The organism is Rothia sp. HMSC065C12 (genome assembly GCF_001812085.1).
GTDB classification, from domain to species: domain Bacteria; phylum Actinomycetota; class Actinomycetes; order Actinomycetales; family Micrococcaceae; genus Rothia; species Rothia mucilaginosa.
The window spans coordinates 115344-173014 of record NZ_KV807671.1 but is presented as its reverse complement, the minus strand read 5'-3'; the positions used below and the strand labels follow the sequence as shown (position 1 = coordinate 173014).

Annotated in this window: 47 protein-coding genes and 2 riboswitches (2 of these 49 cut by a window edge); of the genes, 26 read left to right on the top strand and 21 right to left on the bottom strand. The window is 59.8% G+C overall.

The annotated features are described in order from the left end of the window. Positions 1-443 carry the end of an MATE family efflux transporter gene (locus HMPREF2836_RS02060; RefSeq protein WP_070616300.1) on the top strand. It extends 1084 nt beyond the left edge of the window, so 443 of the gene's 1527 nt are visible here — the last part of the coding sequence; its start codon lies beyond the left edge, outside the window; it ends in the stop codon at positions 441-443. Between the two features lie 89 nt (positions 444-532). Here the strand turns inward: HMPREF2836_RS02060 and nadE are convergent, their stop codons facing one another. Continuing rightward, the gene (nadE, locus tag HMPREF2836_RS02055; RefSeq protein ID WP_070629280.1) at positions 533-1366 is read right to left on the bottom strand and encodes an ammonia-dependent NAD(+) synthetase; all 834 of its coding nucleotides are present in this window, start codon (positions 1364-1366) and stop codon (positions 533-535) included. Positions 1367-1665: 299 nt separating this feature from the next. On the opposite strand from nadE, the gene HMPREF2836_RS02050 reads away from it, so the two are divergent. Next, positions 1666-1968 (top strand): recombinase, encoded by a 303-nt coding sequence (locus tag HMPREF2836_RS02050; RefSeq protein WP_070629316.1) that lies wholly within the window; start codon positions 1666-1668, stop codon positions 1966-1968. A 119-nt stretch (positions 1969-2087) separates the two neighbouring features. Here the strand turns inward: HMPREF2836_RS02050 and HMPREF2836_RS09065 are convergent, their stop codons facing one another. The 5 genes from HMPREF2836_RS09065 to HMPREF2836_RS02030 all read right to left on the bottom strand — a co-directional run bounded on the left by HMPREF2836_RS09065 (position 2088) and on the right by HMPREF2836_RS02030 (position 15470). After that, complete coding sequence (locus HMPREF2836_RS09065) at positions 2088-2483, bottom strand: type II toxin-antitoxin system death-on-curing family toxin (RefSeq protein WP_080974499.1); 396 nt, start codon at positions 2481-2483, stop codon at positions 2088-2090. Beyond that, positions 2483-2746 carry a type II toxin-antitoxin system Phd/YefM family antitoxin gene (locus HMPREF2836_RS02045; RefSeq protein ID WP_049340141.1) on the bottom strand — a complete coding sequence of 88 codons (264 nt, stop codon included), beginning with the start codon at positions 2744-2746 and terminating at the stop codon, positions 2483-2485. The genes HMPREF2836_RS09065 and HMPREF2836_RS02045 overlap by 1 nt, the downstream gene beginning before the upstream one ends. Positions 2747-2875: 129 nt before the next feature. Next, a complete protein-coding gene (locus HMPREF2836_RS02040; protein ID WP_070629278.1) occupies positions 2876-6916 on the bottom strand; it encodes a S8 family serine peptidase in 4041 nt (1346 codons plus the stop codon). Between the two features lie 374 nt (positions 6917-7290). Further along, positions 7291-11277, bottom strand: coding sequence for a S8 family serine peptidase (locus HMPREF2836_RS02035; protein WP_070629276.1), 3987 nt, complete (start codon positions 11275-11277; stop codon positions 7291-7293). Positions 11278-11522: 245 nt separating this feature from the next. Further along, on the bottom strand, positions 11523-15470 hold the full coding sequence (locus tag HMPREF2836_RS02030; protein ID WP_141752091.1) for a S8 family serine peptidase: 3948 nt from the start codon (positions 15468-15470) through the stop codon (positions 11523-11525). Positions 15471-15869: 399 nt separating this feature from the next. Between HMPREF2836_RS02030 and HMPREF2836_RS02025 the strand changes: the two genes are divergently transcribed. The 8 genes from HMPREF2836_RS02025 (at position 15870) to HMPREF2836_RS01990 (ending at position 23967) form a co-directional block, all read left to right on the top strand. Continuing rightward, positions 15870-16541, top strand: a complete 672-nt coding sequence (locus HMPREF2836_RS02025; RefSeq protein WP_049340154.1) for a hypothetical protein — start codon at positions 15870-15872, stop codon at positions 16539-16541. Continuing rightward, positions 16538-17188 carry a hypothetical protein gene (locus tag HMPREF2836_RS02020; protein ID WP_070629274.1) on the top strand — a complete coding sequence of 217 codons (651 nt, stop codon included), beginning with the start codon at positions 16538-16540 and terminating at the stop codon, positions 17186-17188. Before HMPREF2836_RS02025 ends, HMPREF2836_RS02020 begins: the two co-directional genes overlap by 4 nt. Further along, on the top strand, positions 17185-18000 hold the full coding sequence (locus HMPREF2836_RS02015; RefSeq protein ID WP_070629273.1) for a type VI secretion protein: 816 nt from the start codon (positions 17185-17187) through the stop codon (positions 17998-18000). The genes HMPREF2836_RS02020 and HMPREF2836_RS02015 overlap by 4 nt, the downstream gene beginning before the upstream one ends. 116 nt (positions 18001-18116) lie before the next feature. Then, complete coding sequence (locus HMPREF2836_RS02010; RefSeq protein WP_070629271.1) at positions 18117-19097, top strand: hypothetical protein; 981 nt, start codon at positions 18117-18119, stop codon at positions 19095-19097. 183 nt (positions 19098-19280) lie between these two features. After that, on the top strand, positions 19281-20498 hold the full coding sequence (locus HMPREF2836_RS02005; RefSeq protein ID WP_070629269.1) for a pyruvate ferredoxin oxidoreductase: 1218 nt from the start codon (positions 19281-19283) through the stop codon (positions 20496-20498). 278 nt (positions 20499-20776) lie between these two features. Continuing rightward, entirely contained in the window at positions 20777-21241 is a 465-nt protein-coding gene (locus HMPREF2836_RS02000; RefSeq protein ID WP_070615428.1) for a DUF4870 domain-containing protein, read from the top strand. A gap of 236 nt (positions 21242-21477) precedes the next feature. Then, positions 21478-22770: an adenylosuccinate synthase gene (locus HMPREF2836_RS01995; protein ID WP_070629267.1), complete on the top strand. Its 1293-nt coding sequence runs from the start codon at positions 21478-21480 to the stop codon at positions 22768-22770. A gap of 171 nt (positions 22771-22941) precedes the next feature. Further along, positions 22942-23967, top strand: a complete 1026-nt coding sequence (locus HMPREF2836_RS01990; protein ID WP_070629265.1) for a magnesium and cobalt transport protein CorA — start codon at positions 22942-22944, stop codon at positions 23965-23967. A 37-nt stretch (positions 23968-24004) separates the two neighbouring features. On the opposite strand, the gene HMPREF2836_RS01985 is transcribed toward HMPREF2836_RS01990, so the two are convergent. The 3 genes from HMPREF2836_RS01985 to HMPREF2836_RS01975 form a co-directional block, all read right to left on the bottom strand. Beyond that, positions 24005-24688 (bottom strand): integrase, encoded by a 684-nt coding sequence (locus HMPREF2836_RS01985; RefSeq protein ID WP_070615434.1) that lies wholly within the window; start codon positions 24686-24688, stop codon positions 24005-24007. 263 nt (positions 24689-24951) lie between these two features. Then, positions 24952-25989, bottom strand: coding sequence for a FecCD family ABC transporter permease (locus tag HMPREF2836_RS01980; RefSeq protein ID WP_083309143.1), 1038 nt, complete (start codon positions 25987-25989; stop codon positions 24952-24954). Between the two features lie 25 nt (positions 25990-26014). Then, positions 26015-27286, bottom strand: a complete 1272-nt coding sequence (locus HMPREF2836_RS01975) for a FecCD family ABC transporter permease (protein ID WP_070593092.1) — start codon at positions 27284-27286, stop codon at positions 26015-26017. Between the two features lie 123 nt (positions 27287-27409). On the opposite strand from HMPREF2836_RS01975, the gene HMPREF2836_RS01970 reads away from it, so the two are divergent. The 8 genes from HMPREF2836_RS01970 to HMPREF2836_RS01935 all read left to right on the top strand — a co-directional run bounded on the left by HMPREF2836_RS01970 (position 27410) and on the right by HMPREF2836_RS01935 (position 36349). Beyond that, positions 27410-28432, top strand: a complete 1023-nt coding sequence (locus HMPREF2836_RS01970; RefSeq protein WP_065423905.1) for an ABC transporter substrate-binding protein — start codon at positions 27410-27412, stop codon at positions 28430-28432. Between the two features lie 279 nt (positions 28433-28711). Beyond that, positions 28712-29623: a YwqG family protein gene (locus tag HMPREF2836_RS01965; RefSeq protein ID WP_070629263.1), complete on the top strand. Its 912-nt coding sequence runs from the start codon at positions 28712-28714 to the stop codon at positions 29621-29623. 349 nt (positions 29624-29972) lie between these two features. Then, on the top strand, positions 29973-31439 hold the full coding sequence (locus HMPREF2836_RS01960; protein WP_141752090.1) for an ApeA N-terminal domain 1-containing protein: 1467 nt from the start codon (positions 29973-29975) through the stop codon (positions 31437-31439). A gap of 178 nt (positions 31440-31617) precedes the next feature. Next, entirely contained in the window at positions 31618-33078 is a 1461-nt protein-coding gene (locus HMPREF2836_RS01955; RefSeq protein WP_070629259.1) for an O-acetylhomoserine aminocarboxypropyltransferase/cysteine synthase family protein, read from the top strand. After that, positions 33078-33584, top strand: coding sequence for a CoA-binding protein (locus HMPREF2836_RS01950; protein WP_012904274.1), 507 nt, complete (start codon positions 33078-33080; stop codon positions 33582-33584). Before HMPREF2836_RS01955 ends, HMPREF2836_RS01950 begins: the two co-directional genes overlap by 1 nt. A gap of 507 nt (positions 33585-34091) precedes the next feature. Further along, on the top strand, positions 34092-34910 hold the full coding sequence (locus tag HMPREF2836_RS01945) for a transporter substrate-binding domain-containing protein (RefSeq protein ID WP_070615451.1): 819 nt from the start codon (positions 34092-34094) through the stop codon (positions 34908-34910). A gap of 22 nt (positions 34911-34932) precedes the next feature. After that, entirely contained in the window at positions 34933-35607 is a 675-nt protein-coding gene (locus tag HMPREF2836_RS01940) for an amino acid ABC transporter permease (protein ID WP_049338279.1), read from the top strand. Further along, positions 35600-36349: an amino acid ABC transporter ATP-binding protein gene (locus HMPREF2836_RS01935; protein ID WP_060824009.1), complete on the top strand. Its 750-nt coding sequence runs from the start codon at positions 35600-35602 to the stop codon at positions 36347-36349. Before HMPREF2836_RS01940 ends, HMPREF2836_RS01935 begins: the two co-directional genes overlap by 8 nt. A 99-nt stretch (positions 36350-36448) precedes the next feature. Here the strand turns inward: HMPREF2836_RS01935 and HMPREF2836_RS01930 are convergent, their stop codons facing one another. Next, a complete protein-coding gene (locus HMPREF2836_RS01930; RefSeq protein WP_060824008.1) occupies positions 36449-37240 on the bottom strand; it encodes a trimeric intracellular cation channel family protein in 792 nt (263 codons plus the stop codon). 273 nt (positions 37241-37513) lie between these two features. Between HMPREF2836_RS01930 and HMPREF2836_RS09280 the strand changes: the two genes are divergently transcribed. Beyond that, positions 37514-37687, top strand: coding sequence for a hypothetical protein (locus HMPREF2836_RS09280; protein ID WP_005509188.1), 174 nt, complete (start codon positions 37514-37516; stop codon positions 37685-37687). Positions 37688-37784: 97 nt separating this feature from the next. Beyond that, positions 37785-38435 (top strand): L-alanine-DL-glutamate epimerase, encoded by a 651-nt coding sequence (locus tag HMPREF2836_RS01925; RefSeq protein WP_070629257.1) that lies wholly within the window; start codon positions 37785-37787, stop codon positions 38433-38435. 130 nt (positions 38436-38565) lie between these two features. On the opposite strand, the gene HMPREF2836_RS01920 is transcribed toward HMPREF2836_RS01925, so the two are convergent. From HMPREF2836_RS01920 to HMPREF2836_RS01910, 3 genes are all read right to left on the bottom strand, one after another. After that, positions 38566-38889: a GNAT family N-acetyltransferase gene (locus HMPREF2836_RS01920; protein ID WP_246822800.1), complete on the bottom strand. Its 324-nt coding sequence runs from the start codon at positions 38887-38889 to the stop codon at positions 38566-38568. Positions 38890-39152: 263 nt separating this feature from the next. Beyond that, on the bottom strand, positions 39153-39683 hold the full coding sequence (locus HMPREF2836_RS01915; protein ID WP_012904260.1) for an alkylhydroperoxidase, AhpD family: 531 nt from the start codon (positions 39681-39683) through the stop codon (positions 39153-39155). Between the two features lie 3 nt (positions 39684-39686). Beyond that, positions 39687-40268, bottom strand: coding sequence for a peroxiredoxin (locus HMPREF2836_RS01910; RefSeq protein WP_049346562.1), 582 nt, complete (start codon positions 40266-40268; stop codon positions 39687-39689). A gap of 267 nt (positions 40269-40535) precedes the next feature. Between HMPREF2836_RS01910 and HMPREF2836_RS01905 the strand changes: the two genes are divergently transcribed. Beyond that, positions 40536-41183, top strand: coding sequence for a GNAT family N-acetyltransferase (locus HMPREF2836_RS01905; RefSeq protein WP_070629253.1), 648 nt, complete (start codon positions 40536-40538; stop codon positions 41181-41183). 79 nt (positions 41184-41262) lie between these two features. On the opposite strand, the gene HMPREF2836_RS01900 is transcribed toward HMPREF2836_RS01905, so the two are convergent. Then, positions 41263-41580 (bottom strand): acylphosphatase, encoded by a 318-nt coding sequence (locus HMPREF2836_RS01900; protein ID WP_005509193.1) that lies wholly within the window; start codon positions 41578-41580, stop codon positions 41263-41265. Positions 41581-41844: 264 nt separating this feature from the next. On the opposite strand from HMPREF2836_RS01900, the gene HMPREF2836_RS01895 reads away from it, so the two are divergent. Together HMPREF2836_RS01895 and HMPREF2836_RS01890 are read left to right on the top strand one after the other, a co-directional pair. After that, positions 41845-43416: a DHA2 family efflux MFS transporter permease subunit gene (locus tag HMPREF2836_RS01895; RefSeq protein ID WP_070629251.1), complete on the top strand. Its 1572-nt coding sequence runs from the start codon at positions 41845-41847 to the stop codon at positions 43414-43416. Positions 43417-43767: 351 nt separating this feature from the next. Further along, positions 43768-44907, top strand: coding sequence for a zinc-dependent metalloprotease family protein (locus tag HMPREF2836_RS01890; RefSeq protein ID WP_070629250.1), 1140 nt, complete (start codon positions 43768-43770; stop codon positions 44905-44907). Between the two features lie 158 nt (positions 44908-45065). Here HMPREF2836_RS01890 and HMPREF2836_RS01885 read toward each other — a convergent pair whose 3' ends face one another. Beyond that, complete coding sequence (locus tag HMPREF2836_RS01885) at positions 45066-45920, bottom strand: transcriptional initiation protein Tat (RefSeq protein ID WP_070629248.1); 855 nt, start codon at positions 45918-45920, stop codon at positions 45066-45068. Between the two features lie 233 nt (positions 45921-46153). On the opposite strand from HMPREF2836_RS01885, the gene HMPREF2836_RS01880 reads away from it, so the two are divergent. Further along, positions 46154-47242 carry a C4-dicarboxylate ABC transporter substrate-binding protein gene (locus tag HMPREF2836_RS01880; RefSeq protein WP_070629246.1) on the top strand — a complete coding sequence of 363 codons (1089 nt, stop codon included), beginning with the start codon at positions 46154-46156 and terminating at the stop codon, positions 47240-47242. A gap of 168 nt (positions 47243-47410) precedes the next feature. Here the strand turns inward: HMPREF2836_RS01880 and HMPREF2836_RS01875 are convergent, their stop codons facing one another. From HMPREF2836_RS01875 to HMPREF2836_RS01860, 4 genes are all read right to left on the bottom strand, one after another. After that, a complete protein-coding gene (locus HMPREF2836_RS01875) occupies positions 47411-49534 on the bottom strand; it encodes an AMP-binding protein (protein WP_070629244.1) in 2124 nt (707 codons plus the stop codon). 427 nt (positions 49535-49961) lie between these two features. Next, positions 49962-50804, bottom strand: coding sequence for an ABC transporter permease (locus HMPREF2836_RS01870; protein ID WP_070615486.1), 843 nt, complete (start codon positions 50802-50804; stop codon positions 49962-49964). Next, positions 50804-51868, bottom strand: a complete 1065-nt coding sequence (locus HMPREF2836_RS01865) for an aliphatic sulfonate ABC transporter substrate-binding protein (RefSeq protein WP_070629243.1) — start codon at positions 51866-51868, stop codon at positions 50804-50806. Before HMPREF2836_RS01865 ends, HMPREF2836_RS01870 begins: the two co-directional genes overlap by 1 nt. Before the next feature lie 64 nt (positions 51869-51932). Then, positions 51933-52769 (bottom strand): ABC transporter ATP-binding protein, encoded by an 837-nt coding sequence (locus HMPREF2836_RS01860; RefSeq protein WP_012904246.1) that lies wholly within the window; start codon positions 52767-52769, stop codon positions 51933-51935. 4 nt (positions 52770-52773) lie between these two features. Next, positions 52774-52870, bottom strand: a riboswitch (SAM riboswitch). Between the two features lie 175 nt (positions 52871-53045). Beyond that, positions 53046-53154, top strand: a riboswitch (SAM riboswitch). 114 nt (positions 53155-53268) lie between these two features. Here HMPREF2836_RS01860 and HMPREF2836_RS01855 point away from each other — a divergent pair. Together HMPREF2836_RS01855 and HMPREF2836_RS01850 are read left to right on the top strand one after the other, a co-directional pair. Beyond that, on the top strand, positions 53269-54696 hold the full coding sequence (locus HMPREF2836_RS01855) for an LLM class flavin-dependent oxidoreductase (protein WP_070629241.1): 1428 nt from the start codon (positions 53269-53271) through the stop codon (positions 54694-54696). A 137-nt stretch (positions 54697-54833) separates the two neighbouring features. Next, a complete protein-coding gene (locus HMPREF2836_RS01850) occupies positions 54834-55262 on the top strand; it encodes a YchJ family protein (protein WP_049340222.1) in 429 nt (142 codons plus the stop codon). A 216-nt stretch (positions 55263-55478) separates the two neighbouring features. Here the strand turns inward: HMPREF2836_RS01850 and HMPREF2836_RS01845 are convergent, their stop codons facing one another. Next, entirely contained in the window at positions 55479-56162 is a 684-nt protein-coding gene (locus HMPREF2836_RS01845) for a hypothetical protein (protein WP_070629314.1), read from the bottom strand. A gap of 140 nt (positions 56163-56302) precedes the next feature. Continuing rightward, positions 56303-57671: the 3' portion of an NCS2 family permease gene (locus tag HMPREF2836_RS01840; protein WP_005507245.1), read on the bottom strand. 80 nt of this gene lie beyond the right edge of the window; 1369 of the gene's 1449 nt are visible here — the last part of the coding sequence; its start codon lies off the right edge, out of view — the gene reads right to left on this strand; it ends in the stop codon at positions 56303-56305.

Below are 57671 nucleotides of genomic sequence, written 5' to 3'. Positions count from 1 at the left end.
CCTCCGCGATCATCACCATTCCGGTGCTGATTTTCCGCCGTGAACTGCTCGCCGTGGTTGGCGATGCAAGCCTCATCGACACCGGCGAGGAGATTATGGTTGCGCTGATGCTCGCCGCCGTGTTCAACGCGGTCAGCATCGTGTTTGTGTCTTGGTTCCAGGCGGCCGGTAAGGGCGGCCCGGCAATGCTGATGACCCTCGGTATTGCTCTGCTGTTCTTCCCCGCCGTGTACTTCGGCAACATGTGGTTCGGCTTTAAGGGTCTGACCTGGGCGTTCCCCTTCACCCAGGTGCTCGCCTGCGCGTTGGGCCTGGTGCTGTTCCTCGCCACGGGTGGCGCGAAGGTACCGCCCGCTGAAGCTGAGGTTGAGGCTGAAGGTTCTGAGGATTCGGACGTTCAGGCTGCCCAGGTTTCTGGCGCACAGCCCGAACAGAAGGCATAGTCCTCGGTCTGCAAAAGCATAGTAAAAGCCCCGAACTCCCACCAAGGGAGTTTGGGGCTTTTACGTTAGGTCATTTGCCGGTTGAGGCGCTAGTTCTTCCACCAGGAATCAAAAATCGTCACCGGAGTAGTGCGCTTATGGCGGCTACGCAGGTAAATCTGCTCCAGCTTCGCAGCTGCCGCCTCATCGATTTCCTTACCCTCCAGGTAGTCATCAATCTGCGGGTAGGTCAGACCCAGCTCATCCTCATCGGTACGGCCGGGCACGCCGTCCAGCAGGTCAGCCGTCGGCGGCTTAGCCCACAGACGCTCAGACGCACCCAGCACCCGCAGCAGCAGCTGGTTCTGGCGCTTGTTCAGGCCGTACAGCGGTAGCAGGTCCGCGCCGCCGTCACCGAACTTCGTGAAGAAACCCGTAATGGACTCCGCCGCATGGTCGGTACCCACCACCAGGTAGCCGGGGCCGCCAGCCACCGCGTACTGGGCAATCATGCGGGCGCGCGCCTTCACATTACCCTTGTTGAAGTCGCTGATCTGCTCGCCGGTCGCGGCAGTGTAGGCGGTGTCGAAGCCGTCGACAGCCTCCGCAATGTTGAAGGTCAGGGAGCGGGTGGGCTGGATGAAACGCAGCGCCTCCTGCGCGTCCTCTTCGTCGTGTTGCACACGGTAGGGCAGGCGCACCGCCACGAACTCGGCGGTGCGGCCGCGCTCGTTGAGGCGGTCCACCGCCAGCTGGCAGAGGCGACCCGCCAGAGTGGAGTCGATACCGCCGCTGATGCCCAGTACCAGGCCGCGGCTTCCGGTGGCTTCCAGGTAGTCGCAGATGAACTGGATGCGGCGCTCCACTTCTTCGCGTGCCTGCTCTTCGGTCATGTTGGGCTTGACGCCCATTTCACGGATGATCTGTGCCTGTAATTCACGCATGACTTAAGTGTACGCTCCACCTTATAGCCCGTGCGGTGAACCACCGAGGGAGGCGAGGTAGTGTTCCACACGGTGCGTTCAGCGCGGCGCACGCGGCGGGTTCAGTATCGTTTCAGCCTCCCGCCAGTTCCGCAAATACACAGCATACTCACCGGTAAAAACCCTGTGCGACAACCCGTGCGGCTGTTAGCATGAACATACGGTTCAAATACCGTTCAAAACAGCCGGTGATGAGGGAAAACGCCCCCACACCCGCTACGCTACAGAACACGTCAACCAAGGACGGTGAAGACAGCACCATGGCAAAAACAAAAACTGAACTCTACGACGAGCTCGTAGACATCGAAACCAGCCTCGAAAACCACCCGCTCACCTCCGGGAAAATAGCGGAGGCGAACATCATCATCGAGCAGATGAAGGAGCAGGGCGCCACCCCGGAAGAAATCAATGAGGCACTCATCCAGCAGGGGCTGCCCTCCCTTGTGGAGATTGGTAAGAGTACCTTGCTGCAGTCTTTTAGCCTCTGGAAGCTCAATCACCGCAAGTTAAAGGTGGAAGCCGCCATTGAGAAGCTCAACCGTAAAGAAGCCCGCCGCCACTAACTAGCCCGCCTCGGGCAGGGCGAGGCAAGCAAATACCCCCGGCAGATGCGTACAGCATCCACCGGGGGTATTTCTTTTAAAAAGGTAGTTTTTTCATGCTCCTGGAAGCGGCAATGCGCTCACTCGAGACTGGAAGTGAGATGCGAATGAACGTATTGAGTAAACTCTTCAATACTGCAGACATGAGTGACTAATCCGATGACTTTGTTATAGAGATGAGTAGAGTCATCTACTAAATAGAGACCGTGACACTCTAGAAGGCCACCAAGGAGCGCAACCGCTACACGCTTATTGCCATCAACAAAAGGATGTTGACGAATAACCTCTACACAGAGATGAACAGCCTTATCTACAATGTGCGGATATAGCTCTTCTCCACCAAAAGTTTGGTAAGGGCTCTGAAGAATTCCTTCGAGAATATCAAGGTCTCGAACGCCTGCAGACCCTCCAAAGCGGTTGATAAGCAACTGGTGGATAGCTAAAGCAGTATCAACGGAGATATGTGCAGAGGACATCACTGGCTCAGACGTTCAAAGACGCTTTCGTAACGGTCAATGAAGCTAGTCGCTGCCCCTAAAATCTTCTCCTGATCGATAGTTTCAGAAGAAGTCTTCGCTACGGCTTCTTTGTTATCAGAAGTGGAATCTACTCCCAGAGGAACAATCTTGAAAGCAGGCTGATTGCGCTTAAATACAGTGATTTCTTCACCTTCCTGAATGACCTGATTAGTCACGGAAGTGAGGTTGGCACGTAGTTCAGAAAATCCAACGGTGAGCATAGTATCTTTCCTTTGTACTATTTCTTGTACAAATTTTAGCACTATATCTACTGATGAAGTCAGCCCACAGAAAAGGCCGTGCCGGGGCAGAAAACTCCACCCCGACACGGCCCTCACATCCGCATCCGATTAGCGGTTATTCAGCACGCGCACGTTATAGCGGTGCAAGAACGCCGCCATCGCGCCACGCTCAATCGGCTGAACCGGACGGAACGAACCATCCGGCCAACCCGTCGTAATCCGCTGATCGGCCAACCACGCAATCTCGCGGTAGAACTGGCTGCCGGTCGACACGTCACTAAACGGCGAAGCCACCGGAGCAGAATACGCCGGCGAACCCGCAAAACGGTAGAAGAACGCCGCCATAGCGTCACGGTTCACCGCAGCATTCGGACGGAACGTACCATCCGACCAACCGGTCGTAATACCGCGGGCACGCATCCACTCAATCTCCTTGTAGAACGGGTGATCACGCGGCACATCCTTAAAGCTCGGAGTGCTCGGCGCAGTGAACTGCGGCGAACCCGCCATACGGTAGAAGAACGCCGCCATCGCGCCGCGCTCCACCGAACCGTTCGGGCGGAACGTACCATCCGGGTAGCCGGTCGTAATACGACGCTGAGCCAGCCAGTTAATATCATTCACGAACGGGTAATCCGCCGGAACATCCGTAAAGTGTGCGCTCGCGGCGGTATCCTCAGAGTTCGACGAGACACGCAGAACCTGCGCACGCTCACCCGCAGCCCCATTCACGCCGGACAGGTCGCCGGTCGCATTGTGCATGTGCAAGAACAGCGCAGAAACGTTCTTCGCGTCGCCGTTACGGTGCGCCACCAGCTGAGTCTCCGGTGCGTCCACGAACAGGTTCGGCACGCCCGCCGAATCGCCACTGAACCACAGCTTCGGTGCCGCATAGTTGAACACCACCGAATCAGTCGTATCAACCACAGTCGTAGCGGAGAACGCGCTCGAAGTGGTCACCGAGTACGAAATCTCGGTCGACTCAGCCTCGGGGTCCAGACCCAGAACGCTCAGCGGAACAGTCATCACCAGGGTGTTCGAATCCATGATGTTGGTGTCCGTATCACCCCAGGTGCCGTTCAGCGGGTACAGGGCGTTCTCAATGGCCTGCCACTTGCCGTTGCTGCGCTTAGAAACCTTCACCAGCGGGTAGTCCAGGCCCTTCTCACGCACCGTCTGCAGGCGGTAGTCGCTCGTGCCGTCCTTGTCGGTATCAATGAACACGTAGTAGGTGCCGCGCGGGGTCACCTCCTGCCAGTTACCCCAGGTGGAAATACCGAAGGACAGGCGCGCCTCGGAGGTGTCCGCACCGGCAGCCTTCAACGCCGCCACGTCCGAGGCGGCACCCACATACTGCAGGTCCATGCGGGAATCCGAACCCACACCCAGCTTCGCGGTCGGGATGCGCGGGCTCGAAGCGCCCAGCTCAAAGGCACCCAGCAGGGAGCGGTAACCGCCCTGATCCACCGCGGTACCCTGCAGGGTCAGGGTCTGCTCCAGGGCACCCACGCCGTTCGTGTCAAAGTGAATATCTGCACCGGCTACGCGCATTGCGGAGACCGGTTTCGGGGCCACATGCAGCGGCATGCGCAGGGTCTTCACCGCAGCCGACGAATCAGCGTCGGTCAGGATCAGGCGGCCCGAAGCGCTCGCAATGTACTGGCGGGCACCCGAAATGGTGACCGTACCGGTCGAGTAGTTCACCGAATCCTGGTTCGGGTACATGGACGGGTCGCGGGTCTTCTCCAGCTTCGACGGGTCAATGCGCACCGTCACGGTGAACGTTGCCTTCTGACCGGCACCCACAGACACGGACTGCGGGTAGGAGAACTCCACACCCGGGATGCTCGTGCTTCCCTCATAGTTCAGGGTGTAGGTGTGCGCCACCGAGTCGGTGTTCTCGACGCTCACGCGGTGCTGCAGGGTCTGCACACCGGCGTTCGGGGTGTACTCGAGCACGCCGAAAGTGTCCGAAACCTGTTCGGGGCGTGCCGCGTTGAACAGCATGACGCGGTCAGCCACCGCCGCACGCGTGTTGATGCGGCCGGTACCCACACGGTCCACCGCGTAGGGGTTGCCCCAGGCGTCCTGCATGTGGTGGTCGGCGGTGTTCATGATGACGGTCTTAAGCATGCGCGGACCGTACTCCGGGTGCGCCTGCATGATCAGCGCCGCAACACCGGCAACAAACGGCGTGGACATGGACGTACCGGTCTTCACGCTCGAACCGGTACCGCTACCAACCTCGATGGAGGAAATGTTCGTGCCCGGTGCCGCAACGTCCGGCTTGGTGATGCCGTGCGAACCGTGCATGCCGCGCGCGGTGGAGGTGTTCGCCTGATCCAGCTTGCCGTTGGGCACGCGGATTGAGTCGCGCAGGTTCTCGCCGAGCTGCAGGGTCAGCTCACCGGAATCAATCTGCGCGGAAAGGCGCTCCACCTGGCTCTTTGACAGGCGCACGCCCGGAATGGAGGAGTTGCCGCCGATAGCGGTGTCACCGACCTCAGTGTTCGAGGTGAGCACCACGCCGGTCGCGCCAGCCGCCTGCAGGTTGTCGAAGCGTACCTTCGAGCCGCAGGGTGCGGTGCCGTCAGCGTCCGCCCAGTCGATGAGAGCCCACTTGCCCTTCAGCGCTGCGGCTTCCTCTTCGGTGAATGCCTCGCAGGCGTAGCGGTTGCGGGAGGCGGCACGCACCACGGTACCGCGCAGCTGCTCTTTGGTTGCCTTCGAATAGTCGAAGCTCACCGAGTAGTCACCGTAGGTGTCCGCCTCGTTCGCGGGGGCGAGAATCTTCACGCGGTCCACCAGCTGGGTCGAGCCGATGGAGTTCGCCACGGTCAGGCCGTAGGCGCTGGTGCCGGGGCCGCCCGAGTTGGAGTAGGTGTCGCCCACGGCGTTGTAGTTGTTGGCGTTACCCGCTGCAACCACGGAGAGGATGCCCTCGCGGTAGAGGGAGCCGACCGCGTAGTTCACGGTCTCATCGAACACGCCGAACTCGTTGCCGAGCGACAGGTTCGCGATGTCGGCGCGGTCGGAGAAGTCGCCGTCGTCGTTGGGGTCGAGCACGCGGTCCAGGCCCTTGGGGACGAACGCGGTGGTGCCCTTACAACCGAAAATGCGCAGGCCAATCAGCTGGGCGTCCGGTGCGGAGCCGGGGCCGATCTTCATGTCCTTGAGCTGCTCTTCGGTGAGCTTGGAGTAGTCGCCGTGGAAGGTGCTGCCGTCCGCGTTCACGCCGTAGCCTGCCGCGGTGCCGGCCACGTGGCTACCGTGGCCGCCGCAGTCGAGCGGGTTGTTATCCGGGTGGGGAGTGGAGGTTTCCTTCTTACCGGAGTTGTAGTCGTCACCGACCAGGTCGTAGCCGCCAAGGAACTTCTTCGGATCGTAGGTGCCCTCGGGAATCGTGTCGGATGCCTTCGCCTTCTCGAAGGCTTCCTGCGTGCCGGGGCCGCCCAAATCGGCGTGCGTGTAGTCGATACCGGTATCGAGCACGACAATCTTCACGCCCCTGCCGGTGTAGCCGGTGGAGGCGGGGTTTGCCGGGCTCTTCGCCCACACGGAGAGCGTGTCCGTATCAATGAGGGTGCCGCTGTTCTGCGGTGCCATGTCCTCAATGATGCTGATGCGTTCCACATCGTCGCGGTTCGCGAGCGCACGAATCTGCTCGACGTTACCGTAGAGCGCCACGCCGCGCATCGTGTTGTGGGTGGTGTACAGGACCTGCGCGCCGGATTCCTTCGCCGCGGAGGCGCCCTGCTGCTGCACGCTGGCGCGGATTGCCTGCACCTGTGCTTGCGCGTTGACGGGTGCCTGCGCGCGGGAGCGGACCGCGTCCGGCTGGGTCTGGGCGTACGCACCTTGACCCTTGAATCGGACGAACACGGCGCGTTCGCCGGTGGCGCCGTCCAGGCTGGGGGAGAGAACTTCGTTGTTGTTCTCGCCGGTGCCGGTGTTCTGGTGGGGTGCGTCCCGGTCTGCGCCGCGTACTACGCCCGGTGCCGCGTAGGCAGCGGTACCGAACGGCAGGGCGGTCAGCCCGAGGGTGAGCCCCAGGGTGAGTGCGCCGCAGCTGCGTGCCAGCTGCTTGAGGCGGCCCGGCTGTGTGTGCCGGGCGGCTCGCGCGGGGGTAGCTTCAGGGAAGGTTGCCACTGAATGCTCCTTTTTAGTGATGGTGCGTTTCTTAGCGGTTTCTGCACCGAGAGTTCTACTCGGAGAGCTGTACGGCAAGGGTTCTGCACCGAGAGTGCTACGGTGCGTCTGCACTGTGTTTCCAGTGCGCCTCCAGTGTGTCCATGCGGCGTAAACGTCAAGGTTCATGCCGATGGTGAAGAAACCTTCACTTATTGTCTCAACGATTCTTTATATAACCTAGTCAGACTCGTATTACGGAACATTACGCGTAAATAACAAAGTACCCAACCACAGAAAAAGGGAGCCGCACCGCCGCAGATAAACTGCAACGGTACGGCTCCCTCGGTAGAACCTATAGGTTCTTAGCTCCCGGAACCCTAGAATTCAGGTTTTTAGATTTCAGGGCTTTCCTTCAGCACACCCGTGCTGTAGCGGTACACGAACGCCGCCATAGCGTCGCGGTGCACCGGCTCCACGGGGCGGAACGAACCATCGGGCCAGCCGGTGGTCACGCCCTGCTCAGCCAGCCACGAGATCTCGCGGTAGAACTGCTTGTCGGTCGGAACGTCGGTGAAACGAGCCTGCGCGGGGGCAGTGTACTCGGGCGAACCCGCGTAACGGTAGAAGAACGCAGCCATCGCGTCACGGTTCACCGAACCCTCCGGGCGGTAGGTGCCATCGGGCCAGCCGGTCGTGATGCCCTGAGCCTTCATCCACTCAATCTCCTTGTAGTAGGGGTGGTTGAGCGGAACATCCGAGAAGCTCGGGGTGGACGGTGCGGTGTACTGCGGCGAGCCGCTCATACGGTAGAAGTACGCAGCCATGGTTGCGCGGTCCATGTTGTTCAGCGGGCGGAAGGTGCCGTCCTGGTAGCCGCGGTCAATCTGACGGGCAGCAATCCACGTGATTTCACGGTAGAACTGGTTATCCGCCGGAACGTCGGTGAAGCGTGCATCGTGGATGGTACGAGCCACCTTCACGACCTGCGCACGGTCGCCAGCGGCAACACCGTTAGCGGTCTTACGGCCGCTCAGGTCACCGGTCGCGTTGTGCATGTGCAGGAACAGAGCTTGACGCTCCTTGTTGTTGTTCTTGCGGTGAACGGTCAGCTGACCGCCGTCACGATCCACGAACAGGCCGGGCACACCCGACTCCTCACCGGTGAACCAAACACCGGGGTTGAAGGGGGAGTACTCGATAGCCGAGGTGGTGTCCACGTAGGGGTTGCCATCGTTGTGCCAGGTGTCGGTCTGCACCGTGTACTTGATGCTCTGAGCCTTCTCAGCGGTCAGGCCCAGGTCCTTCAGCGGCACACCCAGAATCATGGTGTTGGTGTCCATGATGTTGGTGTCGGTGTCGCCCCAGGCGCTGTTCAGCGGGTAGCGAGCCACCACGGTGGATGCGTTACCGGAGATGGACCAGACCTTCACCAGCGGGTAGTCCAGACCCTTCTCGCGGGTCACCTCCAGAACGTAATCTGCGGTGGAGTCGTTGTTCGTATCAATCTGCACCTGTACCTGACGGCCCCAGTGCATGCTGTCCCAGGTGCCCCAGGTCGAAATACCGAAGAACAGAGAACCATCGTTCGGGTTCTTGCCGGCAGCCTTCAACGCCGGAGCGTCCGAAGCGGCACCCACATACTGCAGGTCAACAGACTGGTTCGACGGTAGCTTCAGCTGACCGGACGGAATACGGTCACTGACCGCACCCAGCTCAAACGCACCCAGAAGCGAACGGTAACCGCCCTGGTTCAGGGTCGTACCGCGCAGAGTCACCGTGGACTCCTTATCGGCAATACCCTTGTAATCAATACGGGATGCATCAACGCGCATCTTCGAGACGGGCTTCGGCGCCACGTGAATCGACTGGCGGATCGCCTCGCGGCCATTCTCAGAGAAAATCAGGCGACCAGAAGCGCTCGCAATGTACTGGCGCTTACCGGCAGCCAGAGTCTTACCGGTCGTCCAGTCCTGAGCGACCTGGTCGGCGCTCATCGCCGGGTCCATGGTCTTCTCCAGCTTGGACGGGTCAATACGCACGGTCACGGTCACGTTCTTACGCTCACCGGCACCCACGCTCACCTGCTGCGGGTAGGAGTACTCCACACCCGGGATGGTCGTGCTTGCCTCGTAGCTCAGAGTGTAGGTGTGAGCCTGCGAATCGGTGTTGTCCAGCACGATTTCACGCTGAACAGTCTGAATACCCGAATCGGGGGTGTACTCCAGCACACCAAACGCGGTCGAAACACGCTCGGGGGTCTTCGCATCGTACGCAATGACCTTCGCGTCCACGGCGGCGCGAGCATTCACCATGCCCGTACCCACACGATCCACCGCGTACTGCGCACCCTGCTCATTCTTGATCGGGGTGGACGCGCCGTTCATCAGCGCAGCCTTAATCATCTGCGGGTTGTAATCCTGATGCGCCTGCATCACCAGAGCGGCAATACCGGTCACATGCGGGGTTGCCATCGAGGTACCGGTGAAGGAAACGCCCTTATTACCCGTGCCCACAGCGGCAGAGACAATCTCAGTACCCGGTGCCGCAAGGTCAGGCTTAATGAAGCCGTCAGAACCGTGCTGACCGCGAGCACTCGAGGAATTCAAATCAAAAGCGTGCGAGTGGGTGCTACGACCCGAAGCCTTGTAGTCCAGGTTCATCTCGACGGTTACCGGACCGGCAGCCAGAGCCTTCTCCAGGTCCTTCGTCGAAGAAGCAGTCAGACGCAGACCCGGAATGGTCGCATTACCACCAATGCCGATGGTGTAGCGCTCAGCCTTACCGGCCATCACCACACCAACACCGCCGGCAGCCTGAACGTTATCGAAACGCACCTTCGAACCGCACGGGAACGTCAAATCGTCCTGATCCCACTCGAAGTAAACCCACTTACCCTTCAAAGCCTTCGCCTCTTCAGCGGTGAAAGCCTCGCAAGCGTAACGGTTACGCTTCGGTGCGGCAACAACCTCGCCGCGCAGCTGATCAGCGGACGCCTTCGAATAATCGAAGTTCACCGAGTAATCACCCTGCAACCACTCCAAACCAGTCTTCGTGGTCACGCGGGCACGGTCAATCGGCTGAGTCGAACCGTAGGCGTTCGCCACCGACAGCGCCGCAGCCGCATTCGCCGGGCTACCCGAATCGGAGTAGGTGTCACCCACACCGTTGTAGTTATTGGCGTTACCGGCAGCAGCCACAGTGAACACACCCTGGCGCGCCATCGTATTAATCATGTACGACTCAGGGTCGTCAGCCGGAGCGAACTCGCCACCGAGAGACAGGTTCACAATGTCGGCGCGGTCAGAGAAATCACCGTCACCATTCGGGTCCATCACGGTATCAAGCGCCTTCATCACAACACTCGAATTGCCGTAGCAGCCGAACACACGAATCGCCAAAATCTGAGCATCAGGAGCAGTACCGGGGCCAATAGACATGCCCTTCAGCTGCTCCTCCGTCAGGTTCTTGTAATCGCCACGGTAAGTCGTACCGTTCGCCGTCACACCATAACCGGCGGCAGTACCCGCCACGTGCGTGCCGTGACCGCCAGAACCGAAACCATCCGGGCGGCAATCCAACGGGTTATTATCCGGCTGCGGAGTCGACTTCTCAGCCACCGACGCATTGTAGTCATCACCGACCAAGTCAATGCCGCCAATGAACTTATTACGATCGATCAGGCCCGAATCAGCGGACGGAAGCTCCGTCATCGCCTTAGCCTTCAGGTACGAATCCACCGTACCGGGGCCACCAAAATCAGCGTGCGTATAGTCAACACCGGAGTCAACAACCGCAATCTTCACGCCCTTACCCGTGTACCCCGTATTCTCACGAGTCCACGTGGCAAGAGTTTTCGTATCAATCTCGCTACCGGAGTTCATACGCTCCTTCGCGATAATCGGCGAAATACGCTCCACATCCGGGCGCTCCGCCAACGCACGAATCTGCGCAGCATCACCAGTAATCGCCGCACCACGCATCGCATTATGCGTGGTGTACATCAGCTTCGCGCCAGAAGCAGCCGCCACAGACTGAGCCTGCGACTGCACCTGAGCTGCAATAGCCTGCACCTGCGCCTGACGGTTCGCCGGCGCCTCCTTACGTGCCAGAACAGCCGCGGACTGGGTCTGCTCATACGCGCCCTTGCCCTTGAACTGCACATACACGGTGATTTGGCCTTCAGCCTTCTGCAGGCCCGGGCTGATACGCGAGGCAGCGTCACCGGATGCGCTCGCAGTGCTTCCTTCGACCTGCTGGGGGCTCTGAGCGTGAGCTGCAGAGAAAGTGGCGGGAACGCCGAGAGTAAGGGCAAGAGCTGCACTCAAACCGGTCGCACCGACAGCCTTCATTCTGCGGCGTGGCGCATGAGGCGTTGTCATGGAATCCTCCTTCGGATTTTCTGTTTTTCGATAGTGCTGTGTGCTCTGTGGTTATGTATCGGTGATGTGCGGAGGCGGCCCCACCGGCAGACGACGAGTGAGTGCATCCGCCGGTGAAACCGCCACCAAAACTTGAGAGGTTCCGGGATTTTCAGGCCCCGGACCCTGCCGGTTCCAGGTGCCCCTCCCACCCCATGCAGGAGGTGGGAGGGGACCCGAACCGTTCGCTACCGGTTAGCTACCGTCTAGCGGCCGGCCTGGTTAGCAACCTTCTCGGTGTAGCGGTAGATGAACGCCGCCATTGCGTCGCGGGCAATGGGGGTCACCGGGCGGTAGGTGCCGTCCGGCCAGCCGGTGCTGATGCCCTTCGAAGCCAGCCATGTGATTTCACGGTAGAACTGGTTATCGGTGGAAACATCGCTGAAGTGGCTGGTTGCGGGCAGATCCACGTGAGGGGAACCCGCTGCACGGTAGAAGAACGCAGCCATGGCGTCACGGTTCACCGGTGCGGAGGGGCGGAACGTGCCGTCCGAGTAGCCGGTGGTGATGCCCTGAGCCTTCATCCACTCAATCTCCTTGTAGAAGGGGTGCGTGGTGGGCACATCCTTGAAGCTCGGAGTGGAGGGGGCAGTGAACTGCGGGGAACCCTGCATGCGGTAGAAGAACGCCGCCATTGCGCCACGTTCCACAGACTCCAGCGGGCGGTAGGTGCCGTCCGGGTAGCCGGTGGTGATGCCGCGCTGAGCCAACCAAGAGATCTCGGTGTAGAACTGGTCGGTGTTCTTCACATCGGTGAAGCGGGACGGAGTGATGTACTCGGTCTGCTGCTCCTTGATGCTCAGCACCTCGGCGCGGCTGCCCTTGGCGCCGTTGGTGCCGGAGAGGTCGCCGGTGCCGTTGTGCAGGTGCAGCAGCAGCGCCTTGGCGGGGGCACCGGACTCGCCGAGCGCGGGGATTGCGTCAGCGGAGCGGTGCGCCGTCAGGGTGGTGGTGGAGGCATCCGGGTGGAGGCCAGCCACGGCGGAGGAGTCGCCGCTGAACCACAGCTTGGGGCTGAAGGGGCGGTACTTGATCCAGCCGGTTTCGCTGACGTTACCCCACTCGTACTGGGTGGTTGCGCTGACTCGGTACTGGATGTCCGGGTTGTTTGCGCTGGTCAGGCCCAGATCCTTGAGGGGTGCACTCATGATGAGGGTGTTGGTGTCCATCATGTTGGTGTCCACATCACCCCAGGCGCCGTTGAGCGGGTAGTAGCCGAGCTCGACGAGGTTGCCGTTCTTGTAGCCGTAGAGGCGAACCAGCGGGTAGTCCAGGCCCTTAGCGCGGTCGGTGACCAGCTTGTAGTCGGCGCGGTTGTTGCCGTCGGTGTCGATTTCTACGGTGAAGGTGTTCTCGTAGGAGACAACATCCCAGTTCGCCCAGGTGGAGATACCGAAGCGCAGGGTGCCGTCATCAGCGTTGCCGCCGGCTGCCTTCAGCGCGGGCGCATCCGAGGAAGCACCAACGTACTGCAGGTTCGCCTTAACGTTGCTGTTCAGCGACAGCGAGGTGGGGGCCACACGGTCCACGCTCGCACCGTACTCGAAAGCGCCGAGCAGGGAGCGGTAGCCGCCCTGGTTGACCTCGGTGCCGCGCAGCGAGATCTGGGACTTGGTCCAGCCGGTGTCTGCCTTCTGAGCCTCGTCGCTGGAGGGCTTCTGGGCGAAGGTGACGGTGTCTTCGGCCGCGTGCATGGTGCTCACGGGCTTGGGTGCCACGTGAACGGGCAGGCGCAGTGCCTTGGTGCCGTCTTCGGTGAGGACGAGTCGGCCGGATGCGCTGGCAATGTACTGACGGTACTGTTCGGGAACGGTTTCGTTGCCGGTGTAGTAGTCAGTTGCGTTCTGGGTGGTGTCCATTGCTGCATCGCGGGTCTTCTCCAGCTTGGACGGGTCGATGCGCACGGTGACTTCGAACTTCTTAGTTTCACCGGGTGCGAGGGTGACCGCGGAGGGGAAGGAGTATTCCACGCCGGGAATATTAGTGCTTTCAGCGTAGGACAGGGCGTAGGTGTGTGCCACGGAGTCGGTGTTCTCGACCGTCACCTCGCGGGTGAGGGTCTGAACGCCAGCATCCGGTGCGTACTCGAGTACACCGAAGCTCAGGGACACGGTGCCACTCTTGTCAGCGTTGTAGACGAGGGACTTCGACTGCACGGCAGCGAGGGTGTCGACTCGTCCGGCGCCCACACGGTCCACCGCGTATGCGGCACCGGATTCGGTGCGCACATCGTGGGTTGCGGTGTTCATGAGGGCGGACTTGACCTGTGCGGGGGTGTAGGTCGGGTGGCTCTGCATGACCAGGGCGGCGGAGCCGGTCACGTAGGGTGCCGCCATGGAGGTGCCGCTGAAGGTCACGGAGTTGTTACCGGTCGCTACCGCCGCGGAGGTGATGTACGAGCCGGGTGCCGCAATGTCGGGCTTGGTGTAGCCGTAGCTGCCGTGGAAGCCGCGGGCACTCATGGGGTTCAGCTGATCCAGCTTGTCGGTGTCCACGCGCAGGGAGGACTTCAGCTCGTTGCCGAGGCGCACGGTCAGGGGCTTACCTGCCGCTTCTGCTGCGGTGATCTGTGCACGCAGGTCCTTAGCGGCGGATGCTGCCAGGCGGAAGCCGGGCAGGGTATCGTTACCGGCAATACCCAGGCCGGGTTCTTCGTCATTGCCTGCAAGCAGCACGCCCTTGGCGCCTGCCGCCTCCAGGTTGTCGAAGCGCACCTTGGAGCCGCAGGCGAGCTCACCGTCGTCTTTAGCCCAGTCGATGAGCACCCACTTGCCCTTTACAGCTGCCGCTTCGTCGGCGCTGAGGGCGTTGCAGGCGTAGCGGTTGTTCTCGGAGATTGCGGTGAGTTCACCGGTGAATTCCTTGGTGCCCGCCTGTGCCCAGGGGTAGGAGACGCTGTAATCGCCGCGTACCTTGCGGGTGGTGCCGGTGGCGGGGTCGGTCAGCTCTGCCGCATCCACAGCACGGGTGGAGCCGTAGGCGTTAGCTACGGTGATTGCGCTGGCTGCGGTGGCGGGGTGACCGGAGTTGGAGTAGGTGTCGCCGCGCAGGCTGTAGTCGTTGGCGTTACCTGCGGAGATCACGGAGAGCACGCCGGCGCGGGTGAGCGCGTCAACGGCGTAGGCTTCGGGGTCGTCCTGCGGGGAGAATTCGCCACCGAGGGACATGTTGACCACATTCACACGGTCGGAGAAGTCACCGTCACCGTTGGGGTCGAGGGCACGGTCGAGCGCCTCGATAACGACGTTGGTGCTGCCGCTGCAACCGAAGACGCGGAAGGCGTAGATTTCAGCGTCGGGGGCGACGCCGGGGCCAATCTTCATGGTCTTGAGCTGCTCTGCGGTGAGCTTGCTGTAGTCGCCGGTGAAGGTGGTGCCGTCGGAGTTCACGCCGTAGCCTGCTGCGGTGCCCGCCACGTGGGTGCCGTGGCCGCCGGTGGTGCAGTCGAGCGGGTTGCCGTCGGGGGTTGCGGTGTTGCTGCCGTCGTAGGCGTCACCGACGAGGTCGTAGCCGCCAGCAACCTTGGTGCGGTTGATGAGTCCGGAGTCTGCGGAGGGCAGCTCGGTGAGCTTGGATGCCTTCTCGTAGTCTTCGAGCTTGCCGCTACCGCCGAAATCGGTGTGGGTGTAGTCGATACCGGAGTCGATAACGGCAATCTTCACGCCCTTGCCGGTGTATCCGCCTGCACCGGCGGGGTTGGTGGTGCCGGTCCAGGTGGCGAGGGAGCCTGCGTCAATAGCGGCACCCGCGTTCTGGCGGTACTTGGGCAGGATGGGCGAGATCTTCTCTACGTCGGGGCGGTTGGCGAGTGCCTTGATGGACTCTGCGTCACCGCGCACTGCCACGCCGCGTACCGCGTTGTGGGTGGTGTAGAGGACCTGTGCGCCGGACTGGCTGCTGACCTGCTGTGCCTGGCTCTGCACTTGGGAGGCGATTGCCTGCACCTGCGAGCTGGTGTTGACGGGTGCCTGCACGCCGGCGCGTACGCCTGCGGGCTGGGTCTGTTCAAAGGCGCCCTTACCCTTGAATCGCACGAAGGCGGTCACGGTGCCGCTGGCGTTCTTCATGCTTTCGCTGAGTACCTGCTTGACGGCGTCGGGGTCTTCCGCGGCGTGGGCGGTGGTGCCCAGGGCTGCGAGGGGGCTCAGTGCCATGCTGAGGGTGAGTAGCCCGCTGCCGATTCGGCGTCGGTGCGACCGGCCGCGGGGGTTTGGGGAGGCGGTGTGTTGCACGGTGCTCCTTTGCTTGGCTCCCGGGGTGTTTCTGGGAGGCTGGTGTGTTTTTCTGGTGGGTTCCAGCTGAGCTTGAACACACTAGATGTGAACTAGGATACACCTCAAAATGGCTTGTGAAGCGTTTATTACTTCTAAATGCATCAAATTGTGGACATGTTCGACCCTTTTCTTTTTCACGTTTTTCATTTGCACTCGGGTTCAGGTTCTTTTCAGGTTCGGTTGTTACTGTAAAACCATCTATTGAACATCTATCAAAAATGATGGGATAGGGAGGGTCGAACCGTGGTCAAACGACGCATTTCCCCGAAAGAGTCTGTCATGCACAGCTCCCACCTGCTGGCAGCCGGCAGCGCGCTGGAGGTCGAACCGGTCCCGCAGTACGGTCGACCGGGCCCCCTCCTAATTCCCATGAAACTGCTCAACGACCCCTCCGGTCATCAGGGGCAGATGAGCGCGGTCGCCATTCAGCAGCACCTCCCCGACGGGATAGGCCCGCAACGGAAAATCGTCGAGAAAATCTTGGCTGGCCCGGAACACCCGGTGGGCTATGTTCCGCTGAGTGAACAGCTGAAAAACGTGCGGTACACCAGGGCGATTTGGCCTTGTCTGGAGTCCTTGGTTGTGGTTCTCCTGGTGATTCTGCTGAACCCGTTTACGCTCGCTTCTTTGCTCTTTAATTCCCGTGCTACAGACACTGAATTCCTCGAAACAATCGTTCTCTTCCTGGTATTTTCTGGGGGCGTTATAGTTCTCTGGCTTATCCCTATTCTTTGGGCGGGTTTGCTGATCTCTGTGGTGAGTAAAGCAGTACGAAAGATTAGTGCTGCGTTGCGTGAGGGTACGACCTATGAGGATTTCTGGTTTTTCCTCGTGTATAACCGCCCTGTCGACAAGGGCTCCATGTACCGGTACGAGCTGGATGAAGAACCCAATCAGAAAATTATTGGCCCAAAAACACATGCCGCATTGAGCTCTCAGGAGTCGTCATGACCACTAATAACAACCAGCCCATCGAGGACCAGCTGGAGTTCTCGGATGAGCCGGTTCTGCTGATGTCACCGAAGGTCATCCACGGTCGCCCCCGCCCGAGGCTGCGGTGCATCGACAGGGGAGAGGTGCAGGGCATCCTGACCGAGGGCACGTCATCTGCCTGGAAAGTTGGCAAGGTGGTGGGCTATGTTCCCATCGAGAAGTCGCGCGAAACCTTCGACGCGAAGGGCTTCTTCACCGATTGGGACGGCTTCACCTGGTATGTCCTGGGGCCGCTGCTTCGGATGGTGTTCTGGGTAGCTCTCTTGATCACACCGGTGAGCCCAATGTTCCTCTCCCAAGGTCCTTGGGGAATAAGTGAGGAAATAGGGACGGTGATCTTAATGGTCATCTTTATCCCCCCGCTACTACTCATTGTGGGTTTCGTTGGCATTCTCGCAGGACTCTGGTGGCTGTTCCTCTGCGTAGGAAAGTTTCTGAAGGCCGTTGAGGATACCGTCGAGTCGATGCGCCTGCTCGTTAGGCAGCACAAGATTCAGCAGGATTTTCAATTCCGGCTGGTGTACGAGTGCACCCCGCTTGACGGTGGTTCAGCTACGGCGTTGCTGCACCGCATCTTTGAATCGCACCATGAGGAGGGATCATGACCACCGATAAGAATCATCCCGTTTCCCCTCATCAGCGCGTTTTGAAGGTGGCGCCGCAGGTGCATTACGGTCGCCCCAACCCGCAGCTGATGCGCATCCACGCGGATGATGTTCAGGGGACTCTCCCCCAGGGAGACTTACCGGAGGAACACGGCGGCGAGCTGGTCGGCTACAGCCCCCTGTCGGTTCCTTCCCGTAAGTCGAGTTCAGGGAAAGATGGAGTGGAGGCGGTGGTATGCCTGGCGTTGGCTATCGTGGCAAATCCATTCGTCTATATACTGGCAGGTCCTATTCTGGGCGAAGAAACCTTGGTGTCTCTTTTTGGTGCATCCCTAGGATTTTTGATGCTGAGCTTCGGTATTCTTCCGCTGGTGCTGCTCGTCTTCTCCTCGTGGGCTGTTATCAACTTCTTCGCTGTGATGGCGAAATCTACCGGGAAGCGTGAGACCGAGGAGAGATTCAAGTTCCGGTTGGTGTACGAGTGCACTCCGCCCTCTGAAACAAACCAGGAGGGCGACGCTTCGCCTCAGCAAGATGTTATCGACCAACCGGTGATGGACCCTGGCCCCCTGCCCACTTCGTTCCAGAAGCCGGGAGGATGGTTTCTGTTCTTGGGAGTTTCTATACTGAACCCCTATATTGCGGCGGCGATTCTCTCCGTCACCGCTCTGTTCGGGCGGGGAGAACTCGTCGCAGCTCTCTTTACTGCGGTGAATCAGGTGAGCGCAGGGCTCATGGGGATTCCCGGCATCATCTGGTGTATGGCGTGGATTCTGAGCCTTGTGCGGCTTAACGAATCGGACGAGGCGTAAGCAGATGAGCCACTGGCTCAAAGAACAGCCGCGGGATTGAGCTCCCGCACACTGAACACACACTTTAGACAACACAGCAGACACATAACAGCAGACAAGCATTGGAGGAGGTCACCGTGGTGGAGCATAGCGAAGCACCGAAAAACCCTCAGAACCCAACCGAGAAGAGCGATAGCGAGTATCAGCCGCTGTGGGATATGGATCAACCCGCCCCCGAATACTCGGCTTTGCTTCTTCACGGAACGCCGGTTCCCGCACCGACCGGGGATATTCCCGAGCCGGTGAAGGAGGTCCTGGAAATACAGAAGGCTCGTTCTGCATCCGCGCCTGCTGTCCCATCGGTTCCTGCAGCACCTGATTCTGCGGTGCCCAACCCTGCAGCGCCCAATTCTGCGGCGTCTACTCTGGCGGTTTCGGCTCCTGCGCCTTCTGTGCAGGCTGCGTACTTTTTCCCTTCGGCGATGGGTCACCCGGTGCTGAACCGGCCGCTGTATGGCCGCCCGGGCCCCACGATGCGCCGAATGTCCCCCATGGGCACGGATACTGGTGCATCTGCATACCAGCAGGTGCCAAGTGTGTTTCCCACCTGGCAGGAGGGGAAAGTAGCGGGTACACCACGACCTATTGGGTACATCTCAGCGACCCCACTTGCGGGTAAGGTGCGTGTATCAGACCTGTGGTGGAAGGCGTGGCCTGAGTTCATAGTGCTCTTCTTCGTGGGTGTGGTGTTTAATCCCCTGACTTATCTTCTGTTGGCTACTGTTACAGAGGATCCTAGCTTCGGTGGGTTTATTTTCTATTTCTTCCTGATGCTTTCTCTGGCGACATTTGGTCTTCCCCTGTTCTTGTGGGCTGGTGCGCTGATTTTTGCGCTACTCCGAGTGAGCCGAAAGTATCGGGCGCTGAAGTGGAAGGCCATGCCTCTCGGGTCGTTCTGGTTCTATCTGGTGTATGACCGCTTGCCTAGGGACGCCGAGGAGATGCAGTGGATCCTGGGTGCGGCGTCTTCGATGTCTTCGGTGGTGCCAGCCCCTCAGCCGCTGAGTGCCCCGAGCCCTACCTCAAGCCCTGTTCCAAACTCAGCTGATGCATCGTAGTCGACTTCCCGTGGGTCCCTGGGCTCCAGTGGTGCTAAACCCCCGGCAGTGTTAACACGTGCATGTTTGCGCTTGTCGGGGGCTTTTTCTCAGCTTTTATCAGGCAGGTTTCAAGGGACTGCCCAGCGCACGCTGGTACGGTGGTGCCACTAGGAGTATGTCTGGTAAGCGAAGGAGACGACCATGGCAGACCGACCCATTGAAAAGAAGGAAACTGCAAAGAAGGACGAGGCATACCAGCCCCTCTGGGACACCGACCAGTCCGTCCCGGAATACATGACGCTACTCATGGATCAGCAGACGCAGAAAAATGAAGACGCTACGCTCCACCAAGCATCCGACAACGAAGACGAAGAGCTAGAGCACCCCGACCCCGATTATGAATACGTTTACCCGGGTGCCCCCAAGCGCTACGACTCCGCGCGGAAAGACTCTCATGACACCGACGACAATGACACCGACGACATCGAAGAGCCGGAAGACGACGCATCAGAAGATACCCCGGAAGACACTCACGAATCCCGCAAGGACGACGATGCGAACCACCCGGTAGCGCTCGCCTCCACTCAGCCCGCTCAGTCCGCTCAGTCCGCTGGGTCCGCCCAGCCTGTACTCTCTGCCCGTGAGCGGGCGCAGGCAATGCAGACTCAAACGACGCACGCATACGGTGAATATGTTCGGCTAGAATCCCTCGGTTTGAGCCCGGGCGCTATCCTGCCGGTCATCCCCGATCTGCTCTTCGGCACCCCCGACTCAAAACTCATCGAAATGCGCCTGCTCGACCGCTCCCACGACGAGTCCGCACCCATGCAGGCGTGCGCCGCCCACCTGAACCCGGTCAAGGCTGAGGAGAACCCCATATCGCGGGCGGCAATGCTGCAACCGGTGGGCTACGTTCCAGTGAATAGGCCGCCGACAAGGTACAGCGTTGAAGGCTTGAAGAAGGAACTTGCCCTCTCGAACATTTGGCTTGCTGCCCTGCTGATACTGAACCCCTTCGTGTTGGCGCCTCTTGCCAGCATCGTAGACCCCGAATACGGGTTTATGGTCGCGTTCATTTTTATAGTGATTGGCGTGGGGTCAATCTTTGTGCTGCCGATTCTGTGGATCATGGGCATTGTTCGCCTCTTCAAACGCCGGAATCAGATAAATGACCTCATCGAGGAGGGGCAGACCCCGCCCACCGAGTTCTGGTACTACCTCGTGTACAACCGCCTGCCGGAAGGCTACACGGGCGTCAACGGCTTCACGAAGGAAGAAGAGGACTCTTTCTCGGTGTACGAGTTTCTGAAAAAGCAGGAACGCGCAAAGCTACACGAGGCTGTAGTACCGCGCGAGGCCTCCGCACTACAGAAGCCCGCCGCGCATCCCGCGCTCGCTGATGAAGAGAAACAGGACTAACCCCAAGCCAGCCCACACTGTATAACGACCTGTCCCTCCACGCACGTACCACCGCGTGGAGGGGCAGGGGCGTCTTTTTTGTGTCATATTCGGGTTTCTTTGTCTGTTGTCCGGCGAGGGTTAATATTCCATTTACTTTGCCTTGATAGGGTGAAACCATCACGAGCGTTGCGACTAAGCAGAGCGAGGCGGGCACCCTCCGAGAACGGCGAGTTAGCCTGCCGCCGCACCTCAACGATTAGCTGTATCCACTCATCGATAGATTAAGGAAAAGAACGATGTCCCAGAACCCTGAACAGTACAACCAGTACTCCCAGCAGGCACCCTCCTACTCGCAGGCGCCGGGTCAGCCGTCCAACGGTTACGTAGTCTCCTCCAAGGACGACCAGAACATGGCGATGCTCGCGCACCTGGCTTCTGCAATTCTGTCTCTGCTGTCCTTCGCATCCGCAAGTATTCTCGCGCCGCTGGTGATGTGGTTCATCTACAAGGACAAGCCCGGCTACGGCTTCACTAAGGAATCGGCACGCCGCGCGTTCAACTTCAACTTCTCCCTGTGGGTCATCAGCATGGCTTCCTGGCTGCTGATTATTCTGACCTTCGGCATCCTGGGCATCATCCTGTGGGTTGTCCCGCTGGTTGTGGCTATCCTGATGGTTATCTTCCACAGCCTGGCTGCTCTGGCCGCAAACCGCGGTGAGCAGTACACCTACCCGATGACCTTCATCGAGATCATCAAGTAGTCTTCATAAGCTCATACCGGTAGCGCCCCCGTCCGAATATCGGATGGGGGCGCTACTGTGCCCGGTGAGGCTCACCGGCACCGGATCCGGAACGCCTACCGCCCCGTAACACGGGACTTAAAGGGACGGGCACGGTATCATTAGAAGAGGTGTGCCTACCCGGATCATGAGGCGGTAGGTCGCCGCCGCGCCGTGAAATCCGGTGCGTATCTTCAAGGCTTTCAAGGAGCACAAAAATGTCAGCTGTCGTGATTGTGGGCGCCCAGTGGGGCGATGAGGGTAAGGGTAAGGCAACCGACCTGCTCGGCCCCCGCGTAGACTACGTGGTCAAGCCCAACGGCGGTAACAACGCCGGTCACACCGTGGTGGTGAACGGCCAGAAGTTTGAGCTGAAGCTGCTGCCCGCGGGTATTCTGAGCGATAACGCCGTCCCCGTGATTGGTAACGGCGTGGTTGTTAACCCCGAGGCTCTTTTCGCTGAGATTGACGGCCTTGAGGCCCGCGGCGCTGACACCTCCCGCCTGAAGATTTCCGCTAACGCACACCTGGTCGCACCCTACCACCAGACCATGGACAAGGTGACCGAGCGTTTCCTCGGCAAGCGCGCTATCGGCACTACCGGCCGCGGTATCGGCCCCGCCTACATGGATAAGGTTGGCCGCCTCGGCATCCGTGTTCAGGACATCCTGGACGAGTCGATTCTGCGTCAGAAGGTTGAAGGCGCACTGCGCCAGAAGAACGAACTGCTGGTGAAGGTCTACAACCGCCGCCACGTTGAGGTTGACGAGATCGTCGAGTACTTCATGTCTTACGCTGAGCGCCTGAAGCCGATGATTGTGGACACCACCCAGCTGCTGAACAAGGCACTGGACGAGGGTAAGACCCTGCTGATGGAGGGCGGCCAGGCAACCTTCCTGGACGTTGACCACGGCACCTACCCGTTCGTGACCTCCTCCAACCCGACCTCCGGCGGCGCGTGCGTCGGTTCGGGGGTGGGCCCGACCCGCATCTCCCGCGTGATTGGTATTCAGAAGGCGTACACCACTCGCGTGGGTGCTGGCCCCTTCCCGACTGAGCTGTTCGATGAGATGGGCGAGTTCCTGCGCACCACCGGCGGCGAGTTCGGCGTGAACACTGGCCGCCCGCGTCGTTGCGGCTGGTACGACGCCGTGCTGGCGCGTCAGGCTGTGCGCATCAACGGTTTCACCGACCTGTTCATCACCAAGCTGGACGTGCTGACTGGCCTGGATAAGATCCCGGTCTGCGTGGCTTACGACGTTGACGGTGTGCGCCACGACGAGATGCCGATGACTCAGACCGAGTTCCACCACGCTAAGCCGATTTTCGAGTACTACGATGGCTGGACCGAGAACATTTCGGATGCGAAGAGCCTGGATGAGCTGCCCGAAAACGCCCGCAAGTACGTGCTGAAGCTGGAAGAGATTTCTGGCTGCCGTATTTCTGCGATTGGTGTGGGCCCGGACCGCGACCAGACCATCGTGGTCCGCGACCTCATCAACGAAGACTAAGCGCAATAGCTCAATACGTGCAAGCCCCCGGAGGGTGCCTTACAGGTGCCTTCCGGGGGCTTTTTCTATGCCGGGTGCACGCGCGGTGCACATGACCAGGCGGGGTGCATACCGTATGCTGGAAGGAGCGCCTCGCACACGTGGCGCCAAAGCGTTCAGAGGAGAAAAACGATGTCCTATATCACCGGAGCTATCTACCCGAGCTCGGACCGCCCTCAGCTGGGTGCCACCGAGGAAGAAACCCTCCGCGCCTACGCGGACAAGAACACCGCCGTAGCCCTCGGATACGCCAACCCCGACATCCACGAACTACACGCCCTGCAAAAAACCTTCAACCTGCACGAACTCGCCATCGAAGACGCCACCCGCGGCCACCAGCGCGCCAAGCTCGAACGCTACGGAGACTCCCTCTTCGCGGTCATCCGCCCCGCCATCTACCTCGACAAAGAAGAAGAAGTGCGCCTCAGCGAACTGCACCTCTTCACCGGCCCCCGCTACACCCTCGCACTCGTTCGCGACGAACAGCGCATCAACGACAAGTTCAACCTGCTCTACGCCACCCCCGATGCATCCCCCGCCCGACTGCTGCACCGCATCCTCGACAGCACCGTCGACAGGTACGCCCCCGTGCTCGAGGGACTCGAGAACGACAACGACGAGATTGAAGACATCCTCTTCTCCACCAACGACCGCCAAGACGCCAACTCCCTGGCGCAGCGCATCTACGAGCTACTCAACCAGGTGATTGACTTTCAGCGAGCCTGCCGACCCCTCGAACCGATGATGGGTCGCATCATTGAAGGCCTACGCACCGGCGCGCTCGACCCGTCCCCCTACCCGGGCGCGAGCCAGGGCGAGGTTGAAGACGAGGCCGTGGAACTTGCCCGCCAATTCCGTAATGTGCTCGACCACGTGGTGCACACGAAGGAACGCCTTGAGGATCTTCGTAGCTCCCTCGAAAACGCCCTGCGCGTGCACGACACCCTGCTCGGTCAGCAACAGAACGACGACACCAAGAAAATTTCCGCCTATGCGGCGCTACTCATGGTGCCCACCATTGTTGGCTCGGTGTACGGCATGAACTTTGAGGTCATGCCCGAGCTCAAGTGGGAGTTCGGCTACCCCGCCGCACTGCTACTCATGGTGGGTTCCTGCCTGCTTCTCTACTGGTTCTTCAAGAAGAACAAATGGCTCTGATATGCGTGTATGCCGCATAAGGCATACACGATATACCTTATGCGGCGCGGTCGTACTGGGCACGCATCGCGCGGCGGCAATCACGACGCTCACGCTTGAACTTCTTACACACAGCCTCCGAATCAGCAAACATGTAGAAGTCCTCCGGCTCAGCCGACAGGCCCAAAGTCGACAGCTCAACCAGCGACAGCATCGCGTAGAACATCTCGCGGCGCAGCTCAAAATTGCAGGCACCCGGAGCGGACTCCACCGCAAACACGCCGCCGGTGCACTCCAGCGCACGCATTGCCCAGTGCTGAGTCCACAGGTCACCATTGACCGGGCTCACGCCCAGGCGAGTCAACGCCAGGCCGGTACCCTGCACACGCTCAAAGCGCAGGCACATCTCCAAGTCCTTTTCCAGGGGGAACACGAACAGCAGAGCGTTCTGCGCCGCCGCACGCAGCTCAGCCAGGTTCGCCTCATAACCGGAAGCACCCTGAGTCAGGTGACGCATCACGCGGCCCATCGTCGAAGACGCCGGCGCGGTGCGGAAGCACGAACCGTCAGCCACCAGCTGCTCCAGAACGCCGCGGAGCTCCTCCACGTTGAAACGCTCCATACGGACGATGGTGCCCGCCTGCATCAGCAGGTTGAACTCTGCATCACGGCACAGCTGCTCATCGGCGGTGCAGGAAATCTCTGCGTTTGCGTACTGGCTCTCGTGAGTGGTGTTTTCCATGACCGTTCCTTCCGTAGATGCTGAATCAACCTAGCGGCAACACCGCAGGAGACGGCGTGCCCGGTCGGAAGAATCGTCCCTTCCAACACCTACACTCTATGAGCGACCCCTGACACGATAAGCAGTTTTTAATCTACCCCGGGGTAAAACTGGGAAAATTCTGAAAAATTCTGAAACCACCCGTGAAACCCCGTGAAACAGAGAAAACCGGGTGCCCCCACAGTCGGGAGCACCCGGTCACTCATACGGAATAGACGGCGCAACTAGCGCTGACGGTACAGCAACCACAGCATATACATGCCACCCAACGCGCCCGTCACCAGGCCCACCGGAATCTGGAACGGCGCCAACGCACGAGCCGACACAAAATCAGCCAGCACCAAAATCACCGAACCCAGCAACGCCGAATGCCACATCGCCGTACCCGGAGTGTTCCACAGGCGGCGCGCAATCTGCGGGGCAACCAGCGCCAAGAAACCAATCGGGCCCGCAACAGAAATCGCCACAGCCACCAGCAACACGGCGGCTGCGACCAGCAGGTTCACGGTCTTCTTCACAGGCAGACCCAAACCCGCCGCCAAATCGTCGCCGAGCTCCAAGGTGCGCAAGCGGCGCGTCAGCATCAGCACCAGCGGAATAGCCACCAGCAACAGCACCGCCTGCACCGACATCTGATTCCACGAGATGGCATTCAGCGAACCGTGCTGCCAGGTCTTCGCCGCCTCCGCCTTCTCCAAATCACCGCGCGTAATCAGGTAATCATTCACGGAACTGAGCATCGCACTCACCGCAATACCAATCAGCACCATCTTCTGACCCATCGTCGCGCCACCGCGCGCACCCGCCAGAAGCATCACCACAGCCGCCGTCGCAAAACCGCCAATAATAGCGCCCATGCCCATACCCACGCCGGTAGAACTCAACGACCCAATCAGCACCACAGACAGGGCACCGGTCGCCGAACCCACCGTGAAGCCGATAATATCCGGCGAGCCCAGAGCATTACGGGAAACCGACTGAAAAATAGCGCCCGACAAGCCCAAAGCCGCACCTACCACCACGGCGGCAAGCATACGCGGCAGGCGCTGATTCAACACCAGCTGGCGCTCAATCTCCGTGCCCTCACCCTGAAAAATTAGGCGAAACACCTGATCAGGGCTCATCTGATAACTACCAAACACCAGGGAGGCGACCGCCGCCACCATAAGCACCGCCACCACCAGCAGGGTACGCGGAATAGGGGTGCGGTAACGCCCCGGGATACGCACAGACCCGGCTACAGAACGAGACACAACGCTCACAATAAAACCTCTCAGAAACCGGGACCTACGAACCAAACGCGCCAGATGAACCAGACGAACCACGCGCAACAGGGCGCTGAGCACGATGCGGACCGTGCTCCGACACATGAGCTGGACCCGATTCATCGTGCGCCTGCGCCTTCGCACCCATGCGGCCCTTCTTCGCACCGCGCGCACCCGTACTCAATCGCAGCACCAGAACCATTAGCACCGGGGCACCAATAAAGGCGGTCACAATACCCACCTCAAGCTCACTCGGCATCACCAGAACGCGACCCAAAATATCGGAGGCAAGTACCAACACCGGGCCGTACACCAGCGACAGCGGCAGCACACGCGCAATATCGGAACCCACCAGCAGACGCACCACATGCGGCACGACCAGGCCCACAAAACCAATCGGGCCCGCAACCGCAGTCGCCGCACCACACAGTGCCATGATCGCAATAATCGTCGCGCCACGCACCATTGTCACCGGCACACCCAGGCCGGCTGCCGCATCCTCTCCAAGTGCCAGGGCACGCAGAGGACCAATCAGCATGAACGACAGCACCAAACCCAACGCCACAAAGGGCAGCGCAGACAGCACCTGCTCAAAGGTGCGGTTCTCCAGCGAACCCACCACCCAGAAACGGTGCGAATCAAAAGCCTTCGAATTAAACATCGTGATAATGCCGGTAATCGTGCCCAGGCAGGCATTCACCGCCACACCCGTCAGCACCAGACGCGCCGTCGAATCCAGGTTCGGTTTAGAATCCACCAGGCCCATGACGAACACCAGCGCCGCCGCCAGACCCGAACCGGCCAGCGCCAGCCAGAGCTGAACGAACGGGGACGACACCCCAAAAACGCCCACACCGACCACCACGGAGGCGGCAGCACCCGAGTTCACACCCAGCAGACCCGGCTCAGCCAGCGGGTTACGGCTCAACGCCTGCATGAGCACACCCGACACCGCCAACGCGGCACCCACCAGCAACGCCGCGGCGGTACGCGGGGCACGCTTCGCCCAAATCAGCTTCGACTCGATGGTGTTCGCCTCCGGGTGGAGGAAACCGTCAATGGAGCGGTCCAGGGTGAACAGGCGCGAACCCACCGTAAACGACAGGGCGCAAAGCAGCACTAGCAGAACGCCGCCAATAATGAGCGCAACCGCCAGACGCGAGATAGACTTGCCACCCTGACCGCCAGAGGAGGCGCCAGATACGGCGTCCGAAGAAGCGGAGAGGGCACGAATTTTCGCCAGGGAAGCAGCGCTAACGGCGGGTCCGGAAGAGGGGGAGGTCTGTGGTGTCATAGGCTTTGGAGGTGGTGGGGGAGCGGTGTGCTCCCGTGCGGACGGAGGATGCTTAACGTATCAATAGATGAGTATTAAGTATCGCATATGCATATATGAGGTTATCCTAATAATATGGCAAATATGACGAACAAGATCACCCGCCGCTCCTTCGGTGCACTCGCACTCGGTTCCTTCGGTGCCCTCGCCCTGGCAGCTTGCGGTTCCTCCAACACTTCCGGCTCTTCCTCCTCCGCGTCTGCTTCTGCGACCGGTAAGAAGGTTGCACCCTCCGCCCTGCCCTCCGGCATGGGCACCACCACCGTTGACGGCGAATTCCCCCGCACCGTCAAGCACTTCCGCGGTGAAACCACCATCAAATCCGCACCCTCCAAGGTCGTGATTCTCTCCACCGGTCAGCTCGACGGCGTGCTTTCCCTGGGCATCGTGCCCGTCGGCGCGGCAACTGCCGGTGACGCCGACCTGGTCCCCGCCTACCTGAAGACCAAGTTCTCCGATAAGTCCGCAGAGCTCGACAAGATTGCCAAGGTCGGTAAGCGCACCGACCCGGACGTTGAGGCCATCGCAAACCTCAAGCCCGACCTGATCCTCATCAACAACACCAACAAGAAGGACGAGCTGTACGAGTCCCTCGCCAAGATCGCGCCGACCGTGGTCACCGAGGGCACCGGCGTCAACTGGAAGCAGGACTTCCTGCTGATTGCCGCCGCGCTGGGCACCACCGAGAAGGCTGAGAAGCTCATGGAGGAGTACAACACCAAGGCGAAGTCGGTCGGTCAGAAGACCGGCAGCGAGAAGACTTTCTCCTTCCTGTACGCTTCCGCTGACCGCACCCGCATCTTCGCGAAGTCCTCGTTTGTGGGCTCCATCTGCGCGGATGCGTCCCTGGCACGTCCCGCAGCTGCGCAGGTTGAGAAGACCTCCATCGACCTGAGCTCCGAGCAGCTTGACCAGGCTGATGGCGACTACCTGTTCTACGGTGTGCAGGGCGGCGACGAGTCCAAGCTGACCGGTGAGGCACTGTGGAGCACCCTCAAGGCTGTTACCGAGAAGCACGCGCACAGCGTGGATGCTGACATGTTCTTCCTGAACGCTGGCCCGGCTGCCGCGCTTGGTGTTCTGGAGACCATCGAGAAGGCGCTCTAAAGGTTCTAGCCTCTCGTAGAGATTCGTAGAGATTCGCCGGGAAGCCCCGCGTTCTTACCTCTCATGCCTGCGCATGAGGGTGAGGAGGCGGGGCTTTCTGCACGCTTGGCACCTGCTTTCGCACCTGATTGTCGCCGCCGGATGCACTCGTGACCGGAATTGGTGCGCGCCCGCCGGAAATAGGGTCTAATGGGGGTAGAAGGCGCCGCGGTACCGTTGCCTCACGCCTTCACACGGAACATTTCACACCGATTAATTCACCGACGAAACGAGTACATCATGCCGATGAATAACCCCTCCGAAGAGACCCTGGCGCAGGCACGCAGCGTCATTGACGCGCTCAACGAGCGTGGCGCGCGTAAGCAGGCGATTCGACTGAAGGTAAGCAGCCCGGACGCGCCGCTGCCGCAGACCGCCTCCAAGTTTGGTGGCCGCCCGTACTTGCCCGCTGGCGAGTCTGCGCCGACCAATGAGAAGGGCGAACCGCTGGGCATGATCGCGCAGATTAACTGCGCCGACCTGCCCGAAAACGATATTTACCCGGCGACCGGCATGCTGCAGTTCTGGATCGACCCGAACGACGAAGAATGCATGTGGGGGTACGACTACGAGAACCCGCTTTCGCAGAAGAATCACCGTGTTGTCTACTACGAGACGCTGGATGAACCGAACCCGGATGTGCAGTTCCCGGTTCCATTCCCGATCATCGACTGGGGTGATTACGGCTGGCCTTTGGGACCTGAGGGCATGGATGTTTCTGAGGCAACCACCGAGTACGCACTTGCCTTCGAGACCTGGGAGCAGGGCTTCCTGGATGGCGGCTTCGAAATCTACGACCAGTTCGCTGACACCTGGGATGAAATGTACCCGGATCAGAAGCTGCCCGAGGAACCGAACGCACGCGGTGACGCCTCCTACAATCTGCTGGAGCCCTTCGAATCGGAGGAGAGGGATTACTCGCATATTGGCGGCTACCCCTCGTTCGTGCAGGAGGACCCGCGTGACGAGTTCGAGGAGTTGAGCGGCCACACCGTGAACCTGCTGACTATCGAATCGGAGTGGGGTGAGGACGCTGAGGAGGGCGTGTACGTGATGTGGGGTGACGCTGGTGCGGCGAACTGGCTGATTACTCCGGAGGCGCTTGCTGCCCGCGATTTCTCGCAGGTCGTCTTTGAGTGGGCTTGCGGCTAAGAATTAGCGGTACAACTTTATCCAGGAATGTTGTGAATTTATTCTTCGCAACGTCATAACAACATCATGGCAAGACTTGTCATGATGTTGTTATCATCCTGCGATGATGTTGATATGATGCGATATTTTCCTCGCGCCTTGAACCTTAAAAACCCCGGAATTACAGGCTAAAACCGGGTATTTTATCGGCACTCATTGACCGCACATCATAACAACTGTCATAACAACTTCTGCTATGACAGTTGTTATGACGGCTGATATGACCAGCTCGAAATAGATAATTCTTGCATAAAAATTCTATATGTAATTTCGTTAGTTATTAATCTTCTTTAGAAAGGGGAGGTCGTAAATGTCTGATAATACTCTTGAGATTGGCCAGGTTAGAGTGGGATGGTTATACCCCGGTGAGGTAGAAGAGGGGAAAGGAATCCCAACTACTCTAGTACGGGATAAACATCGAATTCGGGCGCTAATTCCGGTGACAAGCCGCTATTCTTCAAGTCCTGCAGCACGATGGAAATCGGAGCATTTTGTCTTCGGTGATGACCCAAAACGAACAGAGTATCAATATGATACTCCTGAAAATATGTATTTCGTTGATAATCTAGGCAGGGTCTTTCTTATGGGCTGTAGATCTTCTGGAGTCAGTGAGAGAATTGGTTTTAAGAGATACGGCGGAATTCTGCAAAAGGTTTCAGTTAGTGCGGCAATCTTTTCATCATGGAAATATGATACAAGCTCTTTTAATGGTTATCAGACGGAAATTGAAAATTTATCTCAATGGTTCCATATGGATACCCTAAAAACAAAATCGGTATATGAAGAAAAGGATGGCCGGTATCGCATAAAATATGTGGAGACAAGAGCTTCATCTGCGGGGGAAATAATAATTGATGAGTCGAGGGGGCTGAAATTTAAATCCGACTTTACGGTTGTTCCTAATAGCTCTTCAACTAAAGTTGTGTATGAATCTCACGATGTTCTAGAGTCGTACCGTGATGAAATCATTCCGTTTATTAAAGGTATGAAAGAGCATGATGCTATTAGAGATTTGCTGATGATTTCTTCATGGAGTGTTCATCAGTTTGTCTCGATTGCAGTCTCTCGCGATAATGATAGGGGAAACTTAGGTGCTATTGCGTGGAGGAATGTTATTTCGGAGCGGTGGGAGACGACTAAAAATATTGATATTGATAATAAAGATTTTATATTTACATACAATGATATTGAATCTGATGGGGTTAGAAAGTGGCTTGAAATTTCTGAAAAATATCCACGTGCGTTAAATCCGATTCTCACTACCATTAGGTGGGATACCGGGACAGTTGAAAATGAACTCTTTAATCTCTGTTCAGGTGTTGAAGCGCTCGGGCGATATATATATCAGGAGAGTCCTGGCAAATCACTTGGTGGAAGTAAGAATGGTAAAATTTATCTACACAATGCGTTGCAAAATATTATTAATCAGATTCCAAAAGGTGTTTTGCCCTATGTGAAAAAATTTGAAAATTCACGTAATGGAAAAGTTGTTAATAGCCTTCCCGAATGGGCGGATAAAATCAATAATTCCTACAATTCGGTAAAACATTATGGTGACGAAGAGATTAATTATGAAAATATCTTTGAGTCAATTGATCTGCTGAGGATTATTATTGTTTCATGGGTTGGAACGCAGCTCGGTGCTAAGCCTGAAATTTTACGGGATAGTCTAATCAATAAAAATTATGAATTTAGAAAATATCTTCCCCCTCTGGACGATGCAGGGTATGTGATAGAAGAACAGGAACTCGAGCAAGAGTCGGACCCTGCAGAATAGTGCAGTGCAGTGGTAGGTGGGGTTGAGGTTATGAGCCTCAACCCCGCCCGTCATAATCCGCAATAAACGACATATAGGTACCCGCACTTGGTGCACCCCGCCGCCGGTGGCACAGTATAAAGTCGAGCCACTATCGACTCCCCGCACACAGGCGGGCAGATACACCAGGAGCAAACCAATGGCTGAACACACTTTCGGCTTCCGCACCCGCGCACTACACGCGGGCGGCACCCCCGACGCTGAACACGGTGCCCGCGCGGTCCCCATCTACCAGACTTCCTCCTTCGTCTTCAAAGACGCTGACGACGCCGCGAACCTCTTCTCCCTGCAGAAGTACGGCAACATCTACTCGCGCCTGTCCAACCCGACCGTCGCCGCGCTGGAGGAGCGCATCGCCTCCCTCGAAGGCGGCATCGGTGCGGTAGCGACCGCATCCGGCATGGCTGCCGAGTTCATCACCTTCGCGGCTCTGTGCCAGCAGGGCGACCACATTGTGGCATCTTCCCAGCTGTACGGCGGCACCGTCACCCAGCTGGACGTGTCTCTGCGCCGCTTCGGCATTGAGACCACCTTCGTGCCCGGCACCGACCCCGCCGACTACAAGGCGGCCCTGACCGAGAACACCAAGGCGATCTACACCGAGATCGTGGCGAACCCCTCCGGTGAGGTTGCCGACCTGGAAGGCCTCGCAGAGGTCGCCCACGAGGCGGGCATCCCCCTGGTCGTGGACGCAACCCTGTCCACCCCCTACCTGATCCGCCCCATCGAGCACGGCGCGGACATCGTCATTCACTCGGTCACCAAGTTCCTGGGCGGTCACGGCACCACCCTCGGCGGTATCGTCGTCGAGTCCGGTCGTTTCAACTGGGGTAACGGCAACTTCCCGTCCATGACCGAGCCGGTTCCCTCCTACAACGGCGTGTCCTGGTGGGGTAACTTCGGTGAGTTCGGTTTCCTGACTAAGCTGCGTTCTGAGCAGCTGCGTGACTTCGGTCCGTCGCTGAGCCCGCAGTCCGCGTTCAACCTGCTGCAGGGTGTTGAGACCCTGCCGCAGCGCATGGATGCGCACCTGGCGAACGCTAAGCAGGTTGTCGCATGGCTGGTTGAGGATCAGCGTATCGCCTACGTGAACTACGCCGGTCTGGAAGACCACCCGCACCACGAGCGTGCGAAGAAGCTTCTGCCGCTGGGCGTCGGTTCTGTGTTCTCCTTCGGTGTGAAGGCGACCGAGAAGGCTTCCGGCCGCCTGGTCGGCGGCGAGTTCATCGGTGCCCTGCAGCTGGCAAGCCACCTGGCGAACATCGGTGACGCCCGCACCCTGGTGCTGCACCCGGGTTCGACCACGCACCAGCAGCTGACCGCTGAGCAGCTGGCTGCTGGCGGTGTCGGTGAGGACCTGATCCGCATTTCCGTGGGTCTGGAAGACGTTGAAGATATCATTTGGGACCTGGATCAGGCGCTGACCTACGCGACCGGCCTGAACCACGCCGGTGAGCGTGTGGGCGAGTCCATCGCTGACAAGGTTGTGGAGGCTGAGGAGGCGGTTGCCGCCGCTAAGGCCGCCGAGGACGCTGCCGCCGCTGAGGCTGCTGCTGGCGCATCCTGCTCCCTGCCTACTACCACTCAGGAGGAGAAGTAATGACTGAGAAGCGTACCTGGGTGGGTCCTTCCGCCCCTGAGCGTCTGAACATTCTGCGTAATACCCGCACGATTGCGATTGTGGGTATGAGCGATAAGATTTCGCGTGCCTCGTACTTTGTGGCAACGTACCTGCAGTCGGCGTCGCCGTACAAGCTGTATTTTGTGAACCCGATTCTGGCGGCAAAGGGCAAGCTTGTGCTGGGCCAGCCGGTGTACCCGTCGCTGCAGGACCTGCCGGAGGTCCCGGATCTGGTAGAGATTTTCCGCCGTAATGAGGACCTGCCGGGCGTGGTTCAGGAGGCTGTGGACCTGGGCGCTAAGACCGTGTGGATGCAGCTGGGCTCCTGGAATGAGGAGGCCGCCGCGATTGGTGAGGCTGCCGGCCTGAACGTGGTGATGGATAAGTGCGTGAAGATTGAGCATGCGCGTTTCCACGGTGGCCTGCACCTGGCTGGTTTCAACACGGGCGTGATTTCTTCGAAGCGTCAGGTGCTGTCGAAGTAAGCAGCCGGTGCTGTATAAGCCGCTGTAGCTTGTAATTACAAAAAATCAGGCGCTCGTTAGCGTTTGAACGGAAGGGGCGTACCCGGGGACCATCCCGGGTGCGCCCCTCCTTCTATGCCCGGTGTAATGCCCGGTGTAGTGCCGGGTGTAGTGCCCGGCAGGGCATCCGGCGTGTTTGGGCGAGATTGAGGGCGCAGCATCGCCCCTAGTGGAGGGCAGTTCAGCTTTAAGGTAAACCTACCCTTATGTTCTGGGGTGCTGAGCCGGTATCCTAGTGTGGAGCCCGGCGGCCGGTACTCAGCACACACGCGTACCGACCGCCGGGTTTTCCTCTCTTGCAGATTGTGACGGAATATTACGTTGAATTCTTTCCCACCGGGAATAGCTGTACGATAGCCAGCGTTGTACCCGCAGAGTAAGGGGCACACCGCACGATGCCCCCGGGTTACCGCAGGGTGACAACCCGCAACTACAAGAGCATCAACCACCACACGAAAGAAGAACACTATGTCCGCAATGATTAACCGCCGCACCGTCCTCGCAGGCTCCGCATTCACCGGCCTGGCTGCACTGCTCGCAGCGTGCGGTTCGTCCAGCAGCAGCACCGCATCCAGCACCAACAAGCTGGAGGCTATCAAGTCTGCCGGCAAGATCCGTGTGGGCTTGGAGGGCACCTACCGCCCCTTCTCCTTCCACGACTCGAACGGCACCCTGGTCGGTTTCGAGAAAGAAATCATCGACCTGGTCGCTAAGGACCTGGGCGTGACTGCAGAGTTCACCGAAACCCCCTGGGATTCCCTGATCGCCGGTGTGGACGCTGACCGCTACGACATCGTCATCAACAACGTTTCCGCAACCGACGAGCGCAAGCAGAAGTACGACTTCTCCGTACCCTACCTGTACTCCGAGCCGAAGGTTGCCGTGAAGAAGGACTCCTCCCTGCAGAACGTGAGCGAGATTTCCGGCCACTCCTCGGCGCAGTCCGAAACCTCGAACTTCCGCAAGATGGTGGAGGCGAAGGGTGCCTCGATCGTGGTTGTTTCCGGTTTCGATGAGGCTATCGAGCAGGTCCTCTCGGGCCGTGCAGAGATGACCGCGAACGACTCCGTGTCCTTCGCTGAGTACTTCAAGGAGCACCCGGACGCCAACCTGCGCCTGCTCTCCGGTGACCTGGGCACCGGTAGCAACTCCTCCATCCTGCTGCCTAAGGGCCAGGACGCCCTGCGTAACGCTATCGACGAGTCGCTGAAGAAGCACCTGCAGAACGGTGACATCAAGGCGATTTACGAGAAGTACGTGGGCGAAGACCTCTCCCCGAAGAACTAATTAAAGGAGCTGAGTTCCGTTCATGGAACGCTACCTGAATCTTTGGGCTGAGTCCCTGCCTCAGCTGCTGGGCTCGACCCTGGCAGTGACTATTCCGCTGTCGCTGATTTCTTTCGCGGTGGCACTGCTGGTGGGCATCATCTCCGCCGGCGCGCGCACGAGCCGCTTCGCCCCGGTGAACTGGCTGGCCTGGCTGTATATCTGGGTCTTCCGTGGCACCCCGTTGCTGGTGCAGCTGTTCATCGTCTTCTACGGCCTGCCGAAGGTCGGTATCGCCCTGGACGTGTGGAGCGCCGCGATCATCACGATGAGCCTGCACACCGGCGCGTACGTGGCGGAGACCTTCCGTTCCGCGGTGGCGGCTATTCCGCGCGGCCAATTTGAGGCGGCGGCAACCCTGAACTTCACCCGTATGCAGACCCTGCGCCACGTAGTCATTCCGCAGGCGGTGCGTATTGCGCTGCCGAACCTGGGCAACAACTTCATCGACCTGATTAAGGGCACCTCGCTGGTGTCGGTCATTTCGATGGTTGACCTGTTCCAGACCGGTAAGCAGATCGCGTCGCGTACTTTCGAGCCGCTGGCAATGTACTCCGAGGTCGCCATCATTTACCTGGTGATTTTCACTCTGCTGACTGCCGCACAGTCTGCGTTGGAGAAGTACAGCAACCGTTACGTAAGGAGCAACAATGCTTAGCGTTGATTCCCTGTCGAAGAGCTTCGGTGAAACGCAGGTGCTCAAGAACATCAGCCTGGACATCCCCGACGGTGAGACCACGGTGATTCTGGGCCCCTCCGGTAGCGGCAAGTCGACTCTGCTGCGCTGCCTGAACCTGCTGGAAACCCCGCAGTCAGGCACGCTCACCATTGACGACGCGCAGGTGGATTACAGCCAGAAGCTCACCGACGCGCAGGTGCGTGATATTCGTTCCCGTTCGGCGATGGTGTTCCAGCAGTTCAACCTGTTTCCGAACTACACGGCGTTGAAGAACGTGGCGCTCGCCCCGACCCTCAACGGCACCCTGAATGCTCAGCAGGCGCAGGAGCGTGCCCGCGAGCTGTTGGCGAAGGTGGGTCTTGCCGACAAGGTAGATTCCTACCCGGACGCCCTCTCGGGTGGTCAGCAGCAGCGTGTGGCGATTGCCCGCGCCTTGGCGCTGGAACCCTCCTACCTGCTCTTTGATGAGCCGACGAGTGCGCTGGATCCCGAGCTGGAGGCGGAGGTTATCCGCGTGCTCATGCAGCTGGCGAAGGAGGGCCGCTCCCTGGTCATCGTGACGCACAATATGGCGTTTGCGAAGAAGGTTGCGGATCGTATCGTGTTCCTGGAGAACGGTACCCTGCGCTATAACGGTGAGCCGGCCGGTTTCTTTGCTTCGGATGATGAGCGTATCCGTAAGTTCTTGACCGTGTACGACAGCACCGAGTACACGATTTAGCCGTACCGTATATAGCAAATATGGGCTGGTTTCTGCCAATCAGATAATCATCTGACGTGCGGAAACCAGCCCATATTCTATATTCAGCATATATTCGTTCTACTCTGAAGTCCCCTTAGAACGACGATACTCATCCAGCTGCTCAGGACTGACCACCTGCAGCTGGTCGGTGAGCGGATTACCCGGCGACCAGCCCTCATCCTGAACCGAGTTCTCTTCACGGTTGAAGAAGGTGAGCAGGCGGGGGCGGTGCACCTGCAGGCCGCCCGGGGTGGTCGGCAGCTGCCAATTCTTCATATGGGAGAGCACACCAAACACCAGGCACAGGAGAATAGATAGTGCCATCGCCAGGTTAGGGCGGTGGAACAAGCCGGTTACCAGGGCGGTCTCAGAGGCACCCACAAACGCGACCGTCGCGTACAGGGAGTTACCGCCAAAAATCGCCGGAATGCGGTTGACCATAATGTCACGAATAACGCCGCCGCCAACCGCGGTGGTCACGCCCAGTGCGATAGCGGGCAGCCAGTGCAGACCCAGGTTCAGGGACTTAATGGTGCCGGTTGCCGCCCACGCACCCATGCCGACAAAGTCAATAATGAGCATGGTTCGGGTTGCCCAGCGGGCACTCAAATCGAGGCTGTACGCCAGAATTGACGAGCCGATAGCGCCCACCCAGTAGCCGCCGTCGGTGAGTGCCACCGGCAGTCCGGAGTTCAGTAGGATGTCACGGATCATACCGCCACCCATGCCGCAGGCGACCGCGAGTAGCAGGAAGCCCACGATGTCGAACCGGAAGGCGCGCGCCACGGCACCGCCGAGTAGGCCGTTAGCGACAACGGCGGCAATGTCGACGATGCGGAATACCTGGTCCGGGTCAAAGAGCTCGTGCATGTGCGTTCTCCTGCGTACGTGATGCATGTCTGGGTGGGTGCCGATAGGGAAGGCGCGCACGGTGGGCGGGTCGGGTGACGACGTTATCACCGCATCCGGCTCTGTCTGCCTGTGCGCGTACCTGAAATGGCACCGATTTATTGTAGACCCGCCGCCGCTCCTGCTCCTAGTTGGAAAGTGGTCATGACGAGCTCTGAGACGTAACGGAGAAGCTTGTGGGCGCGCTAAAAGATGGGCGTAGAATGAGTGAATCTCCACCCCCAATGCTCTGTCATGATTGTTTTTGCGCTGGGTTCTTTCCAGTACGGTAGCGGCATCATTTCTTCGCTACTGTTGGCGTTGAGCCCCCTGAATGCGGTGGAGTCCATGGCGGTCATGATGTTTGCCGGTGCGGCGCTGTCGGCGCTCATGGTGTGGCTACCCTCCCGTAAGCTGAGCGCTCGCTAAGCTGGAGCTAGACGAATACTAGAGGCATGTGGCCCGGTCGTTTGATAGACCGGGCCACATCGCAAATCGTTATCTGCGTAAGGTGAAAGGAGCCGCCGTGACGGTATCGCGTGACGAAGTTTTCGAAATCCTGCGGGGCGTGGTGCCCCGCCTGGAGGAGGCGCTTCCCAGCTGGTCGGTGCGCCCCAACATCACGGGTACCGGCGCGGTGGGGCTCTACCTGGACGGCCCCGCAATCTACCGGGACGGCGAGCCCCTGGCCGGCGTGAACGCCGAGGGTGAGCCGGTCGTTCGGCACCTGTGCGGTACGATTCAGACCGCCGACCGCGGCCTGCCGCAGGAGCTCGGGCAGGTGCGCTACCAGTACATTCTGGGCGTGAGCGTGGCGGAGCACGAGAGCGAGTACCCCGAACTGACCGACCTGGCGAGCGTGGGGGAGCCGAGCTGGGTTCCTGCACTGAGGGCCCTGGAGGCGCTGGTGGAGTCCGAGGGCCGCGAGGCGCTGTTCATCAGCCGCGGCGGGTACGTGCCGGGTCGCCGCGCCCTGGGTAAGCGCCGTGTGGCGCTGCGGCGCGAGTTCTTCCCCGGTAAGCCCTGGCTGGGTTTGGGCACGATTGACTGGTGTGCGGGCGTGCGCTCGACCCCGGTGTACGCCGAGGATCTGGTGGCTCTGATGGCCGCGGCGACGCGCCTGGCGAGCGGCTGGGATGCCGCCCTGCGCGCTGTCTCTGCGGACAGTCAAAAGTAGTTAAAACAGAGCGGCGCATCCGACCCGGAAAAGGGAAGGATGCGCCGCTTCTGTGTAAGCTCTAACGCTTAGTGGGTTTAGCCCAGTGCCTCAGCTAGCCTGAACGGGTCGAGCCGTATGAGATATTGCCTTATCGATAGCATGCAAGGGTGATGCATCCTGCTACCTCTACCGGGGCGTAACCGTAGCGTTTGTAGAGCGCAACGGCGTGTTCAGTACCGACGTCGGTAGTAATGAGTCGCTGTCGAATGTCTTCTCGGTCAAAGTCCTCAATGACACGCTTTAGAAGCGCAGAACCAACGCCCTGTCGTTGGGCGTGCGGATGCACTAGGAGGTCCTGAATGTAGGCGATAGAATGTCCATCCCCGACGGCGCGGACTAGCCCGATGAGCCGTCCTGTTCCTTCTGTGGTTGCCTCTCGTGCGGTGTAGAGATACCGCGACCCTTCCACCATCGGGATGAGACGTTCGGGCGTTTTGGTATAGGCGCTCCAGCCGACAGAATCGTAAAGCTCAGTAAGTTCTTCCACGCTGGGAAGGAGGCTGGTGGAGTCCAAAATACAGTACCGCATACAGGCATTGTATAGCGCCAAATTGGGGGAGTTTAGAAACTTCTGCCCAACACGCTGCTGGGCTTGAGGACATAAAGGAAGCGGCGCATCCGACCCGTAAAGGGGTGGATGCGCCGCTTCTGTGTAAGCTCTAACTCTTAGTGGGTTTAGCCCAGTGCCTCAGCCAGCTGAATGCCCTGTGCCACGCCACCGAGGGTTGCAGCAATACGAATCAGGTCGTTGACCTGCTCCTTGGTTGCGCCCTCTTCACGCAGGGTGTGCTCGTGAGCCTCAACGCAGTGGGAGCAGCCGTTGACTGCGGACACTGCCAGAGCGAACATCTCGAAGTCCAGCTTCTCAATGCCACCGTTCTTGCCGATGATCTGCATACGCAGGTTTGCGCGCTGGTCATCGTATGCACCGTTCAGGAAGCCACGGGTGCGGTAGAAGATGTTGTTCATGCCCATGATGGATGCAGCACCCAGAGCAGCCTCGTAAGCGGTGTCGCTCAGGTGCTCCTTAGCCTCTGCAGCAATCTCAACAACAACAGAGTCAACCTTGGTTGCTGCTGCGGTTGCGAGGATTGCGCCCCAGAGCTGCTGCTCGGACAGGGAGGTGATGCGGGGCAGGGAGGACAGGTTGAGGCTCATGTCCTTCGCGTAGGAAGGCAGAGCCGAACGCAGGTTATCGATGCTCATGGATTACTTCATCTCCTTGAATGCGTCGATGGTTGCTGCACCCTTCTTCCAGTTGCATGCGCACAGCTCGTCGGACTGCAGTGCGTCCAGCTGGCGGAGCACCTCGTCGGTGTTACGGCCGACGGAGTCAGCGGTAATGGAGACCGACTGGATGGTGTTGTGGGGGTCGATGATGAAGGTTGCGCGGTCTGCAACGCCGTCCTTGTTCAGGATGCCCAGTGCTGCGGTCAGTTCGCGCTTGAGGTCGGATGCCATGACGATGGGCAGATCCAGGAGCTCTTCGTGGGAGCGGCGCCATGCGTAGTGGGTGTACTCGTTGTCAACGGAAACACCGATCACCTGGGTGTCGCGTGCCTCGAACTCGTCAGCGAGCTTGCCGAATGCTGCGATCTCGGTGGGGCAAACGAAGGTGAAGTCCTTCGGCCAGAAGAAGACGACGCGCCAGGTGTCTTCGTCCAGACCCTCGGAGGAGACGGTGGTGAAGTAGTCTTCGGGCTTGGTTGCTTCGATGTCAGCCAGCTTACCGGGGACAACGCCGGTGAGCTCGTATGCGGGGAACTGGTCGCCGATGGTCAGAACTGCCATAGTGTTCTTCTTTCTGCTTCGTGCCGCGCGGATTCGTTGCGCGGCGCTTGTTCTAAGTGGTGCCCATTGGGCGGGCTCGATAACTATTTTATTATGAATAATTCATAATAATCAAGTGATGACGCATTAAAACAGAAGTGTTTAACTATGATTTGCATCACCGAACATCCCGAGGTGTTCAAAAAGCTTCTCCACGTGCAAATCTCCCCCGTGCAAATATCCATGCGCAAATCCCACATACAAACCCCAGGGGGTTAAGCTCGAATCATGACCCCCGAACACAGTAACTTCTCAGACAGCGACTTCTCAGAACACAGCGAACATGCAGAGCCCAATCAGCCCGAACTCATTACCGAACGCCTCACCCTGCGCCACCTGCGCGAGGCGGATATCCCCAACATCGTGGAATCCTGCCGCGACGAAGAAACCCTCCGCTACACCCGCATTCCCTTGAACTACACGCGCGCCGACGCCGAGGACTACCTGCTCACCACTGCCCGCCAGATTGCCGCCGGGCAGATCCAGCGCTGGGCGATTGACGCCTCCGGTGTGTTCGCGGGGAGTATCGAGCTGCGCCTACCTGACGGCACCCCCGAAAGCCCCGGAACCCGCGCCGAACTGGGCTATTACACCGCCCCGAAGGCGCGCGGCAAGGGCTATATGACCGAGGCGCTGCGAGCCGTCCTCGGCTACGCTTTCGACCCGCTCGGGCTGGGTCTCGAGACTGTCCGCTGGACCACCCTGGCGGGTAACGAGGCCTCCGAACGTGTGGCGGTTAAAGCGGGTTTCACCGGCATCTACGACGATATTGACCCGAACTCCGGTCGCCCCGATGAGAACGGTCACCCGGTGCAGCATCGGGTGCGCCGCGCCGATATGACCCGCGCGCAATTTGCGGCGCTCTGGGCTAACTAAACTGCGCTAACTAAACCGCGCTCTGGACGTAACGTGCATGGGGTTGAGCGGGAGCCCATGAGAAAGCCCCGCAATCTAGCTACCTGATGCCGAAGCCGCGGAACGAGCCGTTCGGCTCCTCCCACTCGACGAGAACCTCATCCACGCGCCCGGCGGTGTCGTCACCGCGCAGCACATCCACCAGGCGAGCGCAGGAGGCGGCGGTACCCTCCGCAACGACCTTCACGCGCCCGTCGTCGAGGTTCTCGGCGTAGCCGGTCAGGCCCATGGGCTTGGCGGTTCCGGCGCACCACCAGCGGAAGCCCACGCCCTGCACCTTGCCGCTCACGAAAGCGACGAGGCGGATTTCGGCGGGCTCTGCCGGGGTTCGGTCGGTGAAGAAATCAAAGAAACCCATGGGTCCTCCCGGGGTCATCTCATTGTGAGTGGTCTTATGGGGGCGAGCGCCGGTGGTGGCGCTCTGATAGCTTCTATAGCTTCAGTCTAGAGGGTGCGGGGGTGCATCCGCCTGGTTGCCGCGCGCACGTGCCGTGAAGAGCTGAATAAGGGTAAAGCAACCGAAGCCGCGTCCACAAGGGGAGTAAGATGGGGTGATATTTATTAGCGGCAATGCTGAACACACAGACATCTACCCGCATACAACCCATCCCCTGGAGGATCATTGAGTTCACGCCCTAAAAAAGCGCCTCTCGTCGGTAACCCGGCGAAGACACCCTACAAGCCCTGGCCTGCTCTCTGGTCCCTGGTTGTTGGCTTCTTCATGATCCTGGTGGATGGCAATATCGTCACCATCGCCCTGCCGCACATGCTGCAGGATTTGGATGCATCCCTGTCGGCGGGTATGTGGGTGACGAGCGCCTACCTGCTGGCGTATGCGGTGCCGCTGCTCATTACCGGTCGTATGGGTGACCGCTTCGGTCAGAAGAACCTGTACATGATTGGTATGGGTATTTTTACGTTTGCCTCCCTGTGGTGTGGTCTGGCGCCGAATGTTGAGTCGCTGATTACCGCCCGCGTGGTGCAGGGCCTGGGTGCGTCGCTGATGACCCCGCAGACCATGTCTCTGATTACGCTGATGTTCCCGCCGAATGCGCGCGGTGTTGCCATGAGCATTTGGGGTGCGACTGCGGGTGTCGCCTCGCTGGTTGGTCCGATTCTGGGCGGCGTGCTGGTGGATACCCTCGGCTGGGGCTGGATCTTCTTCATCAACATTCCGGTTGGCCTGGCTGGTTTGTTCCTGGCGTGGCGTAATGTGCCGGTGTTCGAGCAGAAGAAGCACAGCTTCGACTGGTTGGGCGTGGTGCTTTCGGCGGTCGGTCTGTTCTTGCTGGTTTTCGGCATTCAGGAAGGCGCCACCTACGACTGGGGCACCATCACTGACTCGTTTATGGGCACCGGTATTGCGGTGAGCGTGTGGGGTCTGATTATTGCCGGCATTCTGGTGCTGGCGCTGTTCATCGGGTGGCAGGCTATTAACCCGCGTGAGCCGCTGGTTCCGCTGAGCCTGTTCGGTGACCGTAACTTCTCCGTGTCGAATGTGGCTATTTCGGCTATGGGTGTGGTCGCTATCAGTATGGCGTTCCCGCTGACCCTGTACCTGCAGCAGGTGGAGGGCCTGGACCCGACCCAGGCTGCGCTGATGACCGCCCCGATGGCGTTGTTCTCGGGCGTGTTGGCGCCGGTGGTGGGTGCGCGTCTGAACCGTAACGACCCGAAGTGGATTGCGGTAATTGGTTTTACGCTGATGGTTGTTGGTTTTGCTCTGCTCCGCCCGACGATGGTTGCGGAAGGCAACCTGTGGCTGATGGTTGGCCCGATGATTATTCTAGGTGCGGCGAATGCCTGCATTTGGGGTCCGCTGTCGGTGTCGGCGACCCGTAACCTGCCGCCGCAGCGTGCAGGTGCCGGTTCGGGCGTGTACAACGAGACTCGCCAGATGGCGTCGGTGCTCGGTTCGGCTGCGATTACGACCATCATGGCTTCTGCGATTACCTCGCACCTGTCCGCGTTGGGTCCTGCCGCTGCAGCGGGCGGTAGCTCTCACGGCGGTGCTGGAGGCGGCGTCCTTCCGCAGATTCTGCGTGAACCCTACGCGGCGGCAATGGCGGATTCCATGATGCTTCCCCTGGTTGCCGCAGCAGTGGGCGCGGTCGTGTGCCTGTTCTATGCCTCCATGAAGACCTCCGAGGCGAAGGGTGCCGCGCAGAACGCTGAGGTGGAGACCACTAAGTAGAAGGCTTATCGGAGCGCTTTTACGTCATAAGCGGTGCATAACCTGAGATACGGTGCAAATACTGGGACAAGCTATATACGCTCTGTGTATGATGAAGCGGGTCACCGTCGAACAGAAAGGGAGCCAAGAATGGTTCCTTCGCCTCCACCGGAGGGTTCGGCAGTGACCCGCTGTCTTTTAAACGCCGTGCTCACTTGCGGCACGCCGGCTGCACACCGGCGACAGCGACACATATGACCACCGCACCGCGTGGCTTGGCTACCGTTTGATACTTCTACTCACCAGAGATGCACTGTACGCAACGTCAGATGGAGCAATCTAACGCGCGGTCAAGACACGAAGAGAGATCCCATGTCTTTTCTGACCTCAACCCGCGTAGTGCGTACCGCGCTCGCATCGGCGGCACTGCTTGTGCTCAGCTCGGTTGCTGTCCCCGCAGCCCAGGCATACAACCCCGATATTGACGGCGACGGCATCCCCAACACCTGGGAAATGAAGGGCTACGACGCTGACGGCGACGGCAAGATTGATGTTAACTACCCCGGCATGGGCGCCAACCCGCTGAAGAAGGACATCTTCGTCGAGATGGACTACATGCCCGACCTGCTCGCTAGCGAAGAAGAGCTCGACCGCATCACCGAGTCCTTCGCGCAGCTTCCCCTGCGCAACCCCAACGGCACCACCGGCATCAACATCCACCTGGACGCCGGTAACGCCCGCAGCGCCAAGTACAACCTCGGCGGCGGCAACGAAGTGGCGCACGAACAGCTCGACAACACCATGACCAAGTGGGCCGAAATCCGCGCCAAAAACATGGACCCCAACCGTGAAAGCGTCTTCCACTACATGATTTGGGGTGACGCCTACGACGAGTACGGCTCCTCCGGCCTGGGCTACGTGGGTGGCCGCGGCTTCGTGGTGACCGTCGGCCCGCGCTTCTGGGGTAAGTCCGCAACCTCCGACGTGCGCGTGGGCACCTTCATCCACGAGCTGGGCCACAACCTGGGCCTGGGCCACGGCGGCACCGATGACGTGAACGACAAGCCGAACTACCTGAGCGTCATGAACTACATGTACCAGATCTACGGTGTGCGCCGCGCCAGTGGTGAGCTGAAGTTCAGCTACTCGACCCGCGCCTACAAGACCCTGGACGAGAATAAGCTGGACGAGAATAAGCTGGACGAGCGTGCCGGCTTTGGTCGCAACGCCTACGGCTGGCTGTACTTCCGTAAGCCCGCCTGGGAGGGTATCGACTTCAACGGCAACGGCAAGATTGACGACGAGCCGGTATCGGTCGACCTGAACGGTGACGGCGAGCTGACCGAACTAACCGCCCCGAACGATATGGCGACCCTGAAGCTGCAGGCTGAGGGCACCGAGGCGCAGGGCGGCGTGTACCGTTCCGAGAAGCACCTTTCGGCTGAGATTGACCACAATGAAATGACTGCTGACCTGGCTCGCTCCAAGGGCATGGTTCCCGCGAAGGACTAGCCTTTAGCGGCTGTCGGCGGTAACCGATACGCTAAGCCTTAAACACGGCGAGGGGCCCGGTATCCATAACGGATGCCGGGCCCCCTGATGTTATCTAGCCTCGTTGCGCTGTTGTACTGCGACGCATCAACGGAGAGCAGCTGAGCTATACACCAGAACTACGGGCGGGTGATGGTTGCCGAAGCGCGCAAACCAGCCAGATCCTGGAAGGTGTACTCGCCACCCTCGGTCAGCTGCATTGCGACGCTACCGCTGGTGATCTGAGCGGTGGTGGTCAGAGTGTAGCTGGAGGTCACCTCGGTGAAGTACACCGGAACCAGCGAAGCCAGCACCTGTGCGTAGCTCACGCCGTCCTTCGCGGTGGCTTCCAGGTAGTCGGAGGTGCGGATGTCCAGTACGCCGGTCCAGACGTTATCCTCGATGGTCGGCTCGTAGAACTTTGCGGTGTATGCGATGCCATTGAATGCCGCCACGGCGGGGTTGTTGGTCTTCGCTCCGCCCTCGCTCTTGGCGAGTGCCGGGATCTCAACGTCGTTATCGACGTCCCACAGCAGCGGGTCGGTGACGTCCTCGGCGGTGGGGAAAGTGAACTCGAAGGTCACCTGCAGGTGCGCCTGGGGGTACAGCCAGGAGCTACCCTGGAACTCGCCCTTGGAGTTGATGGGTGCGGAAATCCACAGGCCCGCACCACCGTACAGGCCGGCGCCGACGCTACCGCCGGGGGTGAAGGTGCCGCCGCCGCGGCTCTGCGGGGTGGTGGAGGTTGCGGTGATGTTGGGTACCTGCACGGTGTAGGAATCCAGGCCGTAGCGGGTATCAAAGTCGTTGGCGGGGTTCGAGTTGAACGCCTGAGTGAAGACACCGAACCTCAGGGTCGGGGTTTCCTGCGCATCGGTGGATGCCGCGTAGGCGGGTACCGCCGCCGCGGTTGCGATGACGGGGGTGCTCCATGCGGCACCCTTGATGAGGGCGCGGCGGTTCAGTCCGTTAGTGGTGTTCGAGGAAGAAGTCATAGGATCTCTCTTGTTGTGAAGAATGTGGTGATGCGTGTGAGTTGAATTACTGATACTCTAATGTAATTCAGCTCATCTTCAAAATTATCTCAACTTTTACCTTAATGTATGAACATTACGGTACCCAGCTCACCTAACGCGTGAAACGGGAGCATCATGGAAACCGAGGAGAACGTCCTCCCGGAAAACTCCACAGAAACACCACCGGTCACCACACACTTAAGGAATACAACATGGCATTTATGAAGAGCGCACGCGTCACGCTTGCCTCCCTTGCAGTGCTCTGCCTGGGCACTATCGCAGCCCCCGCAGCAAACGCCTACAGCCCCGACATTGACGGCGACGGCATCCCCAACACCTGGGAGATGAAGGGCTACGACGCTGACGGCGACGGCAAAATCGACGTCGACTTCCCCGCAATGGGCGCAGACCCCAAGCACAAGGACATCTTCGTCGAGATGGACTACATGGCGGGCCTGCTGCCCAGCGAAGATGAACTGGACCGCATCACCAAGATTTACGCTGACCTGCCCCTGCGCAACCCCGACGGCACCCACGGCGTGAACATCCACCTGGACGCCGGTGACGCCCGCAGCGCCAAGTACAACCTCGGCGGCGGCAACGAAATCAGCTACCAGGCACTCGACAGCGAATTCAAAGCGCTCCACCGAATCAAGGCGACCGAAGGTAAGTTCAACCCCGCCCGCGAAGGCACCTTCCACTACATGATCTGGGGCGACTACTACGACAACAGCTACTCCTCCGGTATCGCTAACTTTGGCGGTCGTAACTTTATGGTCACCGTCGGTCCGCACTTCTGGGGCGAGGCAAGCAGCAACATCCGCGTGGCAGTGTTCGTGCACGAGCTCGGCCACAACCTCGCACTGAGCCACGGCGGCTGGGACGAAATCAACTACAAGCCCAACTACTACAGCGTCATGAACTACCAGTACACCCTCACCGGCGTGCCCATGGCTGACGGTAGCCGCTACTTCGGCTACTCCACCGCCGAGTACCGCATGCTCAACGAGGCGAAGCTGTACGAGGCGCGCGGCTTCGGTCCTCGCGCGGCTGGCTTCCTGTACAAGGGCAAGCCCGCCAACCAGCCGATTGACTTCAACGGCAACGGCAAGATTGATACCGAGCCGGTGTCCGTGGACCTGAACGGTGACGGCATGATCACGAACCTGGGCGCGGCAAACGATGTGAAGATGATCCGCTTCCAGGCGACCGAGCACCCCGAGAAGGACAAGGGCCCCGAGCACATTGAGCCGAGCGGTATTACTGCTGAACACGCTCGTTCGCTGGGCCTGATTAAGTAGGCTGAATAGGCGGTGCAACGCCAACAAAGAGCCTTGTCAGATCAATAAAATGGCATAGCAAAAGGTGCGGATACCGAATCATTATTCGGTATCCGCACCTTTACTCTATGTAGCTTTCAGCTCAGCGCAGCGTGCAGCTCGGCTCAGTGCTCAGCCCAGCAACAGAGCCTAGACAGCCTCACTCACGCGGCCGGTATCCACCAGCACCTGCGCAATGTGGCCCAGCGCCTCCTCATTCTGCAGCGAAGAAACATCGCCTAAAGAACGGCCCTGGTACAGCTCACCGAGCAGACGGCGAGTAATCTTACCCGAACGGGTCTTCGGGATGTCGGCAACCGCCACAACGTCCTTCGGCTTAGCGATCGGGCCAATGTGTTCACGCACGTGTGCGGTCAGCGCCGCCTTCAGCTCATCCTCAGTCAGGTCCTTACCCTCATCGGTGAGCGTCACGTAGGCGACCGCCTGGTGACCGGTCAGCTCATCCTCCACGGGGCAGACACCAGCCTCAACCACAGCCGGGTGAGTCACCAGAGCCGACTCAATCTCAATCGTGGACAGGCGGTGACCCGAAATGTTAATCACGTCATCAATACGGCCGAGGATGTACACGTTACCCTCTTCGTCTTCCTTCGCGCCGTCGCCAGCGAGGAACCAGCCGCGCTCGCCGTAGTGACGCCAGTAGGAATCCAGGAAACGCTGCGGGTTCTGCCACACGGTACGAGCCATCGAGGGGCCAATCTTATCGACCACGATGAAGCCCTGCTTGCCGGGTTCGACCGGGTCGCCGTGCTCATCCACCACGCGGGTGGACACGCCGGGAACGGCGCGGGTAGCGCAACCGGGCAGGGGAGTGCAGTGCGGGGTGCCCTCCGGGTAGGTGCCCTCGGGTGCGAATGCCGGGTCGTGCGGGCGCGGGGAGCACACGGTCGAGCCGGTCTCGGACTGCCACCAGGTGTCGATGAAGGATGCGGTGCCGCCACCCACGTGCTCGCGCAGCCAGCGCCACGCCTCCGGGTTGATGGACTCGCCCACCGAACCGAGCAGGCGCACGGTCGAGAAATCGTACTTGCCGGGCTCCGGGCCGTTCGGGAACGCACCCATGAGCGAACGAATCAGGGTCGGCGCGGTGTAGTAGTTGGTCACGCCGTAGCGTTCGATGACCTCAAAGTGGCGACCGTAGTGCGGGGTGTTCGGGGTACCCTCGTAAATCACCTCGGAGACACCGTTGACCAGCGGACCGTAAATTTCGTAGGTGTGGGCCGTGACCCACGCCAGGTCGGCGGTGCACCAGTGAACGGTGGACTCCACCTTCTTGGGGTCGTTGACGGCGGACAGCTCGTCGGGGCGCAACACGCCGTTCTCATCCACGTAGTCCGGCAGCAGATCGTACAGCAGCGCGTGGGTGTACGCGGTCTGCACCAGGTATCCAGCCATGGTGTGCACCAGGCCCTTGGGCTTACCGGTCGTACCGGAGGTGTAAATGATGAACAGCGGGTCTTCTGCGTCGTGCAGTTCGTAGGCGTGAGTGTCCGGCTGGTCGTCCACCAGGTCGTGGTACCAGACGTCGCGGCCCTCAGTCCACGGCACAGCGGCGTGCGCTACCGGGTCGGAGGCACTGGTGCGGTCCACCACGATAACGTGCTCGATATTGTTCTCACCGGAGCATGCTTCGTCGGCGTTGACCTTCACGGGAACGACCTTGCCGCGGCGGTTCTGGCCGTCGGTGGTGATGAGAACCTTCGCGCCGGTGTCTTCCACACGGAACTTCAGCGCCTCAGCGGAGAAACCACCGAAGACGAGGGAGTGAATCGCGCCAATACGCGCGCAGGCCAGGGTGAAGATAATGGTTTCGGGGATGACGGGCAGGTAGATGACCACACGGTCACCCTTGCGCACGCCCAGGGACAGCAGGCCGTTCGCTGCCTTCGCGATGCGGCGCTGCAGTTCGGCGTAGGTGATGGCTTCACGGTCGCCGGGTTCACCTTCAAAGTAGAGGGCTACCTTGTCGCCGCGGCCCGCCTCCACGTGGCGGTCTACGCAGTTGTAGGCGACGTTCAGCTTGCCGCCCTCGAACCACTTAATTTCGGGGATCGTGAACTGTTCGATGCCTTCCTCATCGAAGCCGAGGGACTTCGGCTTCTCGAAGCGGTGCGCAGTGTGCCAGGGCTCAGCCCAGGTGAGTCGCTGCGCCTGCTTCTCCCAGAACGCGACGCGTGCCTCGTCAGATTCGAGGGCGGGGTTCGGGGTGGGGTTCAGTGGGTCGGTGAACGAGTAGGGGGTGGGCAGTCCCATTATTCTCCCATCGGTTGCTGGCATTAGCACCCTTGCTCGCCGTGCCGCTGTCTGTGTGACCGTGGGGTCTGTGTGTGCGTTGGCGAGGGGGTTGCTGCGACGTCACGGAGCCAGGTCTCTCGGTCGCTCTGGATGGTTTGCCTTCTTAGTAAAGCGCGCTCGGGGCCAGGAAGCAAAGGAGCCCGTCATATTCGGCATGCTGTGTATCGGTTCGTAATATTCCGAAATATTTAAAGACCCCGCCCCGCGCTCACTGCTGTGGGGCGCGGGGCGGGATTCATCATCATCATTCAGTAGGCGACAGGTTTCCCCGCCGACTTCTTTCTCCGGCGCGTAGCGATGATTAGCTCACCTTTGGGGAGCAGCCACGCGGCGGACATCTCTCCTAAAACTCAGCGCGTGCTGAGTGTTACGTTTAGCTGTGGTGCTAGTTGCTGGGGTACTTCGCCTTCACCCAGCGCTCGAACACGCCCACCAGCGCGTCGGTAATCTTACCGAGCACCGCCAGCGCCACAATAGCCAGCAGCAGGCGGTCGGTGCGGCCGTTGTTCTGCGAGTCGGTCAGCAGATAACCCAGACCCATGGACGCACCCAGCAACTCAGCGGCGACCAGGAACAGCCACGCCTGAGCCAGCGCCAGACGCAGACCCGAAACAACCGACGGCAGAACCGCGGGAAGCTGAACCGTGGTGAACAGGCGCAGACCCTTCAGGCCGAAGGCGCGGGCCATCTCCACGAGCTTGGGGTCCACGTGGGCGAGGGCTGCGGAAACCGTGGTGTACACGGGGAAGAACGCGCCGATGGCCACGAGGGTCACCTTCGAGTTCTCGCCGATGCCAATCCACAGCAGAAGCAGCGGGACCCACGCGAGTGAGGGGACTGCGCGCAGAGCGCCGATGGTCGGGGCGACGAACACGCGCACCGGGGCCGACAAGCCAATCAGCGATCCCAGCACCAGGCCGAGTACCGCGCCGATGCCGAAGCCAATCAGCACGCGCTGGGTCGAAATCGCGACGTGCTTGGCCAGCTCACCGCGCTGCGCCAGCTCGATACCGGCGCCCACCACACGGTCGGGGGAGGGCAGCTGGACCTGCGTGAACACGCCGTTGGTGCTCAGAATATACCAGAGCGCAATCAGCGCCAGGGGAAGAATCAGGCCCAGGTACTGCTTACCGGCGAACGGGTTCGACGGCAACTTCACGGAAGAGGCACGCTTCTCGGCACGCTCAGCGTGAGCGCTGGAGGCGGCGGTAATCGTTGCGGCGGTCATTACTTCTCCACCGCCTTGGCAATCTTCTCGACTGCGGCGCTGTCAGCCTTCTTCGCGAACTGGTCGTCCACGATGCTGTTCAGGGCCTTGTCCACGTCGGACTGGGAGGGGACGTCGCCGGACTCGACCAGAATCGGGCCAACGCCCTTGAGTACCTCAACCTGCTTGGCGCCCGGAACCGGGTCGATGTCCAGGTGGGTGCGCTCCATGACGACCTGAGCGGTCTCGTGCTTAATGCCGGACTCCTCCTCGACAATCTTCACAGCCTCTTCGGGGTTCTTCTTAGCCCAGGCGCGAGCGTACTCGTACACGTCCACGATGGTCTGTGCGGCGGTCGGGTTGGACTGAATGAACTTCTCGGTCGCGTTCAGGAAGCCGTAGGTGTTGAAGTTCAGGTTGCGGTAGAAGAGCACGTCGCCGCTTTCCACCTCGGCGGCAGCCATGATCGGGTCCAGGCCGCTCCACGCGTTGACCTGACCGTTATCCAGGGCGGTGCGGCCGTCGGCGTGCTGCAGGTTCTGAATGGTCAGGTCCGAAGCAGAAATACCCTCCTGCTTGAGTGCCTGCAGCAGCAGGAAGTACGGGTCGGTACCCTTGGTCACGGCAACGGTCTTACCCTTCAAATCCGCAACCTTGGTGATGCCCGAATCCTTGCGGGTCACCAGCGCCGACCACTCCGGCTGCGAGTAGAGGCTAATGACCTTGATGGGGGAGCCATTAGCGCGTGCCAGCAGCGCCGCCGAACCGGCGGTCGAGCCAACATCAATATTGCCGCTACGCAGCGCCTCATTCGCCTTGTTCGAGCCGGCCGACTTGACCCACTCAACCTTCTTACCCTCGGCGGCGAGGGCGGTCTCAAGCCAACCCTTCTTACGGATAATCAGGGACAGCGGGTTGTAGGTCGCGTAGTCAATGGTCACGGTGTTCTGATTGCCACCACCGGCAGCACCGGAGGCGTTAGCGGAACCGGAACCTTCACCGGCGCAGGCGCTGAGCAGAGTAGCAAAAGCGGCGGCTGCGGCAAGGGACTTGAGGGCGGTACGGCGAGACGGGGAGTAAGTCATGATGAAATCTTTTCGCTTCTGAAGATGATGATGTGATGTGTAAGAAATGTGTTGCGTGGCGGCTTTAGGCGTTATCTTCCACGCCAAGCTCAGCCAACAGTTCGCTACGCAGCGCCGTGATCTCTGCATCGGCGCGGTCACGCGGGTGAGAACGGTCAACGGTCACAATGCGCTGGATGGTGGCGGGCGCCTCCGGGGTGTCCTTACCGAGGACGATCACTCGGTCAGAGAGGTACAGCGCCTCTTCCACATCGTGGGTGACCAGCAGAATCGTGGTCGGGTCTTGACGGTGCACGTCCAACAGCAAATCCTGCATGTTGATGCGGGTCAGCGCGTCCAGAGCACCGAAGGGCTCGTCGAGCAGCAGCACGCCGGGGTTGCGTGCGAGCGCTCGCGCCAGGGACACGCGCTGAGCCATACCGCCTGAAATTTCCTTGGGACGGTGGGTTGCGTATTCGCCCAGTCCGACCAGGTCGAGCAGGCGCGCTACGGATGCTGCGCCTTCAGATTTTTTGGTGCCCTGCGGTAGTCCGAGAGCCACGTTGTCGGCGACGGTGCGCCAGGGGAGCAGGCGCGGTTCCTGAAAGCCGATAGCTACGCGGGGGTCGAGGCCGGTCACTGCCTTCTCGCCGATACGCACGGTACCTGCGGTGATGCGGTTCAGGCCTGCTGCTGCACGCAGGAGAGTGGATTTGCCGCATCCGGAGGAGCCGATGACGGAGATAATCTCGCCGGGGGCTGCGGTGAAGGAGACTCCGCGAAGAACTTCGTGGGTTCCGCCGGGCACGGGGAAAGATTGTCCGACGCCTTCAAAGCTCAAGGGGACGGCGGCGGTGGATACGGCACGGCGGCCGTTCTTTTCACTGGTGGGTACGTCAGTTACTGCACTGTTGAGTGTCATGTCACTTCCATCGTTCCTGGCGTTAGCACCGGGGGCGGAAGAATCCGTGCCGGTTGCTGCGACGTCGTGGAGCCAGGTCTCTCAGTCGCTCTGGATGGTTTGCTTCTCCCACCCTATGGGCTGTGGCGTGCCTCAATCAACCCGGCGGGCGCGTATGAATTTCTATGACCGTATATTTCGCATTTATCACGAAATATTTCGGTTCCACGTCACAAAAAGATTTTTTCGTCACAAACGTGACCTCCCTCCCGCGCGCCCCGTACACTCAAACCACGAGATCATGAGTCCCGGCGCTAAGCTCTGGCTAGCCGGGCGGCAACCCTCTCCCGTAGCGGGGTGCCCCAGATGATGATCTGGCCTCAACGTTACGAGGCAAGTACGGCGCGAACGCGCCACCTGCACGAAGGCCACCACCGAACGCAGAAGGCAAGAAGGAGGCGGCGCGCGGGGTGCAGGGCACTAACCCGATCGTCCCCGATCATTCGCGAAAGGAAAATCGATGGCTGAGCAGAAGAAGCGCATCGTAGTTAACGCATTCGAAATGACCTGCATTGGTCACCAGAGTTTCGACCTCTGGCGTCACCCGCGCTCCCGCGCAACCGAGTACAACACCATCAAGTACTGGACTGACCTGGCTAAGACCCTTGAGCGCGGTCTGTTTGACGCCGTGTTCATCGCTGACGTGGTCGGCATCTACGACGTGTACAAGAACTCTGCCGCTCCCGCCATTGAGGGTGCCGCTCAGGTTCCCGTGAATGACCCCGCAACCCAGATTTCTGCAATGGCTGCAGTGACCGAGCACCTCGGCTTCGGCGTGACTGCTGCCGCTACTTTCGAGCAGCCCTACACCCTGGCTCGCCGCTACGCCTCCCTCGACCACCTCACTGAGGGCCGCGTCGGCTTCAACGTTGTGACCTCTTACCTGCCTTCGGCTGCTGAGAACCAGGGCCTGCCCACCCAGATCCCGCACGACGAGCGCTACGAAATCGCTGACGAGTTCCTGGACGTCTGCTACAAGCTGTGGGAAGGCTCCTGGGAAGACGGCGCAGTCATCAAGGACCGCGAGCGCGGCATCTACGCTGACCCCTCCAAGGTCCACCCGATTGGCCACAAGGGCAAGTACTTCTCCGTACCCGGCATCTCCCTGACCGAGCCGAGCCCGCAGCGCACCCCCGTGATTTTCCAGGCTGGCGCATCCAGCCGCGGCCAGCAGTTCTCCGGCAAGCACGCTGAGGCTGTGTTCATCAGCGCCCTGCGCCCGGACCTGACCCGCGTTGTGACCGACCGTATTCGCGCCGCTGCAGAGGAGCAGGGCCGTAGCCGCGACGACGTCAAGATCCTCGCAATGCTCTCCGTCATCGTGGATGAGACCGAAGAGAAGGCAAAGGCAAAGTACGAGGATTACAAGAAGTACATCAACCTCGACTCTGCACAGGCTATTGTCGGCGGCTGGTCCGGTGTTGACCTGTCCCAGTTCGACGAGGACGAGGTCCTGAACTACGTGCAGACCGAGTCGATTCAGTCCTTCCTGACCCCCTTCACCCTGCAGGCGAAGGACAAGAAGTGGACCCGCAAGGACATCGCTGAGCACACCACCCTCGGCGGCATGGGTGAGGTCATTGTTGGTGACCCGGTTCAGGTTGCTGACGAGCTGGAGCGTTGGATCGATGAGGGCGGCCTGGACGGCATCAACCTGGCGTACCACGTCACCCCGGGTTCCTTCGAGGACTTCATCGAGTACGTTGTTCCCGAGCTGCAGAAGCGCGGCCGCTACCGCACCGAGTACGAGGGCAACACCCTGCGTGAGAACATCTTCGGTAAGGGCCACACCAAGGTTGCTGACAGCCACCCGGCTGCTAAGTACCGCGGCGCATACGTGGGCAAGCCTTCGGCTGCTGACACCCCGGCTCGCGCAATCGCTGAATAAGCGTTGCCGCTGAAGCGTGCCGTGTAGGTTCGCTCAAACTTAACGATTGAAAACAAGAACGCCCGTTCTGCTGGAGGATTTGTACCCCCGGCAGAGCGGGCGTTTCTTTGCGCTGTGCTTTCTCTATACTGGGTGGCATGACTGAACTTAACCATGATGACCGCTGCCCCTGCTCGAGCGGCGAGGTGTACGGCGCCTGCTGCGGCAGGTTCCTGGGCGAGTTTGCCGCCTCCGGCACGCTGACTGCTCCCGCGCCGGAGCAGCTGATGCGCTCGCGTTTTACCGCGTTTGCGACCGGGGATGCGGCGTACCTGCTGGCGAGCTGGCATCCGAGTACTCGCCCGGCCGCCTTGGAGTTGGAGGATGATATCCGCTGGTATCGCCTGGATATTCTGGGTGCTTCGGGTGGCCCGTTTGATGCGTCCGGTACGGTGGAGTTCGTTGCGTATTACCGTTCGGTGCCGGGCGTTCCTGCGGAGGAGCGGGTGAAGGGCAGCATGCATGAGCTGTCGCGCTTTGAGAAGGTGGGCGGCGCCTGGTTCTATCTGGATGGAGACGTCCGCTAAATCTCGTAACTTTCCCTGCCCCTGTCTCGTGCAGAGTGCGGGCATAGAAGAAATGGCAGAATCATTCCGAAACCGGAATGATTCTGCCATTTCTTGTTTTAGTTAGCTTCTGTCTTTTAGAAGATTTTCAAAGTCAATCTGAAATATCAGCCAGGCCAAGCCAAGAGGCACGCTCTGCCCCAATAGCAGGAATCAAAATAGGGGATGCGGTCATGACTAAGACGCTTCCTTGAAAACAGAATCTTGAAGAATGCGCTCTGCCTCAGCGGAGCTTCGCGGATCCCCCAAATCTAGAAGATCTACCGCCACATGCAAGGGCAGAATATGGGGCGGCTCATCGCATTCACGCAAGATAATGTTCGCCGAATCTACAGACGCCGGAAGCAGGTTGTACAGAAAAATGATGTTCTCTAAATCCTGGCTTGAAACATATGCATCAACCATTGAGCCGTACACCTGAGAAATATCGCTACTAATGCCGGTAAGCGACAATGCAGAGTCTTCCAAAATTGCAGGAATTTCAGCGGGAGGAGCCTGCAGATGATGCACTTTCAGACCGCGGCGAGCTCGGTATCGCTCAACAGACGCAGGTCCTTGCACCTGAATTGCTGAGGCGCGTTCTTTTGCCCTGCGGCGTTCCTCAGCAGATAGAACAGATGACTGACCATCGCAGTAACGCGCCAAAGCGTTGAATGCATCGAAGGAAATAGGACGGCCAGCATTACTGCGGTGCGCAGCGGGAAGAGCGTCGACAACCCAGCGGCTTCCCAATTTACGACCTTGAAGCATTCCACGTTCTAAGCGGGCGCGCACGCTTCGCTCTGAAACCTTAGCTTTTTGAGCATACTCTTGAACGGACATCATGGCAGAATCATACCGAAAACGGAATGATTCTGCCATGATTTTCTCGCACCCGGAAGCGATAAGGAACATGCAAGAGCGAACCAGATACGCCAAAGGCAGGCCCTTCGGCAGCTTGAAAACTTACATTCTCAGCCGCATCAGGAACCTGCCTTCAGCAAATATGTAGACTGTTGGACTTAGCTAGTCCAGCCGTTAATGATGCCCATACCGAAGTAGATCACGAACACCGCGGACACCAGGTACATCAGCCAGTGCACGTCCTTACCGCGGCCCTGCACCAAGCGAATGAAAGTGTACGCCACGAAGCCGGCACCAATACCGTTCGCAATCGAGTACGACAGCGGCATGAAAATAATGGTCAAGAACGCCGGAATACCCAGACCCCAGTCGGTCCAGTCAATATTCACGGCCTGGCGAATCATCAGGAAGCCGACCACGACCAGCGCCGGAGCAACCGCCTCGAAAGGAACGATGGTGACCAGCGGCGAGATGAAAATCGCCAGCAGGAACAGCACACCGGTCACAATGTTTGCGAAACCGGTGCGTGCGCCCGCACCAATACCGGTAGCGGACTCAACGAAAATCTGGTTGGCGGAACCGGATGCGCCACCACCGACAACGGAACCGAAAGCGTCCACGAGCAGGACCTTGTCGATGTCCTCAACCTTGCCGTCCTTCATGGTGCCAGCCTCGGCGGCAAGACCAACCGAAACGCCCATCGCGTCGAAGAACACGGACAGCAGAATGGTGAACACCAGCAGCGAAGCAGCCAGCGGACCGATGTGGGTGAATGCGCCGAACAGGTCAGCGGAACCGATGAGGGAGAAGTTCGGGGTGGTGAACTTCATGTCCGCCAGGGAAGGCACGTTCAGGGACCAGCCGGTCGCCGCCTCCTTCACGGAACCGGAGGGGACAACCGCCTCCAGAATCAGGGACAGCGCAGTGGAGGCAAGCACGCCCCACAGGATCGCACCCTTCACGTTACGGATGAACAGGGCGATGGTGAAGAACAGGCCGAAGAGGAAGACGAGGGTGGGCCAGCCGAGCAGGTGACCGCCCGCGCCGAGGCTCACCGGAACGGTGGTGCCGGCTGCGTCAGGCATGCGGCGGATAATGCCGGAGTCGACCAGACCGATAAAAGAAATGAAGAAGCCGATACCGACCACAATCGCGGTCTTGAGCGACTCGGGGACCGCCTCAAACACCGCGGTACGGAAGCCGGTGAGCACCAGAACGGTCATGATCAGACCGGCAAGAACGACCAGACCCATGATGTCTGCCCAGGTCAGGTTCGGGGTGGTGGCAATGGTGGAGGCGAGCAGCGCGTTCACGCCCAGGCCAGCCGCCATGGCGAAGGGCTGCTTAGCGATAACACCCATGAGGATGGTCATCACGCCGGCAACCAGCGCGGTCACAGCCGCGACGGGTGCGATACCGAGGGTGCGTTCGGATGCGTCAGCACCGGTACCGATGACGAGGGGGTTCAGCACCACGATGTAGCTCATGGCGAAGAATGCGGCGAGGCCGCCGCGGAATTCTGCGGCG

What these genes read in the sequence shown, in the direction of transcription:
- HMPREF2836_RS01885 (WP_070629248.1), bottom strand. Translation starts at nt 45,920, where the DNA reads ATGACTTCTTCCTCGAACACCACTAACGGACTGAACCGCCGCGCCCTC.
- HMPREF2836_RS01915 (WP_012904260.1), bottom strand. Translation starts at nt 39,683, where the DNA reads ATGAGCATCGATAACCTGCGTTCGGCTCTGCCTTCCTACGCGAAGGAC.
- HMPREF2836_RS01865 (WP_070629243.1), bottom strand. Translation starts at nt 51,868, where the DNA reads ATGACTTACTCCCCGTCTCGCCGTACCGCCCTCAAGTCCCTTGCCGCA.
- HMPREF2836_RS02050 (WP_070629316.1), top strand. Translation starts at nt 1,666, where the DNA reads ATGGCAAAAACAAAAACTGAACTCTACGACGAGCTCGTAGACATCGAA.
- HMPREF2836_RS01905 (WP_070629253.1), top strand. Translation starts at nt 40,536, where the DNA reads ATGACCCCCGAACACAGTAACTTCTCAGACAGCGACTTCTCAGAACAC.
- HMPREF2836_RS02035 (WP_070629276.1), bottom strand. Translation starts at nt 11,277, where the DNA reads ATGACAACGCCTCATGCGCCACGCCGCAGAATGAAGGCTGTCGGTGCG.
- HMPREF2836_RS01965 (WP_070629263.1), top strand. Translation starts at nt 28,712, where the DNA reads ATGCCGATGAATAACCCCTCCGAAGAGACCCTGGCGCAGGCACGCAGC.
- HMPREF2836_RS01935 (WP_060824009.1), top strand. Translation starts at nt 35,600, where the DNA reads ATGCTTAGCGTTGATTCCCTGTCGAAGAGCTTCGGTGAAACGCAGGTG.
- HMPREF2836_RS01845 (WP_070629314.1), bottom strand. Translation starts at nt 56,162, where the DNA reads ATGGCAGAATCATTCCGTTTTCGGTATGATTCTGCCATGATGTCCGTT.
- HMPREF2836_RS02030 (WP_141752091.1), bottom strand. Translation starts at nt 15,470, where the DNA reads ATGGCACTGAGCCCCCTCGCAGCCCTGGGCACCACCGCCCACGCCGCG.
- HMPREF2836_RS01995 (WP_070629267.1), top strand. Translation starts at nt 21,478, where the DNA reads ATGTCAGCTGTCGTGATTGTGGGCGCCCAGTGGGGCGATGAGGGTAAG.
- HMPREF2836_RS01950 (WP_012904274.1), top strand. Translation starts at nt 33,078, where the DNA reads ATGACTGAGAAGCGTACCTGGGTGGGTCCTTCCGCCCCTGAGCGTCTG.
- HMPREF2836_RS01945 (WP_070615451.1), top strand. Translation starts at nt 34,092, where the DNA reads ATGTCCGCAATGATTAACCGCCGCACCGTCCTCGCAGGCTCCGCATTC.
- HMPREF2836_RS02020 (WP_070629274.1), top strand. Translation starts at nt 16,538, where the DNA reads ATGACCACTAATAACAACCAGCCCATCGAGGACCAGCTGGAGTTCTCG.
- HMPREF2836_RS01955 (WP_070629259.1), top strand. Translation starts at nt 31,618, where the DNA reads ATGGCTGAACACACTTTCGGCTTCCGCACCCGCGCACTACACGCGGGC.
- HMPREF2836_RS01960 (WP_141752090.1), top strand. Translation starts at nt 29,973, where the DNA reads ATGTCTGATAATACTCTTGAGATTGGCCAGGTTAGAGTGGGATGGTTA.
- HMPREF2836_RS01860 (WP_012904246.1), bottom strand. Translation starts at nt 52,769, where the DNA reads ATGACACTCAACAGTGCAGTAACTGACGTACCCACCAGTGAAAAGAAC.
- HMPREF2836_RS01855 (WP_070629241.1), top strand. Translation starts at nt 53,269, where the DNA reads ATGGCTGAGCAGAAGAAGCGCATCGTAGTTAACGCATTCGAAATGACC.
- HMPREF2836_RS02025 (WP_049340154.1), top strand. Translation starts at nt 15,870, where the DNA reads ATGCACAGCTCCCACCTGCTGGCAGCCGGCAGCGCGCTGGAGGTCGAA.
- HMPREF2836_RS01940 (WP_049338279.1), top strand. Translation starts at nt 34,933, where the DNA reads ATGGAACGCTACCTGAATCTTTGGGCTGAGTCCCTGCCTCAGCTGCTG.
- HMPREF2836_RS01910 (WP_049346562.1), bottom strand. Translation starts at nt 40,268, where the DNA reads ATGGCAGTTCTGACCATCGGCGACCAGTTCCCCGCATACGAGCTCACC.
- HMPREF2836_RS01920 (WP_246822800.1), bottom strand. Translation starts at nt 38,889, where the DNA reads ATGGTGGAAGGGTCGCGGTATCTCTACACCGCACGAGAGGCAACCACA.
- HMPREF2836_RS01870 (WP_070615486.1), bottom strand. Translation starts at nt 50,804, where the DNA reads ATGACCGCCGCAACGATTACCGCCGCCTCCAGCGCTCACGCTGAGCGT.
- HMPREF2836_RS01975 (WP_070593092.1), bottom strand. Translation starts at nt 27,286, where the DNA reads ATGACACCACAGACCTCCCCCTCTTCCGGACCCGCCGTTAGCGCTGCT.
- HMPREF2836_RS01890 (WP_070629250.1), top strand. Translation starts at nt 43,768, where the DNA reads ATGTCTTTTCTGACCTCAACCCGCGTAGTGCGTACCGCGCTCGCATCG.
- HMPREF2836_RS02015 (WP_070629273.1), top strand. Translation starts at nt 17,185, where the DNA reads ATGACCACCGATAAGAATCATCCCGTTTCCCCTCATCAGCGCGTTTTG.
- HMPREF2836_RS01990 (WP_070629265.1), top strand. Translation starts at nt 22,942, where the DNA reads ATGTCCTATATCACCGGAGCTATCTACCCGAGCTCGGACCGCCCTCAG.
- nadE (WP_070629280.1), bottom strand. Translation starts at nt 1,366, where the DNA reads ATGCGTGAATTACAGGCACAGATCATCCGTGAAATGGGCGTCAAGCCC.
- HMPREF2836_RS02000 (WP_070615428.1), top strand. Translation starts at nt 20,777, where the DNA reads ATGTCCCAGAACCCTGAACAGTACAACCAGTACTCCCAGCAGGCACCC.
- HMPREF2836_RS09065 (WP_080974499.1), bottom strand. Translation starts at nt 2,483, where the DNA reads ATGTCCTCTGCACATATCTCCGTTGATACTGCTTTAGCTATCCACCAG.
- HMPREF2836_RS01900 (WP_005509193.1), bottom strand. Translation starts at nt 41,580, where the DNA reads ATGGGTTTCTTTGATTTCTTCACCGACCGAACCCCGGCAGAGCCCGCC.
- HMPREF2836_RS09280 (WP_005509188.1), top strand. Translation starts at nt 37,514, where the DNA reads ATGATTGTTTTTGCGCTGGGTTCTTTCCAGTACGGTAGCGGCATCATT.
- HMPREF2836_RS01880 (WP_070629246.1), top strand. Translation starts at nt 46,154, where the DNA reads ATGGCATTTATGAAGAGCGCACGCGTCACGCTTGCCTCCCTTGCAGTG.
- HMPREF2836_RS01875 (WP_070629244.1), bottom strand. Translation starts at nt 49,534, where the DNA reads ATGGGACTGCCCACCCCCTACTCGTTCACCGACCCACTGAACCCCACC.
- HMPREF2836_RS01985 (WP_070615434.1), bottom strand. Translation starts at nt 24,688, where the DNA reads ATGGAAAACACCACTCACGAGAGCCAGTACGCAAACGCAGAGATTTCC.
- HMPREF2836_RS01850 (WP_049340222.1), top strand. Translation starts at nt 54,834, where the DNA reads ATGACTGAACTTAACCATGATGACCGCTGCCCCTGCTCGAGCGGCGAG.
- HMPREF2836_RS01970 (WP_065423905.1), top strand. Translation starts at nt 27,410, where the DNA reads ATGACGAACAAGATCACCCGCCGCTCCTTCGGTGCACTCGCACTCGGT.
- HMPREF2836_RS02045 (WP_049340141.1), bottom strand. Translation starts at nt 2,746, where the DNA reads ATGCTCACCGTTGGATTTTCTGAACTACGTGCCAACCTCACTTCCGTG.
- HMPREF2836_RS01930 (WP_060824008.1), bottom strand. Translation starts at nt 37,240, where the DNA reads ATGCACGAGCTCTTTGACCCGGACCAGGTATTCCGCATCGTCGACATT.
- HMPREF2836_RS02005 (WP_070629269.1), top strand. Translation starts at nt 19,281, where the DNA reads ATGGCAGACCGACCCATTGAAAAGAAGGAAACTGCAAAGAAGGACGAG.